Source organism: Massilia genomosp. 1 (assembly GCF_011682185.1).
Lineage (GTDB): Bacteria > Pseudomonadota > Gammaproteobacteria > Burkholderiales > Burkholderiaceae_D > Telluria_A > Telluria_A rubra.
In genome coordinates, this window is the sequence record NZ_WHJF01000022.1 from 1 (window position 1) to 57,671 (window position 57,671).

The window sequence follows — 57,671 nt, forward strand, 5'->3', positions numbered from 1 at the left end:
CTTAGGAAACCGAAGACTCCCCCAATAGGAGCATTTGTTCAAGTTCCTTGCGGGGGTCACCCCATCGCCCATCACGCTACGTGATCAAAATGGCGCCGAAACCCATCAGGTTGAGTGACCATACTCAATCGCCCGACAACAGTTCGACGACGAATTCGAACGGCTTCGATAATCCTTCCGAGGCGTGCAACTGGTTGACGAGCAACTGAGCAAAGGGGCCGTCATCGTGCGGAAATGACAAGCGCAAGAGGCGATCATGCTGGCGCTCGTCGACCAGGTCCTGCAAACATTCAGAAGAGGAAATAGTCGCCATGTCCAGCCCACTTTTGTCGGCTTAAGATGTTTCCGATTGGAATCTTTAACTGACAGTAGGGGAACGAAAGCGACGCCGGGTTGAGCGAACGCAGAAACATCACGACGCGTGACAACAATGCAGAAAAGGTGTTGCGGGGAAAGCTAAATTTCCTTCACTTACGTCAAAATCGCTACACCGACAAGCCGTTTGCTGCTCAATGCGTGCGTTGGATTCCTAGCCACTGCAGCCGGCACGCCCCTTGCCATCCAACGCGCCGCCAATGAGCGTGTGGAGCTGCACCGTCCCACCGGCCTTTGCGCTCAGGCAAAACCTGGCGCGATAAGCCCGTGGCGCGCTGGGCAGCATCGGCGGCGTGATCTCGATCAGGGTCTCATAGACCTTGCCCGGCTGAAGTGGCAACGCTGTCGTTTTCGGCAAGACCGGTAAGCGCCCCGCATACGGAATACACAGGCGAAACGTGACCGGAAATGGCCGTTGCGGGGGGATCGACATGGCCCACATCAGCGACTTCCCCGCTGGCGTCACCTCACTCACACTGATCGAGCGAAATTCCGGCGCCCCGAAACGGCGCTCATCTTTCTGAAAGACCGTAAAGCACGGCGTGCCGCCGCTGCCCATCCGCACATCGAGCTCGCCGACAGGCGGCGCCGCATCAGCGTTCACGCACCACGTGGCGACAACGACAGCACACAAGATGCGTAGATTGGGTCGCATAAAAGATTCCCTCATGAAAGATTCAGTAAGTAAATACCAAGAATAGAGGGGTGGCTCCGCGCAGTGTTGACTGCGCGCATGCGCAAACGTTATGGCGGACTTGACGCAGAATCAGGAAACTTGTCCCACCCGACGCGCAGCGCGTCAGGATGGATGCATTGAAGACAATAAAGCTGGTTCAGGGGGCCAACGTGCTTGCAGCGCGCAGCAGGAGATCGGAACTGCCTGTCGCCAGGCAAAGGCGCACGCTAGCGGCGCGCGCCCGGCAGATGATTGCGGCCCGCCGGATGCCGCCGGAAGCCGTCCAGCACGGTCTCGAACAGCGCCAGGCTGCGCGCATAGCGGCGCTGCTCCATCGCCGTGGAGGAGCGCAGGAACTTGAGCACGAAATAGTCGGCCAGCAGGTCGCCCTGCGCTTCCATATTGAAATCGGCCAGCGTCTTGTGCGCCGCCAGTTCGTACACATAGCTCAAGCCGATGCGCACCGCGCCGCGCCACCGCACCGGATAACCCAGCTGGTGCTGCCACACATGCACCATCTCGTGCATGAACCAGTGGCGCGCGTGTTCGCTGCCGGCCGAAAAATCGGGCAGGCAGCGGGAGTGATGAAAGTAGATGGTGCCGTTGGGCGTCATGGCGCAGTTTTTGGGCTGCAGCCCGAACGGCAGGTAGCGCCGCGCATGCACCTCGACCCGCGCGTAATCGATGGACTCGCCGAACAGCGTAGTGGCCATCTTGATTTCACCAGGCGTCATGGGACGCCCCGGTTTGCTGCACCAGAAAGGTCGCACGGCCATCAAGCCTTAGCGCAGTGCAGACGCGGCCCTGGCCAGCTCGGTGATGCGGGCCCAGTCGCCGGCCAGGATCGCGTCCTTCGGCGTGAGCCACGAACCGCCCACGCAGGCCACGTTCTTACATGCCAAAAACTGCGGCGCAGTCTCGATGGAGATGCCGCCGGTCGGGCAGAACGTCACATCCGGCAGCGGTCCGCCGATCGCATTGAGCATGCCCACGCCGCCCGCCGGCACCGCCGGGAACAGCTTCAGTTGACGAAAACCCGCTTCGCGCGCGGCCATCACTTCGGACGGCGTCATCACGCCCGGCAGCAGCGGCAAGCCGCTTTTGCGGGCCGCCTCGATCAAGGAGGCGGTCAGGCCCGGCGACACGCCGAACACCGCGCCCGCGTCGCGCGCCGCCGCAAATTCATCGGCCTGCGTCAGCGTGCCGACGCCGACGATCGCGCCTTCCACCTGCGCCATCGCGCGGATCGCGCCCAGGCCGTGCGCGGTGCGCAAGGTCACTTCGAGCACGCGGATGCCGCCCGCAACGAGCGCCTTTGCCAGCGGCACCGCATGGTCTGGATCGTCGATGGCGATCACGGGAATCACGCTCGCCGAGCGCATGATGTCGAGTAGGGTCATGGTCATTTTGGGTTCTTGATCAAAAAGTCTTCGTCGGAGCCGGGCACGGTATCGCCAATGTCGGCGGTGTCGTGCAGCGACACGGTGGTGGGAATCGGCGACGGCAGCGGGAAGGTGGTGGCGCCCTTCTCCGCTTCGCTGATCGCATTGCGGAACATCGTAAACAGTTCACGGCCCATGCCGATATGGCTGGACGAGAGGTCGGCCGTGGCCTGCGAGCGCGCGGCCCACACGGCGGCCGGCACCAGCGCCTCCAGGGTGCCGGTGGTGGCGTCGAGACGGATGATGTCGCCGTCGCGCACCAGTCCGAGCGGGCCGCCCGCCAGGATCTCGGGCGAGACGTGGATCGCGGCCGGCACCTTGCCCGACGCGCCGGACATGCGCCCGTCGGTCACCAGCGCCACGTGGCGGCCGGCATCCTGCAGATTGGCCAGCGCCGGCGTGAGCGCGTGCAGTTCCGGCATGCCGTTGGCGCGCGGCCCCTGGAAGCGCAGCACCGCCACGAAGTCGCGATCGAGCTTGCCCGCCGTGTAGGCGTGCATGAAGTCTTCCTGCGAATTGAAAGTCAGCGCCGGCGCTTCGACGATGCGGTGTTCTTCCTTGACCGCCGAGATTTTCATTACCGCGCGGCCCAGGTTACCGGCCACCAGGATCATGCCGCCGTCGCGCGCGAACGGCGCCGCCGCCGGGCGCAGCACGCTGTCGTCGCCGCTCAGGGCCGGCAGCTCCTTCCAGATCGCTTTTTCGCCATCGAGGAACGGCTCGGCGCAGTGCGCGCGCAAGCCCTTGCCAAGGATGGTGGTCACGTCGTCGTGCAACAGGCCCGCGTCGAGCAGTTCGCGGATCACGAAACCGGGGCCGCCGGCGGCCTGGAAGTGGTTCACGTCGGCGTCGCCGTTCGGGTAGATCCGGGTGAGCATCGGTATGATCGCCGACAGCTCGTTGAAGTCGTTCCAGTCGATCACGATGCCGGCCGCCTTGGCGATCGCCACCAGGTGCAAGGTGTGGTTGGTCGAGCCGCCGGTGGCGAGCAGGCCGATCACCGCGTTGACGATGCACTTTTCATCGACGATCTGGCCGACCGGCGTGTAGCTGCCGCCCTGCTGCGAAATGGCGACCGCGCGCTGCGCGGCGGCGCGCGTGAGGCTGTCGCGCAGGGCCGTGCCCGGGGTGATGAAGGCGGCGCCCGGCATGTGCAGGCCCATGATTTCCATCAGCATCTGGTTGCTGTTGGCGGTGCCGTAGAAGGTGCAGGTGCCGGCCCCGTGATACGACTGCGACTCGCATTCGAGCAGCTCTTCGCGCGTGGCCTTGCCCTGCGCGTACAGCTGGCGGATGCGCGCCTTTTCCTTGTTCGACATCCCGGTCGTCATCGGCCCGGCCGGCACGAACACCGCCGGCAGGTGGCCGAAGTGCAGCGCGCCGATCAACAGGCCCGGCACGATCTTGTCGCACACGCCCAGGTACACCGCCGAATCGAACATATTGTGCGACAGCGCGATGGCGGTGGCCATGGCGATCGCGTCGCGCGAAAACAGCGACAATTCCATGCCCGGCTGGCCCTGCGTGACGCCATCGCACATGGCGGGCACGCCGCCGGCGAACTGCGCCACGGCGCCCACCTCGCGCACCGCATCCTTGATAATGGCCGGGAAGTGCTCGAACGGCTGATGCGCCGACAGCATGTCGTTGTAGGCCGAGACGATCGCCACCGATGGCTTCTTCACCTGCTTGAGCATCAGCTTGTCGTTGGCCGGGAAGGCGGCAAAGCCGTGCGCCAGGTTGGTGCAGGACAGGGCGCCGCGTTGCGGGCCGTCGACGCGCGCCGCGTCGAGGTGCGCCAGGTACGCGCCGCGCGATGGGCGGCTGCGTTCGATGATGCGTTTGGTGACCGATTCAACTACGGGATGCAACGCCATGGTCGTTCCTTATGAATGTATTTCGTGAAATTTTACTACAAAATTCGCCAATACCGTACATCCTGCTCGCCAGGCTTGCTCACTTTCGTCATCCGTTGCCAAGCAACAGGCAATGAAGATGGCTGGCAACAGCTATAAGGGCGGGCGTTCGGCTACTTGCGGCCGCCAGTTTTTTGTAGTGAATTTACGTGAATTTCTGTATCATTCGATAATCTTCTGCGATGCGCTGGCCGCGCGGCCGGCACCCGATTCTAACCAACCGAACAGCGAGTACCAATGCGCCAGCCTGCCCTTACCTCCACCGCCAGCTTCCAGGCCCTCGAAACGCACGCGATCGAGGCCGAAGACTGGCAATTGCGCGGCCTGTTTGCCGCCGACCCGCAACGCTTCCCGAAACTGACCATCGATGCGGCCGGTTTGTTCCTAGACTATTCAAAAAACCGGCTTGACGGGCGCACGCTTGAACTGCTGGTCGAGCTGGCGCGGGAGCGCGGCGTCGAAACCCAGCGCGACGCCATGTTCGCCGGCGAGCGCATCAACCTCACCGAACGGCGCGCCGTGCTGCACACCGCCCTGCGCGCGCCGCGCGGCACGCCGCTGGTGGTCGACGGCCAGGACGTCAACGCCGACGTCCACGAAGTGCTCGACCGGGTGCGCATCTTCACCGACGCCGTGCGCGCCGGCACATGGCTTGGCCACAGCGGCAAACCGATCACCGACATCGTCAACATCGGCATCGGCGGCTCCGACCTGGGACCGAAGATGATCTGCCTGGCGCTGCGTCAATACGCGCACCCGCGCCTGAACATGCACTTCGTCTCCAACGTCGACGGCCACGACATGGACGCCGCGCTCGCCAAGGTCAATCCCGACACCACGCTGTTCATCATCGCCTCGAAAACCTTCACCACCACCGAAACCATGATGAACGCGCAGACCGCGCGCGCCTGGTTCCTGCAACATGCGCCGCAAGACGCGCTGGCGCGCCATTTTGTTGCCGTCTCCACCAACACCGAAGCGATCAAGGCCTTCGGCATCGACCCGGCCAATATGTTCCCGTTCTGGGACTGGGTCGGCGGACGCTATTCGGTATGGTCGGCGATCGGCCTGCCGGTCGCCTTGTGCGTCGGCTTCGGCCACTTCAGCGACCTGCTGGCCGGCGCGCACGCGATGGACCAGCACTTCCGGGAAGCGCCGCTCGAAGCGAACATGCCGGTGCTGCTTGCGCTGGTGGGCTTCTGGAACCGCCAGTTCCTCGCTTGCGGCTCGGTCTCGATCGCGCCTTACCACCAGGACCTGAACCGCTTCCCGGCCTACCTGCAGCAGCTCGACATGGAAAGCAACGGCAAGCGCGTGACCAAGGGCGGCCAGCCGGTCGATACCCCGACCTGCCCGGTGATCTGGGGCGATTGCGGCACCAACGGCCAGCACGCCTACTTCCAGCTGCTGCACCAGGGTAGCGACATCACGCCGATCGACTTCATCGCCGCGCTGCGCCCCGGCCACGAACTGGAAAACCACCACGCCGCGCTGCTGGCAAACTGCTTCGCCCAGTCGGAAGCCTTCATGCGCGGCAAAACCATCGACGAAGTGCGGACCGATTTGCAGTCGCAAGGCCTGTCGCTGGCCGAAATCGAAGCGCTGGCGCCGCACAAGACCTTCCCCGGCAACCGTCCGAGCAACACGATCCTGATGGAGTACCTCAAGCCCTACACGCTCGGCGCCCTGGTCGCGCTGTACGAGCACAAGACCTTCGTGCAGGGCGTGATCTGGGATGTAAACAGCTTCGATCAGTGGGGCGTCGAACTGGGCAAGGTGCTGGCCAAGAAGATCGAGGCCGAACTGACCGGCGAGCCGCAGCCCGATCTGCACGACAGCTCCACCAATGGCCTGATCGCCATGGCCAAGGCGGCGGTGTAATGGGTACCGACGCCATCGCAGCGGCCGTCGCGCCCGTCTACGACACCCCGATGCTGGTGGGCGAATGCCCGCTCTGGCATGCCGCCGAACAGACCTTGTACTGGGTCGACATCGGCGGCTTTACGGTGCATGCGCTGCACCCGGCCAGCGGCGCGCACCGCCAGTGGCGCATGGCGACCGAACCGGCGGCCCTGGCCATCCACGCCGGCGGCGGCCTGGTGGTGGCCACGCGCGCCGGCTTCGTGCATCTCGACACCGGCAGCGGCGCGCTAAGCGACATCGCCGCCGCACCGTACGATACCGCCACCACGCGCTTTAACGATGGCCGGGTCGATGCGGCCGGGCGCTTCTGGGTCGGCACCATTTACGAGCCGCGCGACCAGCAGGCGGCGCAGATGTTCTGCCTGGAGAAAGGCGTTGTCAGCCTCAAATGGTCGGGCGGGATGATGAATTCGAACGGACTCGGTTTTACGCCGGACGGGCAAGCGATGTATCACGCCGATACCGCCGCGCACCGGATCGACCGCTATCGCTTCGACGTCGCGAGCGGCGAGGCGAAGGCGCGCGAGACGTTCCAGCTGTTTTCGGCCGATAAGAAGGCGGACGACTACGGCGGGCGGCCCGATGGCGCCGCGGTCGACAGCGAAGGCGCGTACTGGTGCGCGATGTTCGAAGGCGCGCGCCTGCTGCGCTTTGCGGCATCGGGCGAACTGCTGCGCGAAGTGAAGCTGCCGGTCAAGTGCCCGACCATGATCGCGTTCGGCGGCGACGACTTGCGCACCTTGTATGTGACCAGCGCCAGCCACGGCCGGCCGGAGGCGGAGCGCGCGAGCTATCCCTTCAATGGCTGCGTGCTGTCGCTGAGGGTGGATGTGGCGGGGCGGGAGGAACACGCGTACCAGCCGTAGCCCCGCATATCAGCCGGCGCTTGCCATCTACCGTCATGCTCAAAGCCGTCGTCCCCGGCCTCGGCGGCCCCCTTGGCGGGGAACCAAGTTCGTGCTGTAGTTGTAAGCAAGAAGATACTTGGGTCCCCGCCTGCGCGGGGACGACGGAGGTCATGCTAACGCCGGAGGTTATGCTAACGCCGGAGGTTATGCTAACGCCGGAGGTTATGCTAACGCCGGAGGTTATGCTAACGCCGGAGGTTATGCTAACGCCGGAGGTTATGCTAACGCCGGAGGTTATGCTAACGACGGTGGTTTACGTTGACAGCGGCGTCTACGGGGCAGACAGCTTTCGCGACAGCGCCGGATTGATACCGACTACAACTTCGGCGTCATCGTATACAAATTCTTGAACTCATTCTCCGTCCCCGGCCCCTTCTCCTTCCCCTGCATCTCGCGCTTGAGCACCACCAGCCGGTTATTCACCACCCCGAACGTGAACTCCTCCTTGGTGGTCTTCTCGTACGACATGAACACCATCAGCTTGGCCTTGATCGTGTGGGTCGTCACCGCCCCCAGCGGCACCCCGTCCGGCCCGAGCCAGAAACGCGCTTCAATCGTGTTGTCCTTGATGCTGACGTTCTGGTTCACCTCTTCCTGCGGCGTCATCGTCAGCTCCACCAGCCTGGCCGGCTTGCCCTGAAAGGTATCGGCGCGCTCCGCCTTGAACTGGCTGATCGCCAGCATCTGCAGCAAGCGCGGCGCGTAGTTCATCGCCATCGCCAGGCGCGGCGCGGAACTCGACGCCACCAGTTGCGACAACGCCTGCTTGCGCTTGGCCCCCTTGGCCACGCTCGACTCGTCCGCCGCGCGCTTGAGCAGCCCGCGGTCCCAGCGGATTTCCAGCCCGGCCGGATCGTCCTCCACCTGCGCCGCCGCCATCGCCGTTTCCGGTCCCTTGAGCGGCTTGGCGTCGAGCTCCGTGTGCGTCTCGCGCACCTCGTACGCCGCCCGTAACGTGCCCTGGCCCTGCAACAGCCCCAGCGCCGCTTTCATGTCGTCCAAGCCGCCCGCGCACGCCGGACCGGCGGCCAGCAGCGCCGCTATTGCCAAGTATTTCATATCCATCCTATCGGGTTAGTCGCTACAAGGGGGGATCGAGGGTTGTGGGATTGCCATCGATTCCGTCGAGTAATATACCTGCTAACAACGATGCACGGCAAAATGGCAGTTGTACTGAAACGATTCGATGCCCGGTGATAAACTAGCGAGCAATTAAGAATGCATGAAACACATTGAAGGAAGTCATTTGAACATGCTGGTCAAAACAGGCATCACCGGACTGGACGAAGTTTTGCTGGGGGGCATCCCCCGTGGCAACAACCTGATCGTCGAAGGCGCGCCCGGCACCGGCAAGACCACGCTCGGCCTGGGATTCATCTACGCCGGCGCGGCCCTGTACGACGAACCCGGCGCCATTGTCTCGTTCGAACTCGATACGGCCAAGCTGCTGCGCGACGCGGCGGGCTTCAACTGGGACCTGCAAGGCCTGATCGACACCGGCAAGATCAAGGTGATCCAGACCAGTCCGGCCGTGCTGCTCAGCGAGTTCCGCAATGCCGACGGCGCCTTTGCCGACGCCCTCAAGTCGATCGGCGCCAAGCGCCTGCTGATCGACGGCCTGACCCCGATGCGCCTGTACGCCGAAGTACACGACAAGCCGTTCCGCGAAGACGTGCATCTGCTCATCGAAGGCCTGGCGCGCATGGGCGTGACCACCATGGTTACGGCCGAACGCGACGAGAGCCTCGGTTCGGTGCCGTCGCACGAGCGCTTCGTGTTCGACACCATCATCTCGCTGGCGCGCGAAGATCACCGCCGCCGCGTACACCGGCGCCTGACGGTGCTCAAATCGCGCGGCCAGGATTTCATCGCCGGCAGCCACACCATGCGCATCGAAGGCGGGCGCGGGGTCCACGTCTACCGCCGCGCGCAGTCGCGCCCGATCAGCCTGATCGACCAGCAAACCTCCGACCAGCGCATCTCGACCGGCTCGAGGGCCATCGACGAGATGATGGACGGCGGCCTGTATGCCGGCTCGGTCACCATGGTCAGCGGCATCTCGGGCACCGGCAAGACGGTGTTCAGCGTACAGTTCCTCGCTGCGGCCATCAGCACCGGCCACAAGACGCTGCTGGTGAGCCTGGACGAACACCCGCGCCAGTTGATCCGCAACGCCGCCACCCTCGGGTTCGACCTGGCCGGCCTGATGGACAAGGGTGAACTGTTCATCCACTACGAGTCTCCGCTCGAACTCGAACTCGATATCCACTTCGACCGCATCATCAAGCTGGTCGAGGAAAAGGGCATCGACTGCGTGGTCTTCGACTCGTGCGCGGTGTACGAGATGACCAGCCCGACCGAGGTGGCCGACTACCTGTACGCGCTGGCCACCTTCTTCAAGAACCGGCTGGCGACCATCGTCTTCAATTACGAGAGCCCCGAGCTGCTGGGCATTTCGCAGATCAGCGAAGAGCTCAAGGGCTCGCACCTGGTCGACAACATCATCCTGCTCAATTATGTCGAAATCTCCACCGTGCTGCGGCGCGCGATCGCCGTGCCCAAGGTGCGCGGCAGCCGCAATCGCCAGATCACGCGCGAATACGTGATTGCCGAAGGCGGCTTGCAGCTGCTTGACGAAGAAAGCGCTTACGCCGATCCGGCCGGCGTGGTGCCGCAGCTGCCGTTTTCCTCGTATTACGGCCTGCTTTCGCGCTCGCCGTCGCGCCAGAGCCCTCTCGTCGAAGACGCGGTGGCGCGCGGAGCGCCCCTGCCCGACTCGGTCGAACTGCCGACCGATAATCGAGCATGATCAACCTTGCCGTCGCCAGCGATGCCGGCATCGATTGGGACGAGTGGCTCACGCCGCTGACCCAGTTTTCGCAGGCCAGCGGCCTGACGGTGTCGCTGTACGACGTGCGCGGCTGGCGCCAGGTGGGGCCGCTGGTGGCCTCCTCCACCGCGCGCGTGCTCGCCACATCGGCCTTGTGGCGCGACGACGGCCCCGGCACGGCCCTGGAGAAGCGCATCGCCGCGCGCGTGTTCGCCAGCCAGAGCGCCGAAGAAAGCAGTTTTCATGGCATGCGCGTATGCAGCCTGGCGCTGACCCAGTTCGGCCAGGTGTACGGGGTGCTGGTGTACGGCTGGCGCTTCAACGACTTCAGCTCGCCAATGGCATGCGAGAGCATCGGCGCCCAAGTGGGCGTGTCGGGCCATGCGCTGTGGAGCGAGGTGCGGCTCGAGTCGCCGGTGTCGGAGGCGCGCCTGGCCACCTACGGCGCGCTGCTGCAAACGCTGGCCGGCTCGATCGACCGCCAGCGCGAAACCATCGAAGAACTCAATCGGGTCAACCGCGCGCGCGACCTGTTTCTGGCCACCGTGTCGCACGAGATGCGCACGCCGCTGTCGGCGCTGTCGATGCGCATCGAGGTGCTGCTCAAAACCGTGAACGACCTGCCGCCCAAGGTGGAAAGCGGCTTGATGGCGATGCGCGTACACATCGGCCAGGAAGCGGCCATGATCGACGACCTGATCGACGCCGCGCGCACCCTGACCGGGCAAATGTCGATCGCGCGCACGCCGGTGGCGCTGGGACAGGTGATGCGCGACGCCTTGTCGACGGTGGAAGGCAGCGCCAGCGAAAAGGAGATCATGCTGGCGGTCACGCCGGTCGATTACGGCGACCGGGTGCGCCTGGAAGCGGACGGGCGGCGCTTGCAGCAGGTGCTGTGGAACCTGCTGTTCAACGCGATCAAGTTCACGCCGCGCGGCGGCACCATCCGCGTGGCGATCAGCGAGGGCGCCGAGCAGGTAGAAATCGCCGTGGCCGATTCGGGCCAGGGCATCGCGGCGCACGATCTGCCGCACGTGTTCGGGGCCTTCAACCTGCAGCGCCACGCCAATGCGGCCGGACTGGGACTGGGCTTGTACATTGCGCGCCACCTGGTGGAGCTGCACGGCGGCTCGCTGTCGGCGGCCAGCGCGGGCAAGGACAAGGGGACCACGTTTACGATCCGCTTGCCGCTGAAGTGAGCAGGCAATACCGGCAAGCCGTCAATGTCCTTACTTCTGCTGCGCACAGAAATCGTCATTGAGCCCTTCCGGCGCGCCGGGGTCGAAGGCGTAGCCGAGCGAGCCTTTTTCCGGGCGCTGGACCCGGTGCGTGCCGTGGCCGTGGAAAGATGGCGTCCAGGGAACGAAACCGGCGCGGATGGCGCTGCCGATGTTGCGGCAGGCCTTGGTGCCCTGGTAGGCGGCGGCCAACTGGCGGTCCGGTTCCGTGCCCGCCGACCCGGCTTCGGCCGCCGCGATCGCGATATCCTTGCGATCGAGCACATGATCGGCATTGCGGTCGAAAAAATCGACATACTGGCCCGTCCTGAGCTGCTGCCTGAGCAGGCGGATGTCTTTGCGCGTCACCGTTCCGTCGCCATCGAAATCGCTGGTGCTCAGCACGGGCGTGGCCTTGCTTGTCGGCGCGCAGAAATCGGCGTGTCCGTGTTGTTCCTGGGCGAGCGCGCCGCCGGCGGCGGCGCCAAGCACGGCGGCCAGGGCGGACGCGAGTTGGTCGATTGCTTGCATGATGAGTCTCCGAAAAGTAAGCGAGCATGTTGACGATTCAATTCGGTAACATGCCACTTGCACATACCTTGACAAGGTTGTGCTCCGGGCACGAAGCAGGCAAGCCGTGCGGCCGCCCGTAACGCGTTTGTTCCAGCCAAGCTTATCAGCGCAGTGAGCACCGACCTTGCGGCATCCTGATGTTGTCGGGCAGGCGGATCGAACCGGCTGGATCTGGAAATGCGTAGTAAAATTTCTTGCGAACCACATATATATGTAGTAAATTTACACAAACAGCTTCGCTACCCTTTCTGCTTGTGCTCCCTTGCGTGCGCCAGCCGGCGGCAACTAGCGGCATCATCATCCGGCCCCCTACTTTCTGCGATCACATACTATGGCTCTTACCGATTTTGACCTCGTTCTTTTTGGCGGCAGCGGCGACCTGTCGATGCGCAAGCTGCTCCCCGCGATGTACGCGCGCGATGTCGCCAACGACCTGCCCCAGACCGCGCGCATCATCTGCGTCGGCCGCAACGACATCTCGCAAGAAGAATTCCTGCAAACGGTCGAGAGCACCGCCAAGCCGCACGTGAAAAAACTGGTCGAGGAAGGCTGGGCCAAGTTCGTCAAGCGCATCGTCTACGTGTCGCTCAACGCCACCGACGCGGCCACCTACCCCGCCCTGGTCGAAGCCCTGCGCAACGACGACAAGATCACCCGCGTCTATTACCTGGCCACCCCGCCGCACCTGTTCGCGCAAATCTGCGACAACCTGGCCGGCGCCGGTCTTGCCACCGCCAACTCGCGCGTGGTGCTCGAAAAACCGCTCGGGCGCGACCTGGAATCGGCCAAGCAGATCAACTTTGAAGTCGGCAAGGTGTTCGCCGAATCGCAGATCTACCGGATCGACCACTACCTCGGCAAGGAGACCGTGCAGAACCTGCTGGCCCTGCGCTTCGGGAACATCCTGTTCGAGCCGCTGTGGCGCCGCGAATGGATCTCGGACGTGCAGATCACGATCGCCGAAAAAATCGGCGTGGGCAACCGCATGGGATATTACGATACCTCCGGCGCCCTGCGCGACATGCTGCAAAACCACCTGCTGCAACTGCTTTGCATCGTCGCCATGGAGCCGCCCACCTCGATCGCGCCCGACGCCGTGCGCGACGCCAAGCTGCAGGTACTACGCTCGCTCAAGCGCTTCACCCCGACCACCCTGGCGCAGAACATCGTGCGCGGCCAGTACCGCGCCGGCCATGTCGATGGCAAGGCCGTGCCGAGCTACCGCGACGAACCGGAGGCGCCGCAGCAGTCGCGCACCGAGACATTTGTGGCCATCAAGGCCGAAATCGATACCTGGCGCTGGGCCGGCGTGCCGTTCTACCTGCGTACCGGCAAGCGCATGGCCGACGGCCTGGCCGAAATCGTGGTGCGCTTCAAGCAGATTCCGCACTCGATCTTCAACCAGCCGACCAGCAGCTTCCAGCCCAACAGCCTGGTGATCCGCCTGCAACCGGACGAAGGCCTGTCGCTGAACCTGATGGCCAAGACCCCGGGCGACAGCATGCGCCTGAAACAAGCCGAACTCGAACTCGATTTCCGCGAACAGTTCAAGACCCCGCGCATGGAAGCGTACGAGCGCCTGCTGCTGGACGTCCTGCGCGGTCAACTGACCCTGTTCATGCGCGGCGACGAACTGGAAGCGGCATGGGAATGGGTCGAACCGATCCTCGATCACTGGGACCAGGAAGACAGCGTGCCGATTCCGTACAGCGCCGGCACCTGGGGCCCCGCCGCCGCCAGCGCGTTGATCGGACGCGATGGCCTGCAGTGGCGCGAAGAAGCGCTCCCTGAAGACTAAATAGTGGGAGCGCAAGGAGTCTGGCCTTGCAAGGCCAGACCGTTACGCAGGCGCGGTGCGGTGCACCGCGAAACCCCTGCTTCACCGCTCCCGGAAGACTAATAATGGGAGCGCAAGGAGTCTGGCCATGCATGGCCAGACCGTTACGCAGGCGCGGTGCGGTGCACCGCGAAACCCCTGCTTCACCGCTCCCGGAAGACTAATAATGGGAGCGCAAGGAGTCTGGCCATGCAAGGCCAGACCGTTACGCAGGCGCGGTGCGGTGCACCGCGAAACCCCTGCTTCACCTTTTCCAGAAGACTAACGGAAGACAAAACCCGTGCTTTTAGACTCCATCCGCACCCAGCTCGACTCGCTCTCCAAATCGGAGAAAAAAGTCGCGCTGGCGGTGCTCGAACAACCGTCGGCCACGGTCAGCCAGAACATCACCGCGCTGGCCAAGAGCGCCCAGGTGTCCGAGCCGACCGTGGTGCGCTTTTGCCGCACCCTGGGTTACGACGGCTGGCACGAGTTCAAGCTCAAACTGGCGCAGGGCCTGGCGCTGGCCCTGCCCGGCGCCAACGAGCAGCCGACCCAGGACGACCTGGCGGCGGACCTGGTCAACAAGATCTGCAGCCGCTCGATCAACACCCTGCTCGACCTGCGCAACAACCTCAATCCCGAAGCGATCCAGCGCGCGCTCGATATTTTGTCGCGCGCGAAAAAGATCGAGTTCTACGGCCAGGGCACGTCGGGCATCGTCGCCACCGACGCCCAGCACAAATTCTTCCGCTCCGGCGTGCCGACGGTGGCCTACGCCGATCCGGCCATCCACAGCATCGCCGCTTCGCTGCTGCACGCGGGTGACGCGGTGGTGGCCATTTCCCAGCGCGGCAACAACTCGGCGCTGGTGCGCTCGGCCAAGCTGGCGCGCCGTGGCGGAGCCGACGTGATCGTGCTGGCGCCCTCGGGCACCCCGCTGGCCGACATGGCCACGGTGCTGATCCCGATCGACCTGGTGTTCAACATCGACCCGTACACGCCGATTTCGGCGCGCCTGGCCTACCTGGTGGTGATCGACGTGCTGGCGGTGGGGCTGGCCCTGCAGCGCGGGCCGGAGTTCAGGAAGAAGATGCAGAACGCGCAGAAAGCGTTGCAGGAATTCGACATGCAGTTCGATTCCTTTATCGGATAGACAAGCCGGTACATGGTTGTACAATAAGGCTCTGATCTCTCACCCGTTAGCGCAACCATGAACCAACTCGAACAACTCAAGCAATTTACCAAGGTCGTTGCCGACACCGGCGATTTTCAGTCGATCAAACAGTACACCCCGCGCGACGCCACCACCAATCCGTCGCTGATCTTGAAAGCGGTGCAAAAGCCCGAATACAAACCCCTGCTCGAAAAAGCCGTGCGCGACTTCCCCGACCTGTCCACCGGCGACGTGATCGACCGCGTGCTGGTCGACTTCGGCATGGAAATCCTCAAGATCATTCCGGGGCGCGTGTCCACCGAGATCGATGCGCGCCTGTCGTTCGATACCGAAGCGACCGTCGCCAAGGGCCGCGAGCTGATCGCCCTGTACGAAGAAGCCGGCGCCGGCCGCGAGCGCGTCCTGATCAAGATCGCCTCGACCTGGGAAGGCATCCGCGCCGCCGAGATCTTGCAGAAAGAAGGCATCCGCTGCAATATGACCCTGCTGTTTTCGCTGGCCCAGGCCATCGCCTGCGCCGAAGCGGGCGCGCAGCTCATTTCGCCGTTCGTCGGCCGCATCTACGACTGGTTCAAGAAAGCCAACGACCTTGAGTATACCGGCGCGGAAGATCCGGGCGTACAGTCGGTCAAGCGCATCTATAACTACTACCGCAAGTTCGGCTACACCACCGAAGTGATGGGCGCAAGCTTTCGCAACACGTCGCAGATCCTGGAGTTGGCCGGCTGCGATTTGCTGACCATCAGCCCGGAACTGCTGCAAAAACTGGCCGACAGCAATGAGCCGGTCGAGCGCAAGCTCGTTGCCAATGCGTCGGCGGTGTCGATCGAGAAGGTGGCGATCGACGAGAAGACCTTCCGCTTCATGATGAACGAAGATGCGATGGCGACCGAGAAGCTGGCCGAAGGAATTCGCGCGTTCTGTGCCGATTCGGGGAAACTCAAGCAGATTATTACGGGTATGCGCTAGATCCTGAAGCGCTGACATCCCACCGCTACGTCGTTCCCGCGCCGAGGGCCGCCTTGGCGCGGGAACGACGGACTTACGGATAGCGGCTTGTCCATTATCAGCGCGGAGCGACGACCTGATCAAGCGCGGAGAGAATCAAGATGCGTATCGACGATTTCCGCACCGAGCTGCTCCAGATTAAAATCCGGCATGATCAGCCAGCCGCGCACCAGTCCCTCGATCAGGATAAACAACCCCAGCGCCGCCGCTTGCGGCTTGACCGTGTCTTTTAACCGGCCATGCGCAATCGCTTCCTTCACGATCCGTTCGACACTGGCCAGGAAATGCTCGCGATGCTGCATCCGGCGCTCGCGAAGCGCCGACAGTTCGCCCACGTACTCCAGCTTGAGCGTGGCGATCTCGAACACCCGGCGCGCTTTCGGATCGTTGATCGTCAAGTCGAACACGCACAGCGCATAGCTGCGCAAATGCCCGAGCGGGTCCTCCCCCGCCGCACCGGCCAGGGTCTGCATCGCCGACTCGAGCGGCATGGTGGCGCGCTCCATCATGGCGTTGAACAGCGCGCCCTTGTCTTCGAAATGCCAGTAAATCGCGCCGCGCGTCACCCCGGCCGCACTCGCAATATGCTGCAAGCTCGTTCCCGACACACCCCGTTCGATGAACAACTGCTCGGCCGCATCCATGATGCTGTCGCGCGTTGCCAGCGCATCTTCCTTTGTCCTGCGGACCATGCAACTACTCCCTTTCAGGGGCTGTCAAACATTAAACATACAGTCATGTTAGTATATTCCAAAATCAAGAAGCCCGCGATGAACTTTGTCATTACACCCTCCGGTGCGTGTAAGGACAGCTCGTCGCCTACTTAAAGGATGCACACGTAATGCGCCACACCCTCCTCCCTTCCCCGTCCCCGTCGCTGCGCCGGATCGCCGCCTGCACCCTCGCTGCGCTGGCTTTGTTATCGGCCTGCGGCGACAAGAAAGACGCAGCGCCAGGCGCCGGCGCCCAGCGCCCGCCGCCGGAAGTGGGGGTTATCACGGCCAGGTTCGAGCCAGTCGCCCTGCAAACCGAGCTGCCGGGCCGGGTCGAACCGATCCGCGTGGCCCAGGTGCGCGCGCGCGTAAACGGCGTGGTGCTCAAGCGCTTGTTTACCGAGGGTAGCGAAGTCAAGGCCGGCCAGGAACTGTTCCAGATCGATCCAGCCTCGTACGCCGCCTCGCTCCTCTCCGCCCAGGCCACCCTCGGCAAGGCCCAGGCCAACCTGACCCAGGCCGCCGCCCAGGCCGCGCGCTACAAGCCGCTGGTCGAAGCGAACGCGGTCAGCAAGCAGGAATACATCAACGTCGTCGCCACCCAGAAGCAGGCCGAGGCCGACGTCGCAGCCGCCAGGGCGGCGCTGCAGATCGCCCAGATCAACAATGGCTACACCAAGGTCACCGCGCCGATCGCCGGTCGCATCGGCCGCGCGCTGGTCACGGAAGGCGCGCTGGTGAGCGCCACCGAAGCGACCCAGCTGGCCCTGATCCAGCAAACCAATAAGGTCTACGTCAACTTCACCCAGTCGGCCACCGACCTGCAACGCCTGCGCAAGTCGGCCAGCCTGAAAGTGCGCAACGCCGAATCGCTGCCGGTGACGATCGTGATGGAAGACGGCTCCGAACTGGCCGACAAGGGCAAGCTGCTGTTTTCCGACGTGAGCGTCGACCCGACCTCGGGCCAGGTCACCCTGCGCGCCGAAGTGGGGAACCAGGATGGCATGCTGCTGCCGGGCCAGTATGTGCGCGTGCGCCTGTCGCAGGCCGAACTGCCGGCCGGGATGCTCATTCCCCAGCAAGCCGTCACGCGCGGCAGCCAGGGCGACACGGTCATCATCGTCGGCCCGGACGGCAAGCCCGGCCCGCGTCCAATCAAGGTGGCGTCGCAGCAGAACGGCAACTGGATCGTCCTGGACGGCATCAAGCCGGGCGAACAGGTCGTCGTCGACGGCTTCCAGAAAATGCAGGCGCCCGGCATGACGGTCAAGCCGGTGCCGTGGACGCGCAACGCCGCGCCGGCCGCCGGTGGCGCACCCGCCGCCGCCGCTCCTGCCGCCAGTGCCGCCGCCGCGCCTGCGGCCAGCGCCGCGCCGGCCGCCGGACGTTAAACATATAACAGGACTACTTCATGGCTCGTTTCTTTATTGACCGCCCCATTTTTGCGTGGGTGATCGCATTATTCATCATGGTTGTCGGCGCGGTGGCGATCACCCAGCTGCCGATCGCCCAGTACCCGACCGTCGCTCCGCCGGCGATCGTGGTCACCACCAGCTATCCTGGCGCCTCAGCCCAGACCCTGGAGGACAGCGTCATCAGCGTGATCGAACGCGAGATGAACGGTTCGCCCGGCCTGATCTACATGGAATCGAACAGCCAGGCCAACGGCAGCGGCACCATCACGCTCAGTTTCGAGACCGGCACCAATGCCGACCTGGCCCAGGTCGACGTGCAGAACCGCCTTGGCCGCGCCACCCCGCGCCTGCCGCAGGCGGTGGTGCAGCAGGGCGTGCGCGTCGATAAAGCGCGTTCGAACTTCCTGCTGTTTACCATCCTCTCGTCGGACGATCCGAAATGGGACCCGATCGCGCTGGGCGACTACGCCTCGCGCACCGTGCTGCCTGAAATCCAGCGTATCCGCGGGGTCGGCCAGGCCCAGTTGTTCGGTACCGAAAAAGCCATGCGCATCTGGATCGATCCGGCCAAGCTGGTCGGCTTTAACCTGTCGCCGGCCGATGTGAACAACGCCATCCGCACCCAGAACGCGCAAGTGGCCTCGGGCACCATCGGCGACCTGCCGAACATCGGCGGCCAGGCCATTACCGCCACCGTGGTCGTCAGCGGCCAGTTGGCCAACGTCGAACAGTTCGGCAATATCGTCCTGCGCGCCAATCCGGACGGCTCCACCGTGCGCCTGAAGGAAGTGGCGCGCATCGAAATCGGCGGCCAGAGCTACTCGACATCGGCGCGCCTGAACGGCAAGCCGTCGACCGGTATCGGCATCCAGCTCGCCCCGAGCGGCAATGCGCTGGAAACGGCCAAGCTGGTACGCGCGCGCATGACCGAACTGTCCAAGTATTTCCCGCCCGGGATGAAATACGCGGTGCCGTTCGACAGCTCGGCCTTCGTCGAGATCTCCATCAAACAAGTGCTCGAAACCTTGGTCGAAGCGGTGGTGCTGGTGTTCCTGGTGATGTACCTGTTCCTGCAAAACTTCCGTTACACCCTCATTCCCACCATCGTGGTGCCGGTGGCCCTGCTCGGGTCGCTGGCCTGCCTGCTGGCGATGGGCTTTTCGATCAACGTGCTCACCATGTTCGGCATGGTGCTGGTGATCGGTATCGTGGTCGATGACGCCATCGTGGTGGTCGAAAACGTCGAGCGCATCATGAGCGAAGAAGGCTTGCCGCCGCTCGAAGCGACGCGCAAGGCGATGGGCCAGATTTCGGGCGCCATCATCGGCGTGACCGTGGTGCTGGTGTCGGTGTTCGTGCCGCTGGCCTTCTTTGCCGGCGCGGTCGGCAACATCTACCGCCAGTTCTCGGCGGTGATGGTCACCTCCATCATTTTCTCGGCCTTCATGGCGCTCTCGCTCACGCCGGCCATGTGCGCCCACTTCCTGCAACCGGTGGAAGCCGGCCACCATCACGCCAAGACCGGTTTCTTCGGCTGGTTCAACCGGGGCTTTACGCGCACCGCCAAGAAGTACGAAGGCTGGGTCGCCACCACCTTGCGCCACACCGGCCGCTCGATGATCGTGTTCGTCGCGCTGGTCGCCGTGGTGGGCCTGCTGTTCGTGCGCCTGCCGAACTCCTTCCTGCCGAACGAAGACCAGGGCTACATCATCGCCAACTTCCAGCTGCCGCCTGGCGCCACGCTGGAACGCACCGGCAAGGCGCTGCGCGAGGCCGAAGACTTCATCCTCAAACAGCCCGAAGTGGCCAGCATGGTCGGGGTGCAGGGTTTCAGCTTCTCGGGTTCGGGCCAGAACATGGCGCTCGGCTTCATCACGCTCAAGAACTGGAAAGAGCGCACCGGCGCGGGCCACAGCGCCGGCGACGTGGCGGGACGTATTTCGGGCCGCATGAGCAAGGTACGCGACGCCTTCATCTTCGCCATCAGCCCGCCGCCGATTCCTGAACTGGGCAGCAGCACCGGCTTCTCGTTCCGCCTGCAGGACCGTGGCGGACTGGGACGCGAGGCGCTGCTGGCGGCGCGCGGCCAGGTGCTCGGCGCGGCCAGCAAGAGCCCGATTCTTGCCGGCGTGCGGCCGGAAGGCCTGGAAGACGCGCCGCAAGTGCAGCTCGAGATCGACCGCGACAAAGCCAATGCGCAGGGCGTGACGTTTGACGCCATCAACACCGCGATTTCGACCTCGCTCGGTTCGTCCTATGTGAACGACTTCCCGAACGCCGGGCGCCTGCAGCGCGTGGTGGTGCAAGCCGACGCCAAGGACCGCATGCAGCCAGAAGACCTCTTGAAGCTGAACGCGGTCAACAACAAGGGCCAGCAAGTGCCGCTGTCGTCGTTCGCCACGACGCGCTGGATCACCGGCCCGATGCAGACGGTGCGCTACAACGGCTACCCGACCATGCGCATCGCGGGTGATGCCGCGCCGGGCCGCAGCACCGGTGAAGCGCTGGCCGAAATGGAACGCATCGCGTCCGAACTGCCGCCGGGCTTCGGCTTCGAATGGACCGGCCAGTCGCGCGAAGAACAACTGTCCGGTTCGACCGTGTTCATCCTGCTCGGCTTCGCCCTGCTGGCGGTGTTCCTGGCGCTGGCCGCGCTGTACGAAAGCTGGTCGATTCCGGTGTCGGTGCTGCTGGTGGTGCCGCTCGGCGTGCTGGGCGCGCTGCTGGCCGCCGGCAGCCGCGGCTTTCCCAACGACGTCTACTTCAAGGTCGGGCTGATCACCATCATCGGCTTGGGCGCGAAGAATGCGGTCCTGATCATCGAATTCGCCAAAGACCTGCAAGCGCAGGGCAAGGGCGTGGTCGAAGCGGCGATCGAAGCGTGCCACCTGCGCTTCCGCCCGATTCTGATGACATCGTTCGCGTTCATCCTCGGCGTCATGCCGCTGGTGATCGCCAGCGGTGCAGGTTCGGCCAGCCAGCGCGCCATCGGCACCGGCGTGGCCGGCGGCATGATCACCGCGACCGCACTCGGGGTATTCTTCATCCCCGTGTTCTTCGTGGTGGTGCGCAAACTATTCAAGGGCAGCGAGCGCCAGCGCAAGAAGTACGCGCACGAAGATGGCGCCGCGCCGATCGCAGAGGTAAAACATGACTGATTTGATGACAAGACTGACTCCCCTGGCGCTGGCGCTGGCCCTGGCCCTGGCCGGCTGCGCATCGATGGCGCCGAAGTACGAGCGTCCGGCCGCGCCGGTGGCCCCCGCTTTTGCGCTGCAAGCCGTCGGCAGCGCCAGTACCGAAGCGGCGTCGGGCATCGCCTGGCAGCGCTTCTTTGCCGATGCGCGCCTGAAGCAATTGATCGAACTGGCGCTGAACAATAATCGCGACCTGCGCGTGGCGATCCTGAACATCGAACAGGCGCGCGCGCAGTACCAGATCCGCCGCGCCGACCGCCTGCCGTCGCTCAACCTGAGCGTGGCCGGCAACCGCTCGCCGGGGCCGGACGACAGCATCACCAGCCTGTACACGGCCGGGATTGGCGTCAGTTCCTTCGAACTCGACCTGTTCGGCCGCGTGCGCAGCCTGAGCGACGCCGGCCTGGCGCAGTACCTGGCCAGCGAAGAAGCGCGCAAGAGCACGCATATCAGCCTGGTGGCGTCGGTGGCGAACGCGTATTTGGGCCTGCTGGCCGATGAAGAACTGCTGGGCCTGACGCAAAAAACCTTGTCGGCGCGCGAGGAATCGCTCAAGCTGATCCAGCTCAAGTACGACAATGGCGTGGTCTCCAAGCTCGACCTGCAACAGGGATTGTCGCTGCTCGACAGCGCGCGCGTGGTGCTGGCGCAGCAACAGCGCCAACGCGCGCAGGATGTCAATCTGCTTACCCTGCTGGTCGGCCAGAGCTTGCCGGCCGGGCCGGACACCAGCACCACCCTGGCGGCGATGGCGCTGAGCGAACTGCCGGCCGGGCTGCCATCGGACCTGCTGACGGTGCGCCCGGACATCCGCGCCGCCGAGCAGCAACTGATCGCCGCCAACGCCAACATTGGCGCTGCGCGCGCGGCCTTTTTCCCGCGCATAACGCTGACCGGCAATGCCGGCAGCGCCAGCAGCGAGTTGAGCGGCTTGTTCAAAGGCGGCTCGTACGGCTGGACCTTTGCGCCGCAGATGGTGCTGCCGATCTTCGACTACGGCCGCAACAGCGCCAACCTCGGTAGCGCCAAGGCCGGGCGCGAGATCGCCGTGGCACAGTACGAAAAATCGGTGCAGACGGCCTTCCGCGAAGTATCGGATGCGCTGGCGGGCCAGGCCACCTTCGGCGAGCAGTTGCGTGCGCAGCGCGCGGTGGCCGAAGCCGAGGCCGAGCGCTTCAAGCTGTCGGACCTGCGCTATCGCAGCGGCGCGTCGAGTTACCTCGACTTGCTCGATGCCCAGCGCTCGCTGTTTTCCGCCGAACAGGCGGCGGTGCAGGCCAATTTGCAGCGCTTGCAAAACCAGGTCACCCTCTACCGCGTGCTCGGCGGCGGCTGGACCGCACCGCAATAAACCCCGCCGGGGTCAGGTCTGACATTCGGACACGAGCCCAGCCGCTGCACCGCGCCCCGCCGGTGTCAGGTCTGACATTCGGACACGAGCCCAGCCGCTGCACCGCTGAGGCCGTGTCCGAATGTCAGACCTGACACCGGGGTGGGGTATTCATGGAAACCATATGTGTACGCTATTTAATACAACCGTCACCGCCGCCGCGTTCATGCTTTCCGCCAGCGCCAGCGCGGGCGCCGCGCAGCAAGCCGACTTGCCGGCACGCCTGGCCGGGCACGTGCGCGCGATCGCTTCCACCGAGCACAACACCGGCACGCCCGCCGAACTCGAAAAAGCCGCCCTGTATCTCGAATCGACCCTCGCCGCCCAGGGCTACACGGTGCGCCGCGACGAGTATGTTTTCGATGGCCACAAGGTGCGCAACCTGGAGGTGTCGATATCGAACGCCGCTCCCGGCAAGCAGCCGGAGCGCATCTATATCGTCGGCGCCCACTACGATTCCGCACCCGGCACCCCCGGTGCCAACGATAACGGCAGCGGCACCGCCGCCGTGCTGGAACTGGCACGCTTGCTCAAGGGCCTGGTGCCGGCTCCCGGCAAGGAACTCAAATTCGTCCTGTTCGTAAACGAAGAACCACCCTACTACAACGGCCCGGGCATGGGCAGCCGCCGCCATGCGCGCGCACTCAAGGCGCGCGGGGCGAACGTGGAAGCGGCGCTCATCCTGGAAACCATCGGTTACTATTCCAACGCCAGCAACAGCCAGCACTACCCGCCCGGCATCGGCGCGTTTTATCCCGACCAGGGCAATTTCATCGGCTTCGTCAGCACCCTCGGCTCGATGGGACTGGTGCGCAGGACCGTGTCGGCCTTCCGCGATGCCTCGCCCTTTCCCGCCCAGGCGCTGGCGGCGCCGTCGTTCGTGCGCGGAGTCACCTGGTCCGATCACACCTCCTACAACCTGGAGGGCTATAGCGCGATCATGATCACCGATACCGCTACCATGCGCTACCCGCACTACCACACCAGCGCCGATACGCCCGATAAACTCGATTACGCCAGCATGTCCAGGGTGGTCGAGGGCATGTCGAGCGTGATCGGGGCGATGCTGCAAGGGCGCTGACGCGCGCGCCGGGCGCGGCCCGCACGCAGCACCTTGGATGAACGCCGCTTTCGCGGTATGCTATGCGTCAGGATCCTCCTTGAGCGGGTACACGGTGAGCCACTTTCGAACGCTGCTGACGTCTTCCCTGCTGGCCTTGTGCATGGCGCTATGCACGGCCAATGCACAGGCGCGCATCAAGGTCGTCGTCGCCACCGATTCGTGGGCCCAGCTGATGTACCTGGACAGCCGCAACGTGCCCGCGGGCGACCTGGCCGATTTCATCAACCGCATGAACGAGGTGCAGGATACCTTCCAGTTCGACCTGGTCATCTACCCGCGCCTGCGCGTCGACCGCGTCTTCATCGACAAGGAGGCCGACGTATATCCTTTGCGTACCACCTTGTGGACCCGCCCGGAACTCGGCCTGCTGCCCACCAAAACCATCTTCACCAGCGGCGATATCTATTTCGCGCGCCGCGCCAACCGCTTCGGCGGACACAAGGTGTTCGACGACCTGGCGGCGAAAACCGTGGCCGGCGTGCGCGGCTACCATTACCAGCTATTTAACAATAACGCCGACGAATCCTATATCTGGAAAAACTTCAACGCCTATCTGTTCAGCTCCAACGAAGGGGTGATCCGCTTCGTACAGGCTGGCCGGGCCGATGTCGGCATCGTGCCCGAAGTGATCATGGCGAAGTACATGAACGACCCCAAGGTGCGCCAGCAACTGATCGTCGCCGAGCGCTACGATTCGCAAGTCGCGCTGTCGAACCTGGTCAGGAAAGACGGGCCCATCTCGGTGGAGCAAATGAACGCCATCGTCGACCTGCTGGTCAAATCGGGCGATGTGCAGAAACTCAAGGCCAGGCTGAGCATTCAAGCGGTGCGCCCGCCTAAAAAGTGAGCGTGCGTTTGCCGGCGTCGGCCAGGAAGGCGGTGGCGTCGTCGCCGGTCAGCGGCCGGCTGAACAGGTAGCCCTGCATCACGTCGCAGCCCAGTTCGCGCAAGTGGCGTGCCTGCGCGGCTTGTTCGACGCCTTCGGCGATCACTTCCAGTCCCAGGCTTTGTCCGAGCGCGATCACGGCCCGCACGATGGCCGCGTTGCCGCTGTTGTTCACCATGTGGCGCACGAAGGACATGTCGATCTTGAGCTTGTGGACCTTCAGTTGCTGCAGGTAGGCGAGCGACGAATAGCCGGTGCCGAAATCGTCGATCGACAGGCGCACCCCGAGCGCGCGCAGGTCGGCCAGCGACTGGAACGACAGTTCGCGTTCGAGCATGACGAAGCTTTCGGTGATCTCAAGTTCCAGCTGTTCGGGCGCGATGCCCGCTTCGTCGAGCGCGCGCCTGACCGAGTCGAGCAGGCGCCCCCGGCTCAGCTGCACCGCCGAGATATTCACCGCCGTGTGACGCGGCGCCAGCCCGGCGTCGCTCCAGCGGCGGATCTGGCGGCAGGCCGTTTTCAGGACCCAGTCGCCCAACTCGACGATCAGGCCGCATTCCTCGGCCAGCGGGATGAAGGCGGCCGGCGCCACGTTCCCGCGCACCGGATGGGTCCAGCGGATCAGTGCTTCCAGGCCGGCCAGCGCGCCGCTGCGCAAGTCCATCTGGGGCTGGTAGTGCAGCGAGAACTCGCGCCGTTCGAGCGCGCCGCGCAAGTCCGCCTCCAGCGCCAGCCGCTCCCTGGCGCGCCCGCTCATCTCCGGCGAGAAAAAGCGCAAGCCCCCCGGCCCCTTGGCCTTGGCCTGGTGCAGGGCCACGGCGGCGTTGCTTTGCAAGGTTTCCAGATCGGCGCCGTCGGCCGGATACAGCGCAATGCCGATGCTGGCGCCGACGTAGGCGCTGGTGCCGTCGAGCTGGTACGGCAGCGACAGGGCGTCGATGATGCGCTGGGCCAGCAGGTCGGCGCCGGGAGCGTTCGCTTCGCGCTCGAGCACGATATTGAACTCGTCGCCGCCCACGCGCGCGAAGGCGCGCGGCCACCTCGACCAGCAAGCGGTCGCCGGCGCTGTGCCCCAGGCTTTCGTTGATCGTCATGAAGTTGTCGAGGTTGATGAACAGCAGGGCGAACTCCGATTGCGCATGCCCGGCCTGCTTGAGGGCGTGCGCCAGCAATTCGCCGAACAAGGCGCGGTTCGACAGGCCGGTCAGGGCGTCGCGGTGGATGGCGATATCGAGCTGCTGTTCGGCCTGGCGCCGCTGCGTGATGTTGGCGTACGAACCGCGCCAGCCGCGCGCCTGGCCGGCGGCGTCGCGCACCCGCCTGGCCACATGCTCGACCCAGCGCTCGCTGCCGTCGGCGGCGCGGATGCGGCACGCGAACGGGGCGCTTTCGGCCTGGCCGCCGTCCGGCCCGCACGCTTTCCAGGCCGCCAGGTCGGCCGGCTCGACGATTTTCTCCATCAAGCCGGGATCGGCGAAAAAGTCGGCCGGCGCATAACCGGATACGGCGCTGCAGGCCGGCGAGACGTACAGGTAGCTGCCGTCCTCGGCCACCCAGTATTCCCAGTTCGGCGAGTAATCGGCCAGGATGCGGTATTTTTCTTCGCTTTTCTGGAGCAAGGCGGTGCGCTGGGCCACCTGCCGTTCGAGGTGGCGCCGCAGCCGGCTCAGTTCGAGGTGGGTGCGCATGCGCGCGCGCACTTCCTCGATATCGAAGGGCTTGGTGATGTAATCGGCCGCGCCCAGCGCGAAGCCTTTGAGCTTGTCTTGCGCCTGGTCGGCCACGGTGACGAAAATGATCGGAATGCGGTGGTGCTCCGGCAAGGACTTGAGGTACTGGCATACCTCGTGGCCGCCCATGCCGGGCATCCTGATGTCGAGCAAAATCAGGTCGGGCGGCGCCGCGCCCTGCACCAGCTCGATGGCCCTGGCGCCGGAATCGGCCAGCATGATGCGGTACTCGTCGCGCAAGCCTTCCAGCAGGCCGTGCAGGTTTTGCGGCACGTCGTCGACCAGCAGCACGCTTGGCACGCCGGCCGGCTCGGCGCCGGGCGCCTCCTCGAACTGGGCCGCATCGGCGCGGTAGCGTTGCAAGGCCAGTTGGGTATTGACGCGCAAGAGCAGCAATTCCGGGTCGACCGGCTTGGTGATGTAGTCCGCCACGCCCAGTTCGAGGCCGCCGGCCACGTCGGCCGCGTCGTCCAGCGCGGAGACGAAAATCACCGGGATATGGCTGGTCGCAGGGTCCGATTTCAGGCTTGACAGGACCGTGTAGCCATCCATGCCAGGCATCCTGATGTCGAGCAGGATCAATTCCGGCTGCGGCGTGCGGCGCGCCAGTTCCAGCGCCTTCCGGCCCGAGGTGGCGGCCGTCAGGGTGTGGGTCGCCCCCAGGATATTCATCAGCAGGTGCAGGTTGTCGTGGACATCGTCGACGATCAGGATGCGGGGGCGATGTTGGCTGAAGCGGTTCATGGCGTAGTTCCGGATGACAGCGGGAAGGGGACGGCGGCGGCGGGCGGCGGCATGGGATCGGGCTGGCCGGACTGGCTCAGTTGCAGGCGCAGGGCGCGGGTCAGGGCCACGGCTTGTTCGATGTCGAAGGCGTCGGCGCAGTCCGCGATCGCGGCAATCGCGGCGGCGGCGTCGGTGCCGGCCGCACTGGCGCGCAATTGCGCCAGCAAGAAGACGGCCCGCCCCAGGTCGTAATCGAGTGCGCCGCTCAACTGGTCGAGCAGGTCAAGCAGGGGAGCGCCCGCCACCGCCGGCCCGCCGGCGGTGGCGGTGGCGGTGGCCGGCGCCAGGCTGTCGATGTCGGCCAGCAGCGCGGCATGCAGTTCGTGCAGCGACGCCAGCGCGGCCGCGTCGGGGGCCGTAGCGTGCTTGAGATTGGCGCTGATGGCGGCCAGCCGGGCAAACAGGGCGCCCGCGCCCAGGTTGCCGGTCACGCCGAGCAGGGTATGGCAATACGCGTCGGCGCTGTCATGGTCGGGCGCGGCCAGCATGGCCGTCAGGCGCGCGGCGGCGTCGCCGTAGTGCTCGCGAAAGCGCAGCAGCTGGCGGCGGTAGGCGGCGGCCTTGCCGCCGATGCGGCGGATGCCTTCGCGCGCGTCCAGGCTGGCCAGCGCCAGCAAGTCGGCCGGGAAGTCGGACGCGGCCGGCGCCGTCGGCGCCCCCGCTTGCGACTCCGCTTGCGACTCCGCTTGCGACTCCGCTTGTGGCCCGGCCGGCGCGCTGCGTACCCAGCGGCCCAGGGTGGCCATCAGGCGCTCGGGCGCGATCGGCTTGGTCACATGGTCGTTCATGCCGGCCGCGCGGCTCTGCTCGGCGTCATGGGCCATCGCCAGTGCGGTCATGGCGATGATCGGCAGCGCGGCGAAGCGCGCAGCGTCGGCGCCGGCGGCCATGGCGCGGATCCGGCGCGCCGCCTCGAGCCCGTCCATCACCGGCATCTGGACGTCCATCAGCACGCCGTCGTAGCTGCCGCTGCGGACCATCTCGACGGCTTGCCGGCCATTGGCCGCCTCGTCCACCAGGATGCCTTCGCTTCGCAACAGTTCGCTTGCAAACTCGCGGTTGATGTCGTTATCCTCAGCAACAGGCGTACGCCTGCCAAGCCCGATGCGAGCGGGCGCAAGGCCGGCGGGCGGCGCCCGTGCTTGTCCAGGAGCCGTTTGCGGCCCAGCACCGACAGCATGGCATCGAGCAGGGTCGAGGGCGAGACCGGCTTGATGAGAAAACCATCCACGCCCGCCTGCTGCGCCAGCCGGAATACATCTTCGCGCCCATAAGCGGTCAGCATGACCACCTTGGGCGAGGCCACGATACGCGGATCGGCGCGCAGCAGGCGGGTCACTTCATCGCCGTTCATGCCGGGCATGCGCCAATCCATCAGGACCAGGTCGAACGGTTGCGCGCTGGCGGCGGCCAGCGCGGCCAGCGCCTCGGCGCCATCGGCGGCCACGGCCACGTCGAGCTGCAGGAAGCGCAGCATGTCGGCCATGATCTCGCGCGCGGACTGGCTGTCGTCGACCACCATGACCCGGATACCCTTGAGCAAGGGGCCGACCGGATCGACCAGCAGCGCCGGCGCCGGCGCCGCGGCCCCCGGGCGCGCCAGGGTCAGTTTGAGGCACAGGGTGCTGCCCTGCCCCGGCGCCGAGTGCGCAATCCAGATGCGCCCGCCCATCAGTTCGAGCAGTTCCTTGCTGATCGCCAAGCCCAGCCCGGTACCGCCGAAGCGGCGCGTGGTGCTCTGGTCGGCCTGGGTAAACTTGGTGAACAATGCGCCCTGCACCTGCGCCGACATGCCGATGCCGGTGTCGCGCACCGCCATGTCGATGGTGATCTCGCTGTCGCTGCTGGCCACGGCGCGAAAACTCAGTTCGACTTCGCCCTGCTCGGTAAACTTGATCGCATTGCCGCACAGGTTGAGCAGGATCTGGCCCAGGCGCAAGGGGTCGCCCAGCAGGACCGAGGGAACCGCCGGATCGTAGCGGATCAGGAACTCGACCCCTTTCTGCCCGGCCTGGTATGCAAGGGTGTCGGTCAGTTGTTGCAGCACATCGTCGAGGCTGAACGGGATGATGTCGATATCGAGTTTGCCGGCTTCGATCTTGGCGAAGTCGAGGATGTCGTTGATGATGCCAAGCAGCGACAGCGCCGCGCTTTGCGCCTTGCCCAGGTAATTCCGGAGCGCCGGGGCCGGCTCGGTTTTCAGCGCCAGGTAGAGCATGCCCAGGATCGCGTTCATCGGCGTGCGGATTTCATGGCTCATATTGGCCAGGAATTGCCCTTTGGCCAGATTGGCGGCTTCGGCGGCGTCCTTGGCCTGCTGCAATTCGCAGGTGCGTTCGGCCACCAGGTGTTCGAGGTTCTGGTTGACGCCCTTGAGCTCCTGCACCAGTTCGAACAGCTGCGCTTGGCTGTCGTTGAGGGCGCCGACCAGCTGGCCCAGTTCGTCCTGGTAGGGGTAGGCGATGTTGTCCGCCCTGCGCTCGCCGTGCGCGGCGCGCCACTGCGCCACCCCGCGCGCGACCTCGGTCACGCTGCGCGAGAGGCGATAGCTGATGGTCCAGGACACGATCAGCCACAACAGCGTACTGCCGAGCACGGAATTGAACAGCACCACGAAGAAGCTGTACTTGGTGCGATCCCACAACACGTCGCCATTGGCATACAGGTCGAGATGGCCGATCAGGCGCTGCTTGTTATCGCGCTCGGTGTAGCGCAAGGCCACCGTTTCCTGCTGGTAGCGGGGCAATGCCGAACCGGCCTCACCGGAGCGCACAGTGGGACGGTCGCCGTCGCCAACGAGCTCCTGGCCGTCGATATTGCTGATCCGCACCCCGGTGACAATCGCATTCTGGCGCACGCCACGCACCACGGCCCGCAGGCGGGCGGTATCGAGCTCCCACAACGCTTGCGCCGCGCCCGGTTCCACAGTGCGGCCGAGCGAGGCCAGGTCGCCGGCGATGGCGCGGCTGACCGATAAATACTGGATGCCGAGTTGCAGCACCGTCATGCTCACCGACAGCAGCAGGTACCACGGCAGCATGGTGTAGAGAAGGCGGCTGGCAAGCGTTTGCGTGCTGAACATCGACCCTCCGGTCAAGGGACATCCCCGGCTTGCAGGCTGTGCATGCGCCCGCAATGTCCTTGATGTGGCGCAGTAGCTTGCCCGACGCGCCATGTTAGCGCCCAGTCATTCATTCTAGTCGGATGGGATGCCAGCGTGCAAGCGTCAGGTGCCGCCGGGATGGCGCAAGGCCCACGGTCCGGCTGGCAGGCGTTGTTACGGCTCAACAGCAACCGAAGCCATGTCCATTTTTTGGCATTGAATGCGGCGGTGGAAGCGGCGCGCGCCGGCGAGCAAGGGCGCGGCTTTGCGGTGGTGCGTCCGAAGTGCGCACCCTGGCGCAGCGCTCGGCCGGCGCGGCCAAGGAAATCAAGGGATTGATCGGCGACTCGGTGGCGCAGGTGAGCAACGGCACGCGCCTGGTGCGGGAAGCCGGCACCACCATCGGCGACGTGGTCGACAGCGTGGCGCGCGTGAGCAACATCATGTCCGAGATCACGGCCGCCAGTAACGAACTGGCGGCATGACAGGCAAGCCATCGTACGAATGCAGATCAAAAACGATACATGCAATACTATAGCGATAAGTATCTTGACTGAAAGTCAGCAAAACCCCTTCTCGAATCGCACGCTCGTGCATTTTTCGTTGCCACAAAACAACATTACGAAATCGAATTAGCTATTTAAAAACGTTAGCTGGAAGTCTTTCTTGCAGAAGATGATAATTGCCGCTCGGAATTATTAACTTCTCAACTGTCAGGAAAACACCATGTTCCCCAACGTACGCATCGGGTCCCGTCTCGCGATCGGTTTCGCCATCGTTCTGGTCCTGTCCATCGTTTCCACCGGCTACGCCATGCTCGCCGCGCGCGCCAATGCCGGTGCCACGGAACGCATGATGGCGCAGCCCCTTGCCAAGGAACGCATGATGTCGGACTGGTACGTGATGACTTACTCGGCCATCGTGCGCACCTCGCTGATCGCACGCAGCAGCGACGAAACCTTGTCGACCACGTTCGCCGTGGCGATCGCCGACAGCGTCAAGCGCAGCACGGAAATCATGAAGCAGATGGAGCCGCTGCTGGACACGGACGACGAAAAGGCGACCATGAAGGCGATCCAGGCCAATCGCGCCGTCTATCAAAAGGCCAAGGAAAGCGTCATGGCCGCCAAAAAGGCCGGCGACAGCGCCACCACCGAACAGGTTTTCAACACCACCTTCCTGCCGGCCGCCAGCGCGTACCAGAACAGCATCCAGGCCATGCTCGCCATGCAGCGCAAGGAGATCGACAATACCGCCCTGCTGATCGAACAAGCCAACACCCGCACCCTGACCTTGCTGCTGGTGCTCGGCACCCTGGCGGTGCTGACCGGCGCCGTATGCGCTTTCCTGATCACGCGCTCGATCACCGTGCCGCTGAAGGCTGCCGTGGCGGTAGCCGGCACGGTCGCCAGCGGCGACCTGACCACGCAATTCGGCCCCGCCTCGCGCGACGAAATCGGCGACCTGATGCGCGCCCTGCACGCCATGAACGACTCGCTCACGCGGGTGGTGTCGGAAGTGCAGAGCGGGACCAACGCAATCGCCATCGGCTCGACCGAAATCGCCGCCGGCAACCTGGACCTGTCGGCGCGCACCGAGCAGCAAGCCAGCTCGCTCGAAGAAACCGCCGCCTCGATGGAAGAACTCACATCCACCGTGCGCCAGAACGCCGACAACGCGCAGCAGGCCAACCAGCTCGCGCTGGCCGCCTCGCAAGTGGCGCGCAAGGGCGGCGCGATTGTCAGCCAGGTGGTCGACACCATGGGCTCGATCGAAGCGTCGTCGCGCAAGATCGTCGACATCATCGGCGTGATCGACAGCATCGCCTTCCAGACCAATATCCTGGCCTTGAATGCGGCAGTGGAAGCGGCGCGCGCCGGCGAGCAGGGTCGCGGCTTTGCGGTGGTGGCGTCCGAAGTGCGCACCCTGGCGCAGCGCTCGGCCGGTGCGGCCAAGGAAATCAAGGGATTGATCGGCGACTCGGTGGCGCAGGTGAGCAACGGCACGCGCCTGGTGCGGGAAGCCGGCACCACCATCGGCGACGTGGTTGACAGCGTGGCGCGCGTGAGCAACATCATGTCCGAGATCACGGCGGCCAGTAACGAACAGCGCGTGGGGATCGACCAGGTCAACGAGGCGATTGCGCAGATGGACCAGGTGACGCAGCAGAACGCGGCGCTGGTGGAGGAAGCGGCGGCGGCGGCCGGCAGCCTGGAAGAACAGGCGGCGCGCCTGGCCGAGGTGGCCGGCGGCTTCAAGCTGGCGTTGGCGCCATCAGCGCGGCAGTTGCGCCATGCGCCGGCGCACACACGCCTGAAACTGGCGGCTTGACCCGCGCGCATGGCGGGTGCCATGAACATACTTTAATGTTGAGTGGAAACAACAATACGACTTGGAATTGCTTCGCAGGAACAATAATCGTGGCCGCATTGACAGCAACAAGAGGATAATTGCCGATCGGCATTATTCATATCCACACCTGTCAGGAAAAACACCATGTTCCCCAACGTCCGCATCGGTTCACGCCTGGCGATCGCTTTTGCGATCGTCCTGGTTCTGTCCATTGTCTCCACGGCCTACGCCATCATTGCGGCGCGCGACAACGCGCGGGCGACGGAACTGATGATGGCCCAGCCTTTGAGCAAGGAGCGCCTGGTGTCGGACTGGTACGTGATGGTGTTTGCGGCGGTCGGGCGCACCGCCCTGATCGCGCGCAGCACCGACGACACCCTCTCGGCCACCTTCGCCGGCACCGTCAGCGAAGGCGTCAAGCGCAGTACGGCGCTGATCAAGCAAATCGAACCGCTGCTCACCAGCGATGAAGAAAAAGCCATGATGAAGTCGATCCAGGCCCTGCGCGCCACCTTCCAGGTAGCCAAGGAACAGGTGATGGCGTCCAAGAAAGCGGGCGACCCGGCCGCCACCGAGCAGCTGTTCAACAGTACCTTTACGCCATCGGCCGCCGCCTACGAGCGCGGCATCCAGGACATGCTGGCGCTGCAGCGCAAAGCCATCGACGACACCGCGCTGTCCATCGACAAGGCCAACACCCGCACCATCGAGCTGCTGCTGGTGCTCGGCACCCTGGCGGTGCTGACCGGCGCCGTATGCGCTTTCCTGATCACGCGCTCGATCACCGTGCCGCTGAAGGCTGCCGTGGCGGTAGCCGGCACGGTCGCCAGCGGCGACCTGACCACGCAATTCGGCCCCGCCTCGCGCGACGAAATCGGCGACCTGATGCGCGCCCTGCACGCCATGAACGACTCGCTCACGCGGGTGGTGTCGGAAGTGCAGAGCGGGACCAACGCAATCGCCATCGGCTCGACCGAAATCGCCGCCGGCAACCTGGACCTGTCGGCGCGCACCGAGCAGCAAGCCAGCTCGCTCGAAGAAACCGCCGCCTCGATGGAAGAACTCACATCCACCGTGCGCCAGAACGCCGACAACGCGCAGCAGGCCAACCAGCTCGCGCTGGCCGCCTCGCAAGTGGCGCGCAAGGGCGGCGCGATTGTCAGCCAGGTGGTCGACACCATGGGCTCGATCGAAGCGTCGTCGCGCAAGATCGTCGACATCATCGGCGTGATCGACAGCATCGCCTTCCAGACCAATATCCTGGCCTTGAATGCGGCAGTGGAAGCGGCGCGCGCCGGCGAGCAGGGTCGCGGCTTTGCGGTGGTGGCGTCCGAAGTGCGCACCCTGGCGCAGCGCTCGGCCGGTGCGGCCAAGGAAATCAAGGGATTGATCGGCGACTCGGTGGCGCAGGTGAGCAACGGCACGCGCCTGGTGCGGGAAGCCGGCACCACCATCGGCGACGTGGTTGACAGCGTGGCGCGCGTGAGCAACATCATGTCCGAGATCACGGCGGCCAGTAACGAACAGCGCGTGGGGATCGACCAGGTCAACGAGGCGATTGCGCAGATGGACCAGGTGACGCAGCAGAACGCGGCGCTGGTGGAGGAAGCGGCGGCGGCGGCCGGCAGCCTGGAAGAACAGGCGGCGCGCCTGGCCGAGGTGGCCGGCGGCTTCAAGCTGGCGGCGACGCCATCAGCGCAAGCGCAGCGGGTGGCCGGCAAGGCGCCGCTGAAGCTGGCAGCTTGACCCGTCGTTCCCGCGCCAAGGCGGCCCTCGGCGCGGGAACGACGGTTTCAAGGATAGAGGATCAATCCTGACTACACCTCACGCCCCCAAGAACATCTCCTGCAAATCATTCAAGAAGCGCTGCCCCAGCTCGGTGGGGCGAATGATCTTGTGATCGCGATAAATCAAGCCCTTGGCCTCGGCCGCATTGAGGGTCTGCTCGATCGCATTGATCCCCATCCCGGTGCGTTCGCCGAACAGGTTCGGTGAAAACCCCTCGGTCAGGCGCAAGGTGTTGAGCATGAATTCGAACCCCATGTCCGCGCGCCCGATTTCGCGCTCTTCCTGCACCGGATTGCCGGCCCGCGCAGCCTCGATGAACGCCTTCGGCTGCTTGTAGCGCGCCTGGCGCAGCACCCTGTGCGGGAACGAGATCTTCGAATGCGCACCCGCGCCAATCCCGAGATAATCGCCGAACTCCCAGTAATTCACATTGTGCTTGGCGCGCCGCCCCGGCTGCGCGTACGCCGACACTTCGTAATGCCCGTATCCCGCCGCCGCCGTCTCCAACGCGATCATGTCCTGCATGTCGGCGCTGGCATCGTCGTCCGGCAGCGCCGGCGGATACTTGGCGAACAGCGTGTTCGGCTCCATCGTCAGGTGGTACAGCGACAAATGCGGCGGCGCGAACAAGAGCGCCGTCTCCAGGTCGAGCCGCGCTTCTTCCAGCGTCTGGGTCGGCAAGGCGTACATCAGGTCCAGGTTGAAGTTGTCGAAGTTGGCATGCGCGATCTCGACTGCCCGCCTGGCCTCGTTGTCGTCATGGATGCGGCCCAGCGCCTTCAAGTGCTTGCCGCTGAAGCTCTGGATGCCGATCGACAGGCGGTTGATGCCGCTGGCCCGGAACGACTTGAATTTCTCCGCTTCGAACGTGCCCGGATTGGCTTCCATCGTCACTTCGGCGTCCACGTCCAGCGGCAGCAAGGTGCGCACGTCCGACATCAGCCGGTCCAGGCCCTTGGCCGACATCAGGCTCGGCGTGCCGCCGCCGATAAAGATGGTGTAGATCTTGCGGCCCCAGATCAGGGGCAGCGACTGCTCCAGGTCGAGCCGCAGCGCGTCGAGGTACGCTTCTTCCGGCAGCTCGCCGCGCGCCTCGTGCGAGTTGAAATCGCAGTAAGGGCACTTCTTCACGCACCACGGATAGTGGATATACAGCGACAGCGGCGGCAGCGCGGCCAGGTTCAAGGCGCCCGGTTGCAGGTATTGCAGGGCACTGGCGGCCGGCGAGCGCGGCGCGGGTCTAATGGCGCTGCCGGCGACTTTGATCGGAATCATTTCAGCTTCTCTACCAGTGCGCGCAGGGCCTGGCCGCGGTGCGACAGCGCATTTTTTTCAAGCGGCGTCAGTTCGGCGGTGCATTTGCCCAGCGAAGCAATCCAGAAGTGCGGATCGTAGCCGAAACCGCCGGCGCCGCGCGCTTCGGCCACGATTTCGCCGTTCCAGCGACCGTCGGCGATGACCGGCTGCGGGTCGTCCGCATGGCGCACATACACCAGCACGCAGTAGTAATAGGCCGATTTGTCGGCGTGGGCGGCCAGGTCGGCGATGAGTTTCTGGTTGTTGCGCGCATCCGACTTCGGCTCGCCGGCAAACCGCGCCGACCATACGCCGGGCGCGCCGCCCAGGGCATTGACGCACACGCCCGAGTCGTCGGCCAGCGCCGGCAAACCGGTCAGGCGCGACGCGTGACGGGCTTTTTCGAGCGCGTTTTCCACAAAGGTAGCGAACGGCTCCTCGGCTTCGGGCACGTCGAATTCGCCCTGCGCGTGCAGGGTGAAGCCTACGGGTGCGAGGATTTCGCCAAACTCCTTGAGTTTGCCGGCGTTATTGGAAGCGAGGATGAGGCGTTGGGTCATAATTGTCTGGTCTGGCCGAGGATGAATGCAAGTGCGTATTTTAGCCTGTGGCGCAGGCGCCGTCGCTTCAGCAGCTTTTAAGGATGTTGCACGATAAACGCTGTACTATACCGGCATCCGAATTTTGACCCTCCCGGTTCGCCGGCGGCGGTAGCGCCGTGCGCCAGCGAATCCATGAATAACTCCTTGAACAATGCAGGTGCGGCCGTGCTCGAAATCGAAAAAGTCGAAGTGAGCTACGGCTCTGACCCTTCGGGGCTGGTGTGGGGCTATCTGTTCGGCGTCACGCCGGAAGCGCTGGCCGTCGATTCGGCGGCGGCGCTGGCCTGGATGCGCGACCACGCGGCCAACAATCCGGCGCAGTTCATCTGGCTGCACTTCAACCTGTCCAACGCGGCCAGCGAAAAGTGGCTGACCACGCACGCCAACCTGGCCGAGGAATTCTACGAAACACTGCACACCGGCTCGCGCTCGACCCGCATCGAACTGGCCGAAGACACCCTGATCGCGGTGGTCAACGATGTGCTGCACAATTTTTCGTTCGAAGAATCCGACATTTCGACCCTGTGGGTGAGCGTGGCGCGCAATGTCGTGGTCAGCGCGCGCCGCAAGCCCTTGCAGTCGATCGAGCGCGTGCGCCAGGCGGTGCGCCAGGGCGAGCCGGTACGTTCCTCGGTCGAACTGCTGATCCACCTGCTGCGCGACCAGGCCGACGTGCTGGTGAAAATCGTGCGCGACGCCGTCGAACGGGTCGACGACATCGAAGACAAGCTGCTGGCCGACCGCCCGACCGCCAGGCGCGAAGACCTGGGCGCCATGCGGCGCGTGCTGGTGCGCCTGCAACGCCTGCTGGCGCCCGAGCCGGCCGCCCTCTTTCGCCTGCTGCAACGCCCGCCCTCGTGGATGGCCGACCTGGACACCCAGGAGCTGCGCGAAGCGACCGAGGAATTCTCGGTGGTGCTGAGCGATATGTCGTCGCTGCAGGAACGCATCAAGCTGCTGCAGGAAGAAATCGCCGCGCGCGTGAGCGAGGAAACCGGCCGCAGCCTGTTTATTTTGACGATCGTGACGGTGCTGGCGCTGCCGATCAATATCATCGCCGGCATGCTGGGCATGAACGTGGGCGGCATTCCGCTGTCGCACCACCCGGCCGGTTTCTGGATTATCGCCGGGATCATCGCGACATTTACGGTGGTGGCGGGCTGGCTGGTCACACGTGCGGCGCGGCGCCTGCGTTAGCCACTATGATGGTGTTTTAATCAACACACCGGAGGACGCCATGAGCAAACACGAAGCGGCCAGCGCCACCCTGATCGCGGGCGCGCTGCAAGCGACACTGGAACAGCATTTTACCTATCGCGGCATGTGCGACGCCTCGGCCGCCGCCGCGCTCGGGGATGAGCTGTTCGTGGTCGCCAACGACGAACGCAACGAGCTCAAGATCTACCAGCGCGGCGTGGCCGATGCGGTGCAGGTACTCGACCTGTCGGACTTTTTGGGCACCAAGAAGAACAAGGAATCGGACCTGGAAGGCGCGGCCGCCATCGGCCAGCGGATTTACTGGATTACCTCGCATGGCCGCAACAAGAAGGGCGAGGTGCAGGAGCGCCGCTACCGCTTTTTTGCGACCGGGGCGGGCAAGGGCGAGGCGCTTCTGGAACCGGTCGGCCAGGCCTACGGCGGACTGCTGGACGACATGATCGCCGCCGCGCACCTGAAAAAATATCCGATCGCGCAGGCTGCCGGGTTGATGCCTGAATCGGCTGGCGCTTTCAATATCGAAGGCCTGGCAGCCACGCCGGAAGGGGCGCTGCTGATCGGGATGCGCAATCCCGCGCCGCAGGGCAAGGCGCTGGTGGTGCCCTTGCTCAATCCCGAGAAGGTGGTTGAAGGCGAGCGGGGCGAGTTCGGCGAGGCGATTGAACTCGATCTGGGCGGGCTGGCGATTCGCAGCATGGAGCTGGTGGGACTGGCGTACATGATCGTGGCGGGACCGCCGGCCGATCATGGGGAGTTTGCCTTGTATCGCTGGTCGGGCAAGGCGGGGGACGCGCCCGAGCAGCTGGTGCACGAGGATTTTGACGATGTGCGGCCGGAGGCGCTGTTTGCCATTCCCGGAACCCGCAAGGTGCAGATCCTGAGCGACGATGGCGGGCCGCACGTGAAGGAGATGGCGGAGGAGGAGCAGACGTTCAGGAGTATTACTGTAGTGCTTTAACAGCGTTACCCTGTCATTCCCGCCTTCGCGGGAATGACGGTTTTTGAGGTAGCGGGGAACGCTTACAGTCCAGGCACCATCTGGCCGCAGCTTACAAGCCGAGGCTTTTCTTCTGCAAGGCGATAATGTCCGCAATCCCCGCCTGCGCCAGGTCCAGCAAACGGTTCATCCCGGCGCGGTCGAACGCGGCGCCTTCGGCCGTGCCCTGGACTTCGATGAAGTGCCCCGCTTCGGTCATCACCACGTTCATATCGGTGTCGCAGCCCGAATCTTCCACGTAATCGAGATCCAGCACCGGCATCCCCTTGACCACGCCGACCGAAATGGCCGCCACAAAACTCTTCACCGGCACCGCCGCGATCGCGCCGCTGGCCACCAGTTTGCTGAACGCGTCATACGCCGCCACCATGGCGCCGGTAATCGACGCCGTGCGCGTGCCGCCATCGGCCTGGATCACATCGCAATCGAGGTTCAGGGTACGCTCGCCGAACGCTTCCAGGTCGAACGCCGCGCGCAGCGAGCGGCCGATCAGGCGCTGGATCTCCTGCGTGCGCCCGCTTTGCTTGCCGCGCGCCGCTTCGCGGTCCATGCGCGTGTGGGTCGAACGCGGCAGCATGCCGTATTCGGCCGTCAGCCAGCCCTGCCCTTTGCCCTTCAAAAAGCCCGGCACCTTCTCTTCGATGCTGGCCGTGCAAATGACCTTGGTGTCGCCGCACTCGATCAAGACCGATCCTTCGGCATGCTTGGTGTACTGGCGCGTGAGCACGATGTCGCGCAACTGGTCGACGGCGCGGCCGCTCGGACGTGATTCAAATGTCATGTATTACCTTGTAAAAGCAGGCTTACTTCAAAACCTGGGATGATTTTTCGATGGCGTCGCGGATCTCGGCGATCGCTTTTTCGATTTCGTCGTCGTTGAAGGCGTCGATTTCGAGCGGCTGTTCCGGCTCGGGAGCGCTCAGGATCGTGGTGCTGACCAGGTTCTCGGGCAGCATCATGGTCGAAATGACGGCCGCGCTGCCGTCCGTGTTCACGCCCGCCGTTTCCACTTCGGGCGATCCTTGCCACATGATCGCCAGCGCGGTCGTGTTGTCGCAGGTCTCGCCGCCGATGGTGATCGCGGTGCTGATCATGTCGGGAATGGCGCGCACGATGGTCTGGGTCGAGAGGCGATGGACAATCTCTTCGTCCGGCAGCATCGACCACAAACCGTCGGAGCACAGCATGACCACGTCGCCGGTCAACAGACTGACCTGGCGCGACACTTCGATCTTCGGCAGCGAGGAAGCGCCAATGCAGTTATACAGCTTGTTGCGGTCCGGGTGGGTCGCGCGTTCGGCCGGATCGGCCAGACCCTGGGCGATCAGGTGCTCGATGTGCGAGTGGTCGCGCGTACGGCCCAAAATCTGCCCGCGCCGCAGCCAGTACAGGCGCGAGTCGCCGCAGTGGGCCCAGATCGCCGTGTTGTGCTGGATCAGGCAGGCCACCACCGTGGTGCGCGGCGTGTCGGGCATGTTGTTGGCGATGCGGTAGCGGTGGATTTCATCGTGCGCTTCGAGGAAAGCCTCTTCCAGGAAGCGTTCGGGCTTGCGCACATACGGCGTGGCGTGCTGCTGGAACATGCTCGACATGGTCTGCAGCGTGATGGCCGCGGCCATTTCGCCGCGCAGGTGGCCGCCCATGCCGTCCGCCAGGACCAGCAGCAGCGCGTCGCGCGTGAAGCTGTATCCCATGCGGTCCTGGTTGACCTTGCGGCCGCCGAGCTGGCTTTCCTGATAAACGGAAAATTGCATAGTATTCTTTCTGGATCAGGTGTTTTTATCGTTGACTTTTTTGCGGCCGAAACTACCGAGGCGGTCGACCAGGCCGCGTACCTGGCCGCCGATCTTTTCCAGACCGCGCGGCGCTTCCGGCTTCTTGGGCGGCGGCAGCGCCAGTTCCTTTTGCAGCGCGAACAGGCTTTGCGGACGCGCCAGCGGGTCCATGTCGAGGCAGTTCTTGACCATGCCGATCAAGGCCGGCGAAAAGCTGCCTTCCAGGCGCGCGTAGTAGCCCGGCATCTTGTCTTCGGTCTTGCGCTGGTCGGCCGGCTGCGGCGGCGCGCCGGCCATGCAGGCGAACATGGTCGCGCCGATACTGTAAATATCCGACCACGGCCCCAGCGCCGCCGTTTTCGAGTACAGGTCCGGCGGGGCGAAGCCCGGCGTGTACATGGGCGTCAGTTTGGGGATGTCGGCGTTGATGGTCTGGCGCGCGGCGCCGAAGTCGAGCAGGATCGGCGAGCCGTCGGTGCGCAGGTAGATATTGGCCGGTTTCAGGTCGAGGTGCAGCAGCTTGTTGGCATGCACTTCGCGCAGGCCGCCGCACACGCCCAGGAAAATCTGGCGGATGAACGCTTCCGACAGGCGGCTGCCCTTGCTGCCGAGGCGGGCGATGTGTTCCTGCAGCGAGTGGCCCGATTCGTAGCCCATCACCATGTACACGGTGTCGTTGGCGCGGAAAAAGTTCAGCACGCGCACCACGTTCGGGTGGGAAATCAGCGCAAGCGCCCTTCCCTCCTCGAAAAAGCACTTCAGGCCGATGCGGAACACGGGCAGGTTGGGCGGTGAAATCACCGGAACGAGCTCGCCGGCTTGCCGCAAAGCGAGGGAGCTCGGCAGGTACTCTTTGATGGCGACCGCGTTCCCCTCGGCGTCATAAGCGAGATATACAATACTGAACCCACCGGACGCAATTTTCTTTACAATGCGATATCCGGCAATTTCAAGTCCATCGGGCAGGGGGGCGTTATTTTGTGCAGCCATCAGAGTGTGTTCCTTGCTTAACACGGCGATTGTGTGGATAAATCACGGCTTTGTAAAGAAAAGATAAAAATACCGGGGACTCCATTGAGCATTTCTAGCATGACAGGTTACGCGGTGGCCACCAGCGAAGGCGCGGCGGGCACCCTTACAATTGAAATCAAGAGCGTTAATTCGCGCTTTCTGGACCTGCAGTTCCGCATCAACGACGAGTTGCGCGCGCTCGAACCGGACTTGCGCGCCGCGATCATGGCCGCCATCACGCGCGGCAAGGTCGAGGCACGCCTCTCTTTCGGGCGCAAGGTCGCGGGCGGCTCGCAAGCCCTGAATGCGGCCATGCTGGCCGATCTGGCCCGTTTGCAGGCCGAAGTGACCAAGCATTTCGTATCGGCGCCGCTGATGACGGTGGCCGAGCTGCTGCGTTGGCCCGGTGTGATCGAGGAAGCCCAGGTTGGCCAGGAGTCGCTGCAGGCCGACGTGGCCGCGCTGACCGCCACCACCGTCGCGGCCTTCGTCGACAGCCGCCGGCGCGAAGGCGCGGCGCTCGAAGCGATGCTGGTCTCGCGCATCGATGCGATGGATATCATCGTCAAGCGCATCACGCCATTGATTCCGCAGGTGATCTCGCAGTTCCAGCAAAAGGCCATCGAGCGCATGCAGGATGCACTGGGACTGGCCGGGCATGGCACGCCATCGACCCTCACGCGCCAGGAAGCGTTCGAGCGGATTCGCCAGGAAGTGACCTTGTACGGGATCCGGATCGATGTGTCGGAAGAGTTGTCGCGCTTGTCGGCGCACTTGACCGAGACGCGCCATATCCTCAAAAAGGGCGGGCAGGTCGGCAAGCGGCTCGACTTCATGATGCAGGAACTGAACCGCGAAGCCAATACCCTGGGCGCCAAGGCATCGGTCAAGGAACTGGCCGATGCGTCGATGGAATTGAAGCTGCTGATCGAGCAGATGCGCGAGCAGGTGCAGAATCTGGAGTAGGCCGACAGGCCCGGCGGGCCGCTTCCCTTAGCCTTGTTCCAGCTTGCGCAAGGTCAGGGAAGCGAGCGCGGCAAGCGCACTCAGCGCCGCCGTCGCGAGGAAGGCGGCGTGATAGCCCTGTAGTTGCGCCAGAGCATGAACATCCAGCGAATTCTTTGCCACCGACTGCGCCAGCGTAGAGAGGCCGGCGATGCCCAGCGCGGCGCCAAGCTGGCGTGCGGTATTGAACAGTCCCGACGCCAGGCCGGCATCCTGCGGCGGCACAGCGGCCAGCGCCGTATGGGTTGCCGTCATCAGCATCAGCCCGAGTCCCAGGCCGATCAGCAGTGTAGGCCCGAGCACATCGGCGACGTAACTGGCTTCGAGCGGCAATCCGGCCAGCCAGGTCAAGCCGGCAGCGCTGATCATGCCCCCGAAAAAGGGCAAACGCCGCACGCCGGAATCCATCAAGGGACGCGACACGATCGCCGCGATCGCCAGCGTCATCCCCATCGGCAACAGCGCCAGGCCCGTGTCGAGCGCCTTATAGCCGGCAACCTGCTGCAGCACGATCGAGAGGAAAAAGGTCGACGCGGTCAGGGAAGCGCCCAGGCCAAGCACCACGATATTGCCCATGCGCACGCTCGGCAGCCTGAATATGTCGAGGCGGATCAACGCTTGCGCCGTCCTGGCCTGGATGATCACGAAAGCGAGCAGCAACACTGCCGCTGCAAGCAGTATGGCCTGCACGGTAGGGGAGTCCCAGCCCAGATTGACCGCTTGCGAGATCCCCAGGATCAAGGCGCCCATTCCCAGCGTAATGCTGATGGCGCCCCACACGTCGAGCTTGGGCCGCTGCGTCCCGGCCTTGAGCGGCTGCATGCACAAGGCCACGCCGGCGATCAGGGCCAGTCCGATCGGTACGTTCACGAACATCACCCAGCGCCACCCCATCCCGGCCGTCAATATGCCGCCGATCACGACACCGATGGCGGACGCAACCGCGCTGGACGCCGCCCACAGCGACATCGCCTTGGCCTTCGCCGGGCCGGCCGGATAGACCGCGACGATCACGGCCAGGGTCGAGGTCGCCAGAGCCGAGGCGCCAAAGCCCTGTATCGCGCGCGCCACCAGCAAGATTGTGCCACTGGTCGCCAGGCCGCCCACCAGGCTGGCCAGGGTGAAGATGAGCAGACCTGATTGCAGAACGCGCTTGCGGCCGTACAGATCGCTGGCACGCGCCGCCAGCAGCATGAAGCCGCCCAGGCTGAGTAAATAGGCATCGACCACCCATTGCAGTTGCAGCCTGGAGAGATGCAAATCGGCTTGCATCGAAGGCAAAGCCACATTCACAATGGCGCCGTCCATGACGACCATGAAGGAGGCAACGCAAGCAATGAACACGGCGACCCACAGCGGAATGTGGGGATGAATCAAGGAAGGTGCTGCGACAGCAGACACCGGAGCGGATGCACTCATGAACAACTCCTGTTGGGCTTGGTTTAGAAATAGGGAGGACACCATGTCCTGTCACAGGCAACAGTATTGGACAGCCGCCGCAGACACTGATAACGTTGTTTGGACAAAATATAGTGAGATCCAGCCATGTCAGTGTCAGATGAACAAACCACCGTTCCCGCCAATATCAGCGAGCGTTCCGACGGACCGGCGCTGGTCGCGATCCGGGGTGAGGACAAGGCCGGCAATGAATTCCGTCTCGGCACGCGCGAATACGATTGGCATACCCATGTGCGGGGACAGGTGTTTTGCGTAGAAAGCGGCCTGGTACACATGCGCACCGCCCACGGTTCCTGGTTGTCGCCGCCGAACCGGGCCGGCTGGATACCGCCCGGCGAGGCGCACAAGGTCAGCGTCAACGGCGCGATGAGCGGATGGAGTTTGCTGATCACACCCGAAGCGGCCAGCGAACTGCCCAGGCATCCCTGCGTGATCGGCATCAGCGAACTGATGCGTGCGCTGGTGCGACGCGCGCTCTCCTGGTCCGCCCAGCACACGCTGGAAGCGGAACAGGAGCGCGTGATCGCGGTACTGCTCGACGAGATGCGGCATGCCCCGCATGAAGCGCTGCATTTGCCGATGCCGCAAGACCGGCGCCTGCTGCGCATCACCAGCGCCATTTTCGAACAGCCGAAGGATGAGCGCACGCTCGACGCATGGGCGAGCTGGGCCGGACTGTCGGCGCGCACGCTGAGCCGCCTGTTCCGCTCCGAGACCGGCATCAGTTTCGCCCAGTGGCGCCAGCAAGCCCGCTTGACGCATGCGCTGGAACGCCTGGCGCAGGGCGAAGCGGTGGCCGTGGTGGCCGATGCACTGGGCTATGCCACGCCCAGCAATTTCATCGCGATGTTCCGCCGCAGCTTTGGCGATTCGCCAGCGCGCTATTTTGCGCATCGCGCGGGCTCCACGTTTCGCTGAAGCAGCGGCGGGGCGGGAAAAGCGCCCGCCGCAGGACCAGTCCCGTCAGGCGCTTGCGGTTCCATCTTCAGCGCCTGAACGTCGACCTGTTTGGTAAAATGAACTCTTTGAGTGCGTTTCAGTCGGTCGCATCGCGACTCGCGGCAGCCCATGCGCTGCCCATGCGCTGCCCCTGCTACGCATCGTCACACGAAAGCACACTATGCCAACCACCATTGCCGGCTTTTCCGGCAGCCTGTTCGTCGTCGCCGCCCCGTCCGGCGCCGGCAAATCCACCCTGGTCAATGCGCTGCTGGCGCAGGAACCGGGCATCAAGCTGTCGATTTCGACCACCACGCGCCCTCCCCGCCCCGGCGAGCAGGATGGCCGCGAGTACCATTTCAGCACCGCCGAGGATTTCGTCGAGCGCGCCGGGCGCGGCGAATTTCTGGAATGGGCCGAGGTACACGGTAATTACTACGGCACCTCGCGCCTGATGGTCGAAAAGGAAATGAAACTGGGCACCGACATCCTGCTCGAAATCGACTGGCAGGGCGCGCGCCAGGTGCGCAAGCAGTTTCCGGACGCGGCCGGCATCTTCATTTTGCCGCCCTCGATCAAAGCACTGGAAGATCGCCTCTACAAGCGCGGCCAGGACGAAGAGAACGTCATCACGCGCCGCCTGCTGGCCGCCGGCGGCGAGATCGCTCACGCTCCCGAGTTCGAGTATGTTATTATCAATGAAGAGTTCAACGTCGCCTTGTCAGAGATGAGCGCGATTGTCAGAGCGACACGCAGCCGTTTTGCCCAACAAGCTGCGCGTAACGCCTCGCTATTTGCCCAACTGGGTATCCATGCGCAACAATCGTGACACGGCACACACCGTCATATTGAGGAAAATACATGGCCCGCATTACCATTGAAGATTGCTTGAAGCATATCCCTAACCGCTTTCAACTGACCCTGGCCGCAACCTATCGCGCCCGTCAGTTGTTGCAAGGCCACACTCCAAAGGTGGAAGCCAAGGACAAGCCAACCGTTGTCGCCCTGCGTGAAATCGCTGCCGGCAAGGTCGGTATCGAGATGCTGAAAAAGGTTCCGATGTAATTAGTTATTTCGTGCCCGAACGGTGTCAACAAGCCATCCTGATTTACTTTTTTCACATTTCGGCTGATTGACTTTGCGTATGAATCTGACTCCTCCGGATACGACACTCTCAGGCACACCCAAGACCCGGTCTTCCCGCGCCGCCACCAAGGCGCAAGAGGCCGAGGTCCCTGTCGCACCCGTTCCGGGCGTGGCATCGGTCTCGCACTTATCGGCCAAGCTCTCCGAGTACCTCACTGCCTCCGAACTCAAAAAGGTCAAGGAAGCGTATCGTTTTTCCGACGAGATGCACCTTGGACAAGTCCGCAAGTCGGGCGAACCGTATATTTCCCATCCCATCGCCGTGGCTGAAATCTGCGCTGACTGGAAGCTCGACGCCCAGGCCATCATGGCCGCGCTGCTGCACGATGTGATGGAAGACCAGGACGTCAAGAAGGATGAGCTGATCGAGCGCTTCGGCGCCCCCGTCGCCAGCCTTGTCGACGGCCTGTCCAAGCTCGAAAAAATCGAATTCCAGACCCTGATCGAAGCGCAGGCGGAAAACTTCCGCAAGATGCTGCTGGCCATGGCGTCGGATGTGCGCGTCATTCTCATCAAGCTGGCCGACCGCCTGCACAATATGCGCACGCTCGAGCACATGACGCCGGCCAAGAAGCGCCGCATCGCGTCGGAGACCATGGAAGTGTACGTGCCGATCGCGCACCGCCTGGGCCTGAACAATATTTACCGCGAATTGCAGGACCTGGCGTTTTCGCACCTGTATCCGGTGCGTTACCGCACCCTGTCCAAGGCGGTCAAGGCGGCGCGCGGCAACCGCCGCGAAGTGGTCAAGAAAATCCTCGAATCGGTCAAGGGCACCCTGGCCACGGCCGAGCTGCCGGCGGAAGTGTACGGGCGCGAAAAAACCCTGTACGGCATCTATAAAAAGATGCGCAGCAAGCATTTGTCGTTCTCGCAGGTGCTCGATGTGTACGGCTTCCGGGTGGTGGTCGACAGCTTCGCCAATTGTTACGTGGCGCTGGGGACCCTGCACGGCCTGTACAAGCCGATGCCGGGCAAGTTCAAGGATTACATCGCGATCCGCAAGCTCAACGGCTACCAGTCGCTGCACACCACCCTGATCGGCCCGTACGGCACGCCGGTCGAATTCCAGATCCGCACCCAGGAAATGCATCGCACCGCCGAGTCCGGCGTGGCGGCGCACTGGCTGTACAAGAATGGCGAAGCGAACCTGTCGGACTTGCAGCAGAAGACGCACGCGTGGTTGCAGTCGCTGCTCGACATCCAGCAGCAGACCGGCGACTCGGCCGAGTTTCTGGAACACGTCAAGGTCGACCTGTTTCCCGATTCGGTGTATGTGTTCACGCCGAAGTCGAAGATCATCGCCCTGCCGCGCGGCGCCACGGCGCTCGATTTCGCCTACACGATCCACACCGGCATCGGCGACCATACCGTGTCGGTCAAGATCAACAACGAGCCGGCTTCGCTGCGCACCGAGTTGCGCAATGGCGACATTGTCGAGATCGTGACCAATCCCGACTCGAAGCCGAGCCCGACCTGGCTGGCGTTTGTCCGCACCGGAAAAGCGCGTTCGGCGATCCGCCATCATTTGCGCACGATTAACCTGAACGAGTCGGTCGAACTGGGGCGCGAGTTGCTGGCGCAAGCCCTGACGGCCCTGAATATCCAGCCGGACTTGCCGGAACCGGCGGTCGAGAAGCTGCTCAACGAATCGTCGGCCAAGTCGATGGATGAGCTGTATGCCGACATCGGCATCGGCAAGCGCATGGCGGCACTGGTGGCGCGGCATATTTTCGGCCTGGTCGATGACGACCTGGTCAGTTTGCCAGCCAACCCGAACGCCACGCCGGGCGAACTCGATCCGGTCACCATTTACGGCAGCGAAGGCGTGTCGGTGCAGTTGGCGCCGTGTTGCCTGCCGATTCCGGGCGACCAGATCATCGGCCAGCTGCGGCGCGACCAGGGTTTGATCGTACACACCAGCGACTGCGCCAGCGCCAAGCGGCTGCGCGGCAAGGAACCGGACCGCTGGATCGCCGTGCAGTGGGGCGGCGAATTGAACCGCCGCTTCGATTGCCGGATCAGGCTGCTGATCAATAATGAAAAAGGCATCCTGGCGCGCGTGGCGGCCGAGATCGGCGAGTCCGATGCGAACATTTCGTATGTGGGCATGGACGAGGATGAAGAACACGTCATGACGCAGCTGCGGTTTACGATCCAGATCAAGGACCGCGTGCATCTGGCGCACTTGATCAGGAATCTGCGACGCGTGGTGGGCGTGACCAGGGTGGAGCGGGAGCGCAATTAGGTCGCTTGGCTGTCCTTCGTCCGTACGCTGGCAGCGTGCTTCCCGTTGCTCGCTTTTCGCGCTACCCTTAAAACCGTCATTCCCGCGAAGGCGGGAATGACGATATGGCGTGTAGCGAACGATTTTGAAGCTACCGCATGGCCAAAATCCGGTCGAACGCATCGCACGCCCCCCGGCACGCGTCGGCAATCTCCCCTTCGCTTTTCACATTGCCCCTCAGCGCCAGCATGAAGCTGCGCCAGCGCGGGCCAGGGCCTTCCGCGCCACTGCGCAGATAGCGCAGCCGATGCGGCGCCAGCGGTCCCGCCAGGCGCTGGTACAGCACCGCCCCGCCCAGTTGCGACCCTTCGATCACGTACGTCACACCCCAGCGGTAGGCCGCGCTGGCGTCATCCGGCCACACGGTCGCGTCCTCGGGCCGCGCATCGGCACGCACCCCGGCCAGCGCCGGATCGGCCAGGTCGGCATCGATCAGCGCCACCCGCGCCACCGCCGGCAAACTCGCCTCGCCCTGCGGGCCATCGGTGTAACGCGCCAGCCACGCCTCCAGCGGCGCCAGCCAGCGCCGCAGCATGTGCAAGTGGTCGCTGTAGTGCTGCAAGCCGGCGTCCGGCCGGGCCAGCGGCATGCCGGTGTCGAGTACGGCGTGACGGTCGGCCGTGGCAATGCGCAGTGCGCTCAAGGCATCGCCGGGCGCGCGGTTGGGATGTTGGTTGATAGACTATTCCTGTTCTGTAGGGCATTTTTTCTACAGTCTATCAGCCTTGCCGCGCGCACGCCTTACAACGCCGAACTGAGGGTCAGCCGGAACGAGCGCGATTCGATCGGATGAAAATGGATATCCGCGACCGCCTCATCCTCCCCTTGCAGGCGCGATGCGTAAAAATAGTCGATCGCCGAACTGCGACGGTTGGCCAGGTTGAAGCCTTCCAGCGCGAGCTTGAGGCGTTTGCCCAGCTTGTAGCCGATGCGCCCGTTCAAGGTGGTGGTCGGGCGCGAGCGCACGCCGTTGTCCTCGATCAGTGGGCGCGGGCCGAAATAGCGCAGCTGCAAGGCACCGGACCAGGGCCCCAGCTTGTCGAGCGCCAGCGCCAGCGAGGCGACGCCCTCGACCGCGCCGGGAATGCGCCGTCCTCCCGCATCGGCATTGCTGAAACGCGCACGCGCAAACGCCACGTCGGCGTCCAAGGTCAGGTACGCATTCGGCTTGTAGTAGTTGGAAAACTCGACCCCGCTGCGGCGGCTCGGGCGGCCGGCCTCGGTGGTGCCGGCGTCGCCCACGAACACGAGTTCCGAATCGACATCGAGCTGGTACACCGACAGCGAACTGTGCAATCCTGCCAGCGCTTCGGTGCGCACGCCGATCTCGACTCCCGTGGCCTTGACCAGCGGCGTCACGCGCTCGGCCGGCTCGCCGCTTGTCGGATCGATGCGGATGGTGGCGCCGCGCGCATCGTTGCTGTGGAAACCAGTGCCGGCGTTCAGATACAACTCGGTCTGGCTCCACGGGCCGAAAATCAGGCTCAGGGTCGGACTGGCGCGGCTGGCGCTGGCGCGGCCGCTGTTCTCGGGCAGGATGCTGTCGACATCGAAGCGGACATGGTCGAGGCGCATCCCGGCCACGGTGCGGAACATCGGCGTCCAGCGCGTGCTGTTGTCGTAGAACACGGCGGCGCTGGTCTCCACGATGTGGTCCTCGCGCGTGGTGGCGCGGCGCCGGCGCGCGACGGTGTCGTACAGGCCGTTGTGGATATTGTCGTTCTGGAACTGGAAGCCGATCCGGTGGCTGCCCCAGCGGTGCTCGGCGTTCACGGCGCTGGTGACCCTCCGGTCCGGCTGGCTGAACTGGTCGCCGTTGACCGGGTCGTCCAGGAAATACGTGAAGTTCGAATACAACGCAAGGCGGTTGGCCACCACCGACGCATTGACCCTGGTCACGCCCGCCTCAGACGCGGCGTGCCAGCCGCCGGACAGGCTGTAGCGGCGCGCAACGCCGCCGTCGCTGGCGTCGACCGTGTCGAAGCGCCCGAGGCGGCCGCCGTCCACCGCGCGGCGCGGAATCTGGTCGCTCGCGTTCCAACTTGCACGGTAAGCCATGGCGGTGACGTTGACACCATTGGCGGCGTCGCCCTGGCTGAACCGCAGCACCCCGTTGAGCTTGTCGAAATCGTCGCCGCGCGTGAATGGCCCGTCGTTATGGAATGCCTCTAAGGCGTACAGCAAGTTGCCCTCGCCCGCCTTGGGCGAGTCAGCCAGCAGGACGCGCCGGTAGCCGTTCTGGCCCAGGCCGACACTGGCGATGCCTTCCGGCAGCGTGTCGGCGTAGCGCACCGCCAGCGCGCCGGCGGCGGCGAAGTCGCCCTCGTCGGCGTAGTACGGGCCCTTGCGGTATTCCAGCCGGTTGGCCAGCTCGGGAATCAGGAAGTTCAGGTCGGTCCAGCCCTGCCCGTGGGCGTGGCTGCGCTGGTTGACCAGCATGCCGTCGACCGTGGTGCGCAGGTCGGTGCCGTGGTCGAGGTTAAAACCACGCAGGTAGAACTGGTTGGCCTTGCCTTCGCCGCTGTGCTGGCTGACGATCAGGCCGGGCGTCGCTTCCAGCAGTTCGCCGGGACGGTACACCGAGCGCGCCGCCAGTTGCTGCTGGGTGACCACGCCCGCATTGGCCGAGTCAGCCACGCCGAGCTGGCTGACGCGCGAGGCGGCCACTACCACCTGGGGCAGCGCTTCGACGGTCTCGTCGGCATGGACCAGGGCCGAGACACCCAGCAGCAGGGCAGTCAAGGGATAGCGGACAAGGCGATAATCATGCATGGGCTGGCCTGTGATCGAAAAAGGGGACGCTCGGACAAGAGCGTAATGCAAGCTTATTCGGCCGCAATCTGGTTTCGGATTCAACTCCTTGATGCCTTTTCAATAGCTTCCACGTGGCAATTATGTGTTAATATTTGCAATCTTGCTAACTTTTCATGCCGCTCCATGGGATATCACCGTTTTTTTCACACGCTGCCCGTCTGGCTGGCCCTTATAACCAGCGGGGCGGCCAGCGCCGTCGAACTCACCGAACGGGTCGACTGCGAGCTGGCCGACGGCAGCGCTTTTATCCTGCAAGCAAAGCATGACTGGGCGATGTCAGGAGACTTCAGCGGCCGCCGCGGCAACCGCGACGACCAGCAGGACTTCACGGTGGATTACCGCGCACGCGGCAGCGCCAGGCTGGTGAGCACGGGCGCCAGCCTGGCCTATCGCCCGCTGGGGGAAGGCACCAACCTGGAACTGCTGTGCTCCCGCCTGGGCCTGCATCAAGGCCAGCCGGGCACGGGGTCTTCCCTGCGCATGCCGGGTGAACAGCGCTTTTGGGTGCCGGCGCGCACCGGCAAGGCCGCGCTCGACGCGCCCGAGCAACAACGCATCGACGCCCTGCTTTCCCAGCGCGGCCTGCGTCTGATGGGCAGCCACGGCGCCCTAGCCATGCGCCAGGGCAAGCTGGTGCAGGAGTTACCCCTGTACGCCGCCGACGCTCCCGGCTGCACCGCACAGGACGCCCTGCAATGTCCGGTCGGCGCCGTGCTGCGCCTGACTTCAGGCGACCGCGGCGATACCTGGCAGGCCGCCAGCATCGAGCGCGCGCCCTATTTTTTCAAGACCGGCGTCGCATTCGCCCGGCAAGCCGGCCTTGCCCGCCCTTCCGCACGCAGCCTGAGCAATTACCGCAACCGCGACGACAACGACGCCAAACCGTCCGAAAAACCATGACCGACCGTCTGCACCGCATCAAAACCACCCTTGCCGCCGCGCTGGTGCTGGCCCTGCATGCGCCCTCCGGCTTTGCCCGCGAGCGCCTCGAATGCGTGCTGCCCCAGGGCGGCCGGATTGTGATGGAAGCACACTGCAAAGCGCCGCCCGGCGTGCGGGGGCAAAAATGCGCCGACCGCTACGATACCCGCTACCTGCCGGCCGGCGGCGGCGCAGCGCTCGATTTGGGCAAGACAGACCTGAAAAACGCGGACCACGCAGCCACGCCCGCAAACATGTGCGCCAGGTTCTATGCCAGCGGTGATGCGGTCCATGTGCCGCCCACCTACGACGGGCAGTACCGCAGTATCGTCAAGGGCCAGATCGTGGCCTTGACAGCGCAGCGCCGTGGCGACGAAGCGGTCCAAACAGAGGCCAATCGCAACGCCGCACCGGAAGTGTTGACGTATACCGGCTATCAACGCGTCGCTGCACTCGGCACCACATGGATGCTGGAAGAAGCATTCACGCGCCGCTACCGGGGCTACTACGCGGGCGCCGGCATGGAGAGCGCTCCGCTGTCGCACGTGGTGCGGATGCAGTCGACCGATGAAGGAGTGAGCTGGAGCGAGCCGGTCATCAGCAAGACATCCAGATTGTTCACCATCGGCAAATCGGCACTGGACCAGCCCGATGCCGCCAGGCCAGCCTTCGCCCCGGACGAAGACCGGCGCCGCGACCGTCGCGCCCGGCTGGCACAGGGCACGCCGATGCTGATACGTTGCCGCCTGCCCGATCAATCCGAGTTTGTTCTCACCGGCAAGCAGTCGAGTGACGACGAAGTCAAGCGCGAATGGGGCGGCGCGAGGTCGATGTTCATGCCGCTGGTCTCGATCGCCTATGTCGCCGCACCCGGCACGGCCGCCATCGAGGTAGAGCCGGAGCTGTCCCTGCTGTCCTTCATGGCGAACGTTCCGCGTCCCAAGCGCGACGAGCACTGCGGCAGCGCCGGCATCGCCAACGGCGTCCCCTACATCGGCATCAGCATGCTCGACCAACAGCGCAAGCACTTTAGCCGCTTGACGTATCCGGACAAGATCTGGTATCCCGGCACGCTGCCGCGCCAGGCTGCGCAGGCGCTCGCGCGCAGCAAGCTGGTGTGGGGGAAAGGGGTTGAGCCCTTGGTTGCGGCGACCCGGCGCGGCAAGGTACTGGCGCTGGAATACCCGGTCGTGCCCGACGGCTGCGGCGGCGGCGATCCGCACCACGTCAGGCCGCCCGTATGCACCGTCAGCGCCGTACTGCGCAGCGAATCGGACGACGACGGCATGACCTGGTCCGACCTGGCCTTTTCAACGACGTCCTGGATCTTCGCCCCCGGCCAGCCGGTTAACCAGCAGCCGGGACGGGCCACACTGGCCGGCGAATAAGTTCAGCGGCTCACGTGGTGATGCATGCGCCGCAGTCCCAGCCAGACGATGGCCAGCATCACCGGCATGGCCGCGCCGGTCAGCAGGTCGGGATTGAGCGGCACGCCGGCCGCCTTCATGGCCTTGCCCGCATACGCGATCAGTCCGATCGAGTAATACGAAATGGCCACCACCGACAAGCCCTCGACCGCCTGCTGCAAGCGCAACTGCTGGGCCGCGCGGGCGTTGAGCGACTCCAGGATGCGGCGGTTCTGCTGCTCTTGCACGATGCCCACGCGCGTGCGCAGCAAGTCGTTGCTGCGCCCGATCCGCTCGGACAGCGCCTGCTGGCGCCGCTCGGTCGACTCGCAGGTGTTCATGGCCGGGGCCAGGCGCCGGTCCATGAATTCGCGGATGGTCGGCACGCCCGGAATGCGCGTTTCGCGCAACTCCTCGATGCGCGCCTGCACCAGCCGGTAATACGCTTTGGACGCGGCGAAGCGGTAACTGTTTTCCAGCGCCAGCTTTTCCATGCGTGCCGCCAGCACCGTGATCTTGTGCAGCAACTCGCGCTCGTCGTCAGGCGCGCCGGGGATGCCGGCGAGCGCGTCCGATACCCCATCGCCGGCGTCGCTCATGCCCGCCGACAAACGCGCCAGCTCGGCTTCGATGCCGTTGAGCACCGGCGCCGCCTGCTGCGCCTGCGGCAAGCCCAGCAGCGCCATCATGCGGTAGGTTTCGATTTCCAGCACCCGCTGCACCAGGCGTCCGGCCTGCTGGTACTGCATGCCCAGGTCCTGGATGACGACCCGGCCGAAACCGTCCGGCGCAATCGCGAAATCGGTCCACACCTTGGCGAAATTCTGGCTGTCGCTGCCGACCAGCAGGTTGCCGGCAAATACATGGCGCATCTCGGTCAGCGAGGCGCTCACCTGCTGCAAGGTAACGTGGGTGGCGGCCATGACCTTGCCTTCCAGCGCCAGCAGCCACTCATCGGGAACATGCCGCAGCGGCACCTGCTCGAACGCGTGCTCGGGCGCGACCGGATGGGCGCGCTGTTCGGCAAAGGTGTAGGTCGAAAACTCGGTGTGCGACTCCCATTGCAGGCGAAAACTGCCGAAATCGTGGAAGAAATAGCGCGCTTCCGGATGCGGCGGCGCCACCCCGAAATGCTGGCACAGGCCGGCCAGCAACTGGTTTTGCGAGGTCAGCTGGTGCGCCCCGGCATCGTCCTGGTGGCGCGCATACACCGCCAGGTGGGTCAGCGTTTCGGGGCCGTTCAGGCGCAGCGAGGGGCGCGAATGGACTTCGGCGGCCAGCGGTATGCGCAGTGCGTGGTTGAAAGTGGCATGGGAAATCGACATCGGCAACTCGCTAAAATGAAAAATCAGTCCGCGACAGGCGCCGGATAATGCACGCTGAGCACTTCGAGCTCATCGGGGCCGAGCGGCGTTTGCAGGGTGATCAGGTCGCCTTCGCGCGCCTTGGTCAGCGCGCGCGCCACCGGCGAGACCCAGCTGATCTTGCCGTTCAGCGGGTCGAGCTCGTCGATGCCGACGATGGTGACCGTGTGTTCCTCGCCCGCGCTGTTGCAGTAAGTGACGGTGGCGCCGAAAAAGACCTGGTCGTTGCCGAATTGCACGCTCGGATCGACCACGGCGGCCGAATCCATGCGCTTGGTCAGGAAGCGGATGCGCCCGTCGATCTGGCGCAGGCGCCGCTTGCCGTAGATGTAGTCGCCGTTTTCGGAGCGGTCGCCGTTGGAGGCGGCCCAATGCACCACCTTGACCACCTCGGGCCGCTCGACGTCGATCAGTTGCAGCAGCTCATCCTTGATGCGCTGGTAGCCGACCGGCGTGATGTAATTCTTGGCGCCCGCAGGAATGGCTTGCGCAAGCGCAATGGCTTCCTCGTCGTCGTGATCGGATTCTTTGACAAATGCTTTATTCATGCGTTCCATTGTAATGGCCCACGCGCATCCTGTCCGGGCGATACCTTTTCGGGGACGCCCATCCTTTTCACGTATCATGAACCATCACAGGGAGGACCATGACTCGACCCACGCGCACCCGCTCGCGCCTGCTTGCACCATTGCTGTACCTGGCGGCGCTGATCCTGCTGCTGGAAGAATGGCTGTGGAACACCGGCAAGCGCCTCGGCGCCGCCATCGCGCGCTGGCCGCTGGTGCGCGGGCTCGATGCGCGCATCCGGGCGCTGCCGCCGTACGCGGCCCTGTGCGCCTTCGTGCTGCCCGCCATCCTGCTGTTTCCGGTGAAATTGCTGGCCCTGCTTGCGATTGCCAACGGCCACGTGGTGAGCGGGGTACTGGCGATGGTGCTGGCCAAGATCGGCGGCGCGGCGGCGGTCACGCGGCTGTATGCGCTAACCCTGCCCAGCCTGCTGACCCTGGCCTGGTTCGCGCGCTGGCATGGCGTGTTCATGGCTTTCAAGGATAAATGGGTGGGCGCCCTCAAGCGCACCCTGGCCTACCGGCGCACCAGCCGCAGCGTGCTGGGCCTGCGCGCGCGCCTGCGCCGGGCCCTTACCGCCTGGCGCCGGCGCTCCAGGGGCGGACGCCACAGCCTGCGCCCGACCCGCATCCTGCGCCGTTTCGTGGCCATGTGGCGCGCGCGGCGCCGTTAACTCCCTCACAACTGCCTGACAACTCCCTGGCCGGTGCGCTGCTGCCGGTGTTGCCCCCCCCCATATCCACAGCGCTCGTGCCGTGCGGCCATGCCTCAGCCGCCGCCGCGCCCTCCCGATCGCACCATTTTGCAACAGTTATTGCCCTCGCTTGGCATCCAAAACACATTGACATATCACTATGTATTAAATGTCATGTATTCTGATCAACAGTTTGTCTCAATTCCTCAGTCAATTTCTCATAAGGCAGCCATGCATCTGCACCTCGATAAAATGTCCCTTTATGCACTGAGCGCCCTGGCCGCCATGTGCTCGTCCGCCCATGCGGCGACCAGCACGGCGAAAGCCAGCATCGAACAATTCCATATCGAACTGGTCGACCTGGACTTGACCGATGGCGTGACTCCCTCCCTCTTCTTCACCCAGCAGTCCTGGGGCGTCGACTCTGTCGGGGACGCTCAGCGCCAGGTCTACACGGTACAGGGCAAGACTTCGATCACGACCAGCTTCGGAGCGACCGGCGGCAGCGCTTCCGACAGCGCCCTGTCGTCCTCGGCCAGTGTCAATCATCCGGCCGTCAAGGATGGCAAGTCCCACCAGTACAGCACGAACAGTTACCGCATCACGCATTTCACCCTCAGTCCCCATACCCAAATGATCATTACCGCGCTGGGCAGCGTGTCCGACAACCGCCTGGGTGTGTTCGACTCCTCGGTCGCCCGCATCGGCATGCGCGGCAAGTTGCTGGACGAATCCGGCGACTGGGTCGATTCGTTCAGCAAAAGCTACCAGACCGATGCCGGCTCGACCACGCTGCGCATGTACGCATCGCTGAGCACGGACGAATTTGTACGCAGCGGCAATTTCGACGTGGTGACGCAAGCGACGCTTGCCGGGCAGATCAGTAGCGTACCCGAACCGTCGGTCTATGCAATGCTGCTCGCTGGCACAGTTTTAGTGGGCGCCGTGGCACGCCGCCGACGCCGTACACCTGCCCGCAACGCCGCGTGAGCGCCAGCGCCACGCAACATTCACGCCCGCTCGCCGCGACCGGGCATCGCCTTCCATACAGAAAGACCGCTATGTTTTCCCATCCATGCACGATCGCCGCCGCCCTGTTTACCGCCGGCATGTTGGCGTACGCACCGGCCCATGCGGGTCAAGGCAAGGCTACTGCCAGCCTGAGCAATATCCAGTTCGAACTGATCGACCTCGACCTGACCGACAATATCACGCCGAGCATCACGTTTTCGCGCAAGAGCGCCAGCGAATCGGTCCTCATCCGCAGCGGCAGCGACAACGCCCAGGGCAGTTCGTCGGGTTTCAAGAGCATCAGCCGGAGCGTTCCGGATGCGACGGTCAGCGCCAGCGCCACCCCCACCAGCGTGCAGGTCGGCGCGCAGGCGGACGTGGTCGAAGCGAACCTGAACGCGACCGCCACCGCCTCGCAGACGATGAGCTTCGTCCTGTCGCCATCGACCCGGCTGTCGTTCTCGGCACAAGCCGATACGGTGCTGGACAATGAAGGCATCATGCTGGCATGGTCGAGCGCCACCCTGGGGGCCAGTATGGATATGCTGATCAATGGAGTAGTCGGCAACGAGACCGTCAGCATGACGCTGCGCAACACCAAAGGCGAGCGCAGCCGATTCCTGTTCGGCTCGATGGACACGGGGGCGTCGATCGGCCGCGGCACCCTGACCGCCAGCACCACGGCGCGTTTCATTAACTCCTTGAGCATGGCGCCGCTGGCGTCGCCGGTACCTGAACCGGCGAGCTACGCGATGCTGGCGGCCGGCCTGCTGGTGATCGGCGCGGCGCGCAGGAAAGCACGCCAGGCTTGAACGG

General features: G+C 64.4%; 47 protein-coding genes and 2 pseudogenes. 27 read left to right on the forward strand and 22 right to left on the reverse strand.

Features of this window, described 5'->3' with window-relative positions; translation table 11 throughout:
• Nucleotides 1-124: 124 nt before the first annotated feature.
• The 5 genes from F1735_RS10620 to edd all read right to left on the reverse strand — a co-directional run bounded on the left by F1735_RS10620 (nt 125) and on the right by edd (nt 4,370).
• Entirely contained in the window at nt 125-313 is a 189-nt protein-coding gene (locus F1735_RS10620) for a hypothetical protein (protein WP_167236897.1), read from the reverse strand.
• A 216-nt stretch (nt 314-529) separates the two neighbouring features.
• Entirely contained in the window at nt 530-1,030 is a 501-nt protein-coding gene (locus F1735_RS10625) for a hypothetical protein (RefSeq protein ID WP_167236898.1), read from the reverse strand.
• 248 nt (nt 1,031-1,278) lie between these two features.
• Complete coding sequence (locus F1735_RS10630) at nt 1,279-1,785, reverse strand: Rhs element Vgr protein (protein WP_229505707.1); 507 nt, start codon at nt 1,783-1,785, stop codon at nt 1,279-1,281.
• A gap of 48 nt (nt 1,786-1,833) precedes the next feature.
• Nucleotides 1,834-2,457, reverse strand: a complete 624-nt coding sequence (eda, locus tag F1735_RS10635; RefSeq protein ID WP_166895141.1) for a bifunctional 4-hydroxy-2-oxoglutarate aldolase/2-dehydro-3-deoxy-phosphogluconate aldolase — start codon at nt 2,455-2,457, stop codon at nt 1,834-1,836.
• Complete coding sequence (gene edd, locus F1735_RS10640; protein WP_167236899.1) at nt 2,454-4,370, reverse strand: phosphogluconate dehydratase; 1,917 nt, start codon at nt 4,368-4,370, stop codon at nt 2,454-2,456. The genes eda and edd overlap by 4 nt, the downstream gene beginning before the upstream one ends.
• Before the next feature lie 276 nt (nt 4,371-4,646).
• Between edd and pgi the strand changes: the two genes are divergently transcribed.
• Both pgi and F1735_RS10650 read left to right on the forward strand, forming a co-directional pair.
• On the forward strand, nt 4,647-6,290 hold the full coding sequence (gene pgi / locus F1735_RS10645; RefSeq protein ID WP_167236900.1) for a glucose-6-phosphate isomerase: 1,644 nt from the start codon (nt 4,647-4,649) through the stop codon (nt 6,288-6,290).
• Nucleotides 6,290-7,198: an SMP-30/gluconolactonase/LRE family protein gene (locus tag F1735_RS10650; RefSeq protein ID WP_229505708.1), complete on the forward strand. Its 909-nt coding sequence runs from the start codon at nt 6,290-6,292 to the stop codon at nt 7,196-7,198. The genes pgi and F1735_RS10650 overlap by 1 nt, the downstream gene beginning before the upstream one ends.
• Before the next feature lie 357 nt (nt 7,199-7,555).
• Here F1735_RS10650 and F1735_RS10655 read toward each other — a convergent pair whose 3' ends face one another.
• Nucleotides 7,556-8,299 (reverse strand): hypothetical protein, encoded by a 744-nt coding sequence (locus tag F1735_RS10655; protein WP_167236901.1) that lies wholly within the window; start codon nt 8,297-8,299, stop codon nt 7,556-7,558.
• Nucleotides 8,300-8,492: 193 nt separating this feature from the next.
• Between F1735_RS10655 and F1735_RS10660 the strand changes: the two genes are divergently transcribed.
• Together F1735_RS10660 and F1735_RS10665 are read left to right on the forward strand one after the other, a co-directional pair.
• On the forward strand, nt 8,493-10,049 hold the full coding sequence (locus F1735_RS10660) for an ATPase domain-containing protein (protein ID WP_167236902.1): 1,557 nt from the start codon (nt 8,493-8,495) through the stop codon (nt 10,047-10,049).
• Nucleotides 10,046-11,269, forward strand: a complete 1,224-nt coding sequence (locus F1735_RS10665; protein ID WP_167236903.1) for a sensor histidine kinase — start codon at nt 10,046-10,048, stop codon at nt 11,267-11,269. The genes F1735_RS10660 and F1735_RS10665 overlap by 4 nt, the downstream gene beginning before the upstream one ends.
• A 30-nt stretch (nt 11,270-11,299) precedes the next feature.
• Here F1735_RS10665 and F1735_RS10670 read toward each other — a convergent pair whose 3' ends face one another.
• Nucleotides 11,300-11,818 (reverse strand): hypothetical protein, encoded by a 519-nt coding sequence (locus F1735_RS10670; protein WP_167236904.1) that lies wholly within the window; start codon nt 11,816-11,818, stop codon nt 11,300-11,302.
• A 373-nt stretch (nt 11,819-12,191) separates the two neighbouring features.
• Here F1735_RS10670 and zwf point away from each other — a divergent pair, with 373 nt between their 5' ends.
• The 3 genes from zwf to tal all read left to right on the forward strand — a co-directional run bounded on the left by zwf (nt 12,192) and on the right by tal (nt 15,822).
• A complete protein-coding gene (zwf, locus tag F1735_RS10675) occupies nt 12,192-13,658 on the forward strand; it encodes a glucose-6-phosphate dehydrogenase (RefSeq protein WP_167236905.1) in 1,467 nt (488 codons plus the stop codon).
• A gap of 319 nt (nt 13,659-13,977) precedes the next feature.
• A complete protein-coding gene (locus F1735_RS10680) occupies nt 13,978-14,832 on the forward strand; it encodes an SIS domain-containing protein (protein WP_099875690.1) in 855 nt (284 codons plus the stop codon).
• 57 nt (nt 14,833-14,889) lie between these two features.
• Nucleotides 14,890-15,822 (forward strand): transaldolase, encoded by a 933-nt coding sequence (gene tal, locus F1735_RS10685; protein WP_167236906.1) that lies wholly within the window; start codon nt 14,890-14,892, stop codon nt 15,820-15,822.
• A gap of 119 nt (nt 15,823-15,941) precedes the next feature.
• Here the strand turns inward: tal and F1735_RS10690 are convergent, their stop codons facing one another.
• Nucleotides 15,942-16,553 (reverse strand): TetR family transcriptional regulator, encoded by a 612-nt coding sequence (locus tag F1735_RS10690; RefSeq protein WP_167236907.1) that lies wholly within the window; start codon nt 16,551-16,553, stop codon nt 15,942-15,944.
• Nucleotides 16,554-16,702: 149 nt separating this feature from the next.
• On the opposite strand from F1735_RS10690, the gene F1735_RS10695 reads away from it, so the two are divergent.
• The 5 genes from F1735_RS10695 to F1735_RS10715 all read left to right on the forward strand — a co-directional run bounded on the left by F1735_RS10695 (nt 16,703) and on the right by F1735_RS10715 (nt 24,546).
• The gene (locus F1735_RS10695) at nt 16,703-17,965 is read left to right on the forward strand and encodes an efflux RND transporter periplasmic adaptor subunit (protein WP_167236908.1); all 1,263 of its coding nucleotides are present in this window, start codon (nt 16,703-16,705) and stop codon (nt 17,963-17,965) included.
• 20 nt (nt 17,966-17,985) lie between these two features.
• On the forward strand, nt 17,986-21,147 hold the full coding sequence (locus F1735_RS10700; RefSeq protein WP_167236909.1) for an efflux RND transporter permease subunit: 3,162 nt from the start codon (nt 17,986-17,988) through the stop codon (nt 21,145-21,147).
• A 4-nt stretch (nt 21,148-21,151) separates the two neighbouring features.
• Complete coding sequence (locus tag F1735_RS10705; RefSeq protein WP_167236910.1) at nt 21,152-22,537, forward strand: efflux transporter outer membrane subunit; 1,386 nt, start codon at nt 21,152-21,154, stop codon at nt 22,535-22,537.
• 163 nt (nt 22,538-22,700) lie between these two features.
• Nucleotides 22,701-23,657, forward strand: coding sequence for a M28 family peptidase (locus F1735_RS10710; protein ID WP_167236911.1), 957 nt, complete (start codon nt 22,701-22,703; stop codon nt 23,655-23,657).
• A 94-nt stretch (nt 23,658-23,751) separates the two neighbouring features.
• A complete protein-coding gene (locus F1735_RS10715; protein ID WP_167236912.1) occupies nt 23,752-24,546 on the forward strand; it encodes a substrate-binding periplasmic protein in 795 nt (264 codons plus the stop codon).
• Here the strand turns inward: F1735_RS10715 and F1735_RS36440 are convergent.
• From F1735_RS36440 to F1735_RS10725, 4 genes and pseudogenes are all read right to left on the reverse strand, one after another.
• On the reverse strand, nt 24,536-25,342 hold the full coding sequence (locus tag F1735_RS36440) for a putative bifunctional diguanylate cyclase/phosphodiesterase (protein WP_308627198.1): 807 nt from the start codon (nt 25,340-25,342) through the stop codon (nt 24,536-24,538). The genes F1735_RS10715 and F1735_RS36440 overlap by 11 nt on opposite strands.
• Before the next feature lie 90 nt (nt 25,343-25,432).
• Nucleotides 25,433-27,059 (reverse strand): annotated as a pseudogene (locus tag F1735_RS36450) (response regulator); the annotation flags it as partial.
• Nucleotides 27,056-28,138 carry a response regulator gene (locus F1735_RS36455; RefSeq protein WP_229505709.1) on the reverse strand — a complete coding sequence of 361 codons (1,083 nt, stop codon included), beginning with the start codon at nt 28,136-28,138 and terminating at the stop codon, nt 27,056-27,058. The gene F1735_RS36455 and the pseudogene F1735_RS36450, both read right to left, overlap by 4 nt.
• Nucleotides 28,048-30,183, reverse strand: a complete 2,136-nt coding sequence (locus F1735_RS10725; protein WP_229505710.1) for an ATP-binding protein — start codon at nt 30,181-30,183, stop codon at nt 28,048-28,050. Before F1735_RS10725 ends, F1735_RS36455 begins: the two co-directional genes overlap by 91 nt.
• Nucleotides 30,184-30,408: 225 nt before the next feature.
• On the opposite strand from F1735_RS10725, the pseudogene F1735_RS10730 reads away from it, so the two are divergent.
• The 3 genes and pseudogenes from F1735_RS10730 to F1735_RS10740 form a co-directional block, all read left to right on the forward strand.
• Nucleotides 30,409-30,677: pseudogene (locus F1735_RS10730) on the forward strand (methyl-accepting chemotaxis protein); the annotation flags it as partial.
• 253 nt (nt 30,678-30,930) lie between these two features.
• Complete coding sequence (locus tag F1735_RS10735) at nt 30,931-32,535, forward strand: methyl-accepting chemotaxis protein (protein ID WP_167236913.1); 1,605 nt, start codon at nt 30,931-30,933, stop codon at nt 32,533-32,535.
• A gap of 165 nt (nt 32,536-32,700) precedes the next feature.
• Entirely contained in the window at nt 32,701-34,302 is a 1,602-nt protein-coding gene (locus F1735_RS10740) for a methyl-accepting chemotaxis protein (protein WP_167236914.1), read from the forward strand.
• Nucleotides 34,303-34,380: 78 nt separating this feature from the next.
• On the opposite strand, the gene hemW is transcribed toward F1735_RS10740, so the two are convergent.
• Together hemW and rdgB are read right to left on the reverse strand one after the other, a co-directional pair.
• The gene (gene hemW, locus F1735_RS10745) at nt 34,381-35,619 is read right to left on the reverse strand and encodes a radical SAM family heme chaperone HemW (protein ID WP_167236915.1); all 1,239 of its coding nucleotides are present in this window, start codon (nt 35,617-35,619) and stop codon (nt 34,381-34,383) included.
• On the reverse strand, nt 35,616-36,200 hold the full coding sequence (gene rdgB, locus F1735_RS10750) for an RdgB/HAM1 family non-canonical purine NTP pyrophosphatase (protein ID WP_167236916.1): 585 nt from the start codon (nt 36,198-36,200) through the stop codon (nt 35,616-35,618). The genes hemW and rdgB overlap by 4 nt, the downstream gene beginning before the upstream one ends.
• Before the next feature lie 174 nt (nt 36,201-36,374).
• Between rdgB and F1735_RS10755 the strand changes: the two genes are divergently transcribed.
• On the forward strand, nt 36,375-37,439 hold the full coding sequence (locus F1735_RS10755) for a transporter (protein WP_187362678.1): 1,065 nt from the start codon (nt 36,375-36,377) through the stop codon (nt 37,437-37,439).
• Between the two features lie 40 nt (nt 37,440-37,479).
• Nucleotides 37,480-38,418 carry a DUF3616 domain-containing protein gene (locus F1735_RS10760; RefSeq protein WP_167236917.1) on the forward strand — a complete coding sequence of 313 codons (939 nt, stop codon included), beginning with the start codon at nt 37,480-37,482 and terminating at the stop codon, nt 38,416-38,418.
• A gap of 91 nt (nt 38,419-38,509) precedes the next feature.
• Here the strand turns inward: F1735_RS10760 and rph are convergent, their stop codons facing one another.
• From rph to F1735_RS10775, 3 genes are read right to left on the reverse strand one after another with little or no spacing between them, the layout of a single operon-like run.
• Nucleotides 38,510-39,238, reverse strand: coding sequence for a ribonuclease PH (gene rph, locus F1735_RS10765; RefSeq protein WP_167236918.1), 729 nt, complete (start codon nt 39,236-39,238; stop codon nt 38,510-38,512).
• Between the two features lie 22 nt (nt 39,239-39,260).
• Nucleotides 39,261-40,211, reverse strand: coding sequence for a PP2C family protein-serine/threonine phosphatase (locus tag F1735_RS10770; RefSeq protein ID WP_054264091.1), 951 nt, complete (start codon nt 40,209-40,211; stop codon nt 39,261-39,263).
• A 15-nt stretch (nt 40,212-40,226) separates the two neighbouring features.
• Nucleotides 40,227-41,222 carry a serine/threonine protein kinase gene (locus F1735_RS10775; RefSeq protein ID WP_167236919.1) on the reverse strand — a complete coding sequence of 332 codons (996 nt, stop codon included), beginning with the start codon at nt 41,220-41,222 and terminating at the stop codon, nt 40,227-40,229.
• A 99-nt stretch (nt 41,223-41,321) separates the two neighbouring features.
• Between F1735_RS10775 and F1735_RS10780 the strand changes: the two genes are divergently transcribed.
• Nucleotides 41,322-42,209, forward strand: coding sequence for a YicC/YloC family endoribonuclease (locus F1735_RS10780; protein ID WP_167236949.1), 888 nt, complete (start codon nt 41,322-41,324; stop codon nt 42,207-42,209).
• Between the two features lie 27 nt (nt 42,210-42,236).
• On the opposite strand, the gene F1735_RS10785 is transcribed toward F1735_RS10780, so the two are convergent.
• Nucleotides 42,237-43,667, reverse strand: a complete 1,431-nt coding sequence (locus F1735_RS10785) for an MFS transporter (RefSeq protein WP_167236920.1) — start codon at nt 43,665-43,667, stop codon at nt 42,237-42,239.
• Nucleotides 43,668-43,793: 126 nt separating this feature from the next.
• Here F1735_RS10785 and F1735_RS10790 point away from each other — a divergent pair, with 126 nt between their 5' ends.
• The 4 genes from F1735_RS10790 to F1735_RS10805 all read left to right on the forward strand — a co-directional run bounded on the left by F1735_RS10790 (nt 43,794) and on the right by F1735_RS10805 (nt 48,039).
• Nucleotides 43,794-44,624, forward strand: coding sequence for an AraC family transcriptional regulator (locus F1735_RS10790; protein WP_167236921.1), 831 nt, complete (start codon nt 43,794-43,796; stop codon nt 44,622-44,624).
• Nucleotides 44,625-44,826: 202 nt separating this feature from the next.
• A complete protein-coding gene (gene gmk / locus F1735_RS10795; RefSeq protein WP_167236922.1) occupies nt 44,827-45,474 on the forward strand; it encodes a guanylate kinase in 648 nt (215 codons plus the stop codon).
• Nucleotides 45,475-45,506: 32 nt separating this feature from the next.
• Complete coding sequence (gene rpoZ, locus F1735_RS10800) at nt 45,507-45,710, forward strand: DNA-directed RNA polymerase subunit omega (protein ID WP_054264095.1); 204 nt, start codon at nt 45,507-45,509, stop codon at nt 45,708-45,710.
• A 79-nt stretch (nt 45,711-45,789) separates the two neighbouring features.
• Nucleotides 45,790-48,039, forward strand: a complete 2,250-nt coding sequence (locus F1735_RS10805; RefSeq protein WP_167236923.1) for a RelA/SpoT family protein — start codon at nt 45,790-45,792, stop codon at nt 48,037-48,039.
• Nucleotides 48,040-48,169: 130 nt separating this feature from the next.
• Here the strand turns inward: F1735_RS10805 and F1735_RS10810 are convergent, their stop codons facing one another.
• Both F1735_RS10810 and F1735_RS10815 read right to left on the reverse strand, forming a co-directional pair.
• On the reverse strand, nt 48,170-48,721 hold the full coding sequence (locus tag F1735_RS10810) for a biliverdin-producing heme oxygenase (RefSeq protein WP_187364215.1): 552 nt from the start codon (nt 48,719-48,721) through the stop codon (nt 48,170-48,172).
• 98 nt (nt 48,722-48,819) lie between these two features.
• Complete coding sequence (locus F1735_RS10815; RefSeq protein WP_167236924.1) at nt 48,820-50,850, reverse strand: TonB-dependent receptor; 2,031 nt, start codon at nt 50,848-50,850, stop codon at nt 48,820-48,822.
• Between the two features lie 165 nt (nt 50,851-51,015).
• Here F1735_RS10815 and F1735_RS10820 point away from each other — a divergent pair, with 165 nt between their 5' ends.
• Both F1735_RS10820 and F1735_RS10825 read left to right on the forward strand, forming a co-directional pair.
• On the forward strand, nt 51,016-51,792 hold the full coding sequence (locus F1735_RS10820) for a hypothetical protein (protein ID WP_167236925.1): 777 nt from the start codon (nt 51,016-51,018) through the stop codon (nt 51,790-51,792).
• A complete protein-coding gene (locus F1735_RS10825) occupies nt 51,789-53,201 on the forward strand; it encodes a hypothetical protein (protein WP_167236926.1) in 1,413 nt (470 codons plus the stop codon). Before F1735_RS10820 ends, F1735_RS10825 begins: the two co-directional genes overlap by 4 nt.
• A 2-nt stretch (nt 53,202-53,203) precedes the next feature.
• Here F1735_RS10825 and F1735_RS10830 read toward each other — a convergent pair whose 3' ends face one another.
• Nucleotides 53,204-54,544: a DUF3422 family protein gene (locus F1735_RS10830; protein ID WP_167236927.1), complete on the reverse strand. Its 1,341-nt coding sequence runs from the start codon at nt 54,542-54,544 to the stop codon at nt 53,204-53,206.
• Between the two features lie 23 nt (nt 54,545-54,567).
• Nucleotides 54,568-55,131 (reverse strand): transcription elongation factor GreB, encoded by a 564-nt coding sequence (gene greB / locus F1735_RS10835; RefSeq protein ID WP_167236928.1) that lies wholly within the window; start codon nt 55,129-55,131, stop codon nt 54,568-54,570.
• Between the two features lie 98 nt (nt 55,132-55,229).
• Between greB and F1735_RS10840 the strand changes: the two genes are divergently transcribed.
• The 3 genes from F1735_RS10840 to F1735_RS10850 all read left to right on the forward strand — a co-directional run bounded on the left by F1735_RS10840 (nt 55,230) and on the right by F1735_RS10850 (nt 57,667).
• Nucleotides 55,230-55,823: a hypothetical protein gene (locus tag F1735_RS10840; RefSeq protein ID WP_167236929.1), complete on the forward strand. Its 594-nt coding sequence runs from the start codon at nt 55,230-55,232 to the stop codon at nt 55,821-55,823.
• Between the two features lie 252 nt (nt 55,824-56,075).
• The gene (locus F1735_RS36460; RefSeq protein WP_229505711.1) at nt 56,076-56,834 is read left to right on the forward strand and encodes a PEP-CTERM sorting domain-containing protein; all 759 of its coding nucleotides are present in this window, start codon (nt 56,076-56,078) and stop codon (nt 56,832-56,834) included.
• A gap of 71 nt (nt 56,835-56,905) precedes the next feature.
• Complete coding sequence (locus F1735_RS10850) at nt 56,906-57,667, forward strand: PEP-CTERM sorting domain-containing protein (RefSeq protein ID WP_167236930.1); 762 nt, start codon at nt 56,906-56,908, stop codon at nt 57,665-57,667.
• Nucleotides 57,668-57,671: the final 4 nt, after the last annotated feature.

Bases quoted from the DNA above. Each gene is read 5' to 3' on its own strand.
- edd (WP_167236899.1), bottom strand. From the start codon at position 4,370: ATGGCGTTGCATCCCGTAGTTGAATCGGTCACCAAACGCATCATCGAA.
- eda (WP_166895141.1), bottom strand. From the start codon at position 2,457: ATGACCATGACCCTACTCGACATCATGCGCTCGGCGAGCGTGATTCCC.
- zwf (WP_167236905.1), top strand. From the start codon at position 12,192: ATGGCTCTTACCGATTTTGACCTCGTTCTTTTTGGCGGCAGCGGCGAC.
- F1735_RS10690 (WP_167236907.1), bottom strand. From the start codon at position 16,553: ATGGTCCGCAGGACAAAGGAAGATGCGCTGGCAACGCGCGACAGCATC.
- F1735_RS10655 (WP_167236901.1), bottom strand. From the start codon at position 8,299: ATGAAATACTTGGCAATAGCGGCGCTGCTGGCCGCCGGTCCGGCGTGC.
- greB (WP_167236928.1), bottom strand. From the start codon at position 55,131: ATGAATAAAGCATTTGTCAAAGAATCCGATCACGACGACGAGGAAGCC.
- F1735_RS10660 (WP_167236902.1), top strand. From the start codon at position 8,493: ATGCTGGTCAAAACAGGCATCACCGGACTGGACGAAGTTTTGCTGGGG.
- rpoZ (WP_054264095.1), top strand. From the start codon at position 45,507: ATGGCCCGCATTACCATTGAAGATTGCTTGAAGCATATCCCTAACCGC.
- F1735_RS10740 (WP_167236914.1), top strand. From the start codon at position 32,701: ATGTTCCCCAACGTCCGCATCGGTTCACGCCTGGCGATCGCTTTTGCG.
- F1735_RS10785 (WP_167236920.1), bottom strand. From the start codon at position 43,667: ATGAGTGCATCCGCTCCGGTGTCTGCTGTCGCAGCACCTTCCTTGATT.
- tal (WP_167236906.1), top strand. From the start codon at position 14,890: ATGAACCAACTCGAACAACTCAAGCAATTTACCAAGGTCGTTGCCGAC.
- F1735_RS10620 (WP_167236897.1), bottom strand. From the start codon at position 313: ATGGCGACTATTTCCTCTTCTGAATGTTTGCAGGACCTGGTCGACGAG.
- F1735_RS10625 (WP_167236898.1), bottom strand. From the start codon at position 1,030: ATGCGACCCAATCTACGCATCTTGTGTGCTGTCGTTGTCGCCACGTGG.
- hemW (WP_167236915.1), bottom strand. From the start codon at position 35,619: ATGATTCCGATCAAAGTCGCCGGCAGCGCCATTAGACCCGCGCCGCGC.
- gmk (WP_167236922.1), top strand. From the start codon at position 44,827: ATGCCAACCACCATTGCCGGCTTTTCCGGCAGCCTGTTCGTCGTCGCC.
- F1735_RS10670 (WP_167236904.1), bottom strand. From the start codon at position 11,818: ATGCAAGCAATCGACCAACTCGCGTCCGCCCTGGCCGCCGTGCTTGGC.
- F1735_RS10825 (WP_167236926.1), top strand. From the start codon at position 51,789: ATGACCGACCGTCTGCACCGCATCAAAACCACCCTTGCCGCCGCGCTG.
- F1735_RS10725 (WP_229505710.1), bottom strand. From the start codon at position 30,183: ATGTTCAGCACGCAAACGCTTGCCAGCCGCCTTCTCTACACCATGCTG.
- F1735_RS36460 (WP_229505711.1), top strand. From the start codon at position 56,076: ATGCATCTGCACCTCGATAAAATGTCCCTTTATGCACTGAGCGCCCTG.
- F1735_RS10850 (WP_167236930.1), top strand. From the start codon at position 56,906: ATGTTTTCCCATCCATGCACGATCGCCGCCGCCCTGTTTACCGCCGGC.
- F1735_RS10695 (WP_167236908.1), top strand. From the start codon at position 16,703: ATGCGCCACACCCTCCTCCCTTCCCCGTCCCCGTCGCTGCGCCGGATC.
- F1735_RS10840 (WP_167236929.1), top strand. From the start codon at position 55,230: ATGACTCGACCCACGCGCACCCGCTCGCGCCTGCTTGCACCATTGCTG.
- F1735_RS10735 (WP_167236913.1), top strand. From the start codon at position 30,931: ATGTTCCCCAACGTACGCATCGGGTCCCGTCTCGCGATCGGTTTCGCC.
- F1735_RS36440 (WP_308627198.1), bottom strand. From the start codon at position 25,342: ATGAGCGGGCGCGCCAGGGAGCGGCTGGCGCTGGAGGCGGACTTGCGC.
- F1735_RS10705 (WP_167236910.1), top strand. From the start codon at position 21,152: ATGACAAGACTGACTCCCCTGGCGCTGGCGCTGGCCCTGGCCCTGGCC.
- F1735_RS10780 (WP_167236949.1), top strand. From the start codon at position 41,322: ATGACAGGTTACGCGGTGGCCACCAGCGAAGGCGCGGCGGGCACCCTT.
- F1735_RS10815 (WP_167236924.1), bottom strand. From the start codon at position 50,850: ATGCATGATTATCGCCTTGTCCGCTATCCCTTGACTGCCCTGCTGCTG.
- F1735_RS10770 (WP_054264091.1), bottom strand. From the start codon at position 40,211: ATGCAATTTTCCGTTTATCAGGAAAGCCAGCTCGGCGGCCGCAAGGTC.
- F1735_RS10775 (WP_167236919.1), bottom strand. From the start codon at position 41,222: ATGGCTGCACAAAATAACGCCCCCCTGCCCGATGGACTTGAAATTGCC.
- rph (WP_167236918.1), bottom strand. From the start codon at position 39,238: ATGACATTTGAATCACGTCCGAGCGGCCGCGCCGTCGACCAGTTGCGC.
- pgi (WP_167236900.1), top strand. From the start codon at position 4,647: ATGCGCCAGCCTGCCCTTACCTCCACCGCCAGCTTCCAGGCCCTCGAA.
- F1735_RS10820 (WP_167236925.1), top strand. From the start codon at position 51,016: ATGGGATATCACCGTTTTTTTCACACGCTGCCCGTCTGGCTGGCCCTT.
- F1735_RS10790 (WP_167236921.1), top strand. From the start codon at position 43,794: ATGTCAGTGTCAGATGAACAAACCACCGTTCCCGCCAATATCAGCGAG.
- F1735_RS10665 (WP_167236903.1), top strand. From the start codon at position 10,046: ATGATCAACCTTGCCGTCGCCAGCGATGCCGGCATCGATTGGGACGAG.
- F1735_RS10805 (WP_167236923.1), top strand. From the start codon at position 45,790: ATGAATCTGACTCCTCCGGATACGACACTCTCAGGCACACCCAAGACC.
- F1735_RS10700 (WP_167236909.1), top strand. From the start codon at position 17,986: ATGGCTCGTTTCTTTATTGACCGCCCCATTTTTGCGTGGGTGATCGCA.
- F1735_RS10630 (WP_229505707.1), bottom strand. From the start codon at position 1,785: ATGACGCCTGGTGAAATCAAGATGGCCACTACGCTGTTCGGCGAGTCC.
- F1735_RS10830 (WP_167236927.1), bottom strand. From the start codon at position 54,544: ATGTCGATTTCCCATGCCACTTTCAACCACGCACTGCGCATACCGCTG.
- F1735_RS10760 (WP_167236917.1), top strand. From the start codon at position 37,480: ATGAGCAAACACGAAGCGGCCAGCGCCACCCTGATCGCGGGCGCGCTG.
- F1735_RS10710 (WP_167236911.1), top strand. From the start codon at position 22,701: ATGTGTACGCTATTTAATACAACCGTCACCGCCGCCGCGTTCATGCTT.
- rdgB (WP_167236916.1), bottom strand. From the start codon at position 36,200: ATGACCCAACGCCTCATCCTCGCTTCCAATAACGCCGGCAAACTCAAG.
- F1735_RS10755 (WP_187362678.1), top strand. From the start codon at position 36,375: ATGAATAACTCCTTGAACAATGCAGGTGCGGCCGTGCTCGAAATCGAA.
- F1735_RS10650 (WP_229505708.1), top strand. From the start codon at position 6,290: ATGGGTACCGACGCCATCGCAGCGGCCGTCGCGCCCGTCTACGACACC.